Source organism: Staphylococcus sp. GDY8P198P, from assembly GCF_017891615.1.
Classification (GTDB): Bacteria; Bacillota; Bacilli; order Staphylococcales; family Staphylococcaceae; genus Staphylococcus; species Staphylococcus cohnii.
In genome coordinates, this window is sequence record NZ_JAESJQ010000001.1 from 347179 (window position 1) to 397782 (window position 50604).

Here is a 50604-nt window from a genome sequence, read left to right on the forward strand (position 1 = left end):
GCTGAGGCACAGTATCAAACATATTTGGAAAATCATTTGCTATCATTACCTGGATGGGCTGGTATGATGCTATGGCAAGATGAACAAGCGTCTAATGCTGACCAAATGTTATTGTCTTATTTAGCTATTCGTCTGGGTATAGAATGGGCCATTGTTGAACCATATTTACCTGTGAATTCAGCAGAGAATCCAATAGCATATGAACGCGATGAATTTGCAGAGCATTGGATGTCTATTGGTATGTTTACGACAGAACAATGGCAACAACTATCTAAACTTGAAAAAAACGCTTATATAAATTTTGCATTACAATTTGAAAAACAAGGTCGTAGACAAATTTTATTAACGGCTTGGGAAGCAACATACGAGCATCAATTGGAAGGTACTGTAACCACACACACACATAAAGATAATGAGCAAGAAAGACAAAAGCCGCAAGTACAAATGGCATTTTGTATAGACGTACGCTCGGAACCTTTTCGACGTCAAATAGAAGCGGCTGGTGCATTTGAAACAATCGGTATTGCAGGATTTTTTGGTTTACCAATTGTCAAAGAAGCGTTGGGTCAATCACATAGTCATCCGTCTTTACCTGTGATGAACCTCCCGCAACATAAAATTAAAGAATACACACATGAGCAAGAACCTACAACTTTTCGTCAGCATCAACATATACTAAAATCGATTACGTATACATTTAAAAAAATGAAACAAAATGCTTTGCCGAGTCTACTATTGCCAGAATTAAGTGGCCCTTGGTTAACACTTCAAATGTTTTCACGAAGTTTCGCACCGAGACCAATAGGACAATTGATACGAAAGTTTTATGATAGTTGGTTACAAAAACCAAATGACACAGCGTTATCCTTAGATCATCGTAATATTCATGAAGAGGGTATACCAGTGGGTTTTACAAATGAAGAAAAAGTAGATTATGCGCAACAATCATTGCGCTTAATGGGATTAACTTTAGATTTTGCGCCATTAATCGTATTGTGTGGGCATGGCAGTCAAAGTGCGAACAATCCATATGCTTCTTCACTTGACTGTGGTGCGTGTGGTGGCGCAGCGAGCGGATTTAACGCGAAGGTATTAGCACAGCTTTGTAACTTAGCTGAAGTTAGAACAGCGTTAAATGAGAGAGGTATTGTCATTCCAGAAGACACTGTCTTTGCGGCAGCAGAGCACCAAACATCTACCGATGAATTAAATTGGATATACTTACCAACTATGTCAAAATCTGCGCAAAATGCTTTGAATCAAATTCAAACTGCAATGTCTGATATTACTTATCGAGCAAATGCACAACGATTGAAAGCATTACCAGATAATCACATCTTAAAACAAGACCCAATTAAAGAAGTACATCGTTTATCAAACGATTGGAGTGAGATTAGACCAGAATGGGGCTTAGCGAGAAACGCTTCGTTTATTATAGGGCCACGTGATTTAACAAAAAACAGCGACTTAAAAGGGCGAGCATTTTTACACAATTATGATTGGGAACAAGATAGTGATGGCAGCCTCTTAGCGAATATCATTAGTGGCCCAGCTACCGTGGCTCAATGGATTAATTTACAGTATTATGCCTCAACTGTCGCACCGCATTATTATGGTAGCGGTAGTAAAACAACACAGACAATTACGGCAGGTATAGGTGTTATGCAAGGTAATGCGAGTGATTTGTTGACGGGTCTACCTTGGCAATCTGTAATGTCGGCAGACAATAAAATGTATCATTCTCCTATTAGACTACTCATTGTCGTGCACGCGCCAAATGATTATATTAAACAGCTATTAAATGAACATCATGATTTTTATCAAAAGGTACACAATGGATGGGTTAAATTGGCAAGTATTGATGAATTTGGTAATTGGCAACACTGGTCAGTTGATTAACTTAAAAAGCGCTGTTCCGATTTGTTAATGGACAGAATAAGCAAATGATTTTTATATGATTTATCAAATTATTTTCTAGGTAATTGCGCATAACTATGGAGAAAAATATATAAAAATGATAATGTTAGCATTATTAAATAATACGACAATTAATTTTGATTCTATGGGAGATGCATTCGACATGAAAACAACTAAAGGTACCTATGAGTCTGAAATCAGTAAAGCAATTACACAATGGGAAAAAGACTTTCTTGGTCGTGGCTCACTGTCTGTAAAAACTGATATTTTGCGTGATATGATTATTGTTAGTTTACAAGGTGTGTTGACACAAGCTGAATATAAAGTTTGTGAGACACATGAAGGATTATTAACAATTAAACGTACTAGATCTAAACTTGTAGAATCCGGTATAGAAGCACTTGATGATATTGTTTTTTCAGTTACTGGTGAAGCAGTCAAAGGATTTCACACGGATTTAAGTTCTAAAACAGGTGAACGTGTCATGATATTTAAACTTTACAATAATCTTGAGCAAAAAATAGCAGAATAAAGAAATTATTGATGAAAGTGATAACTAAAAACTGAGGAAATGCTTTATTTCATGGGATGTTTGTAGTAATATTACTTACTGAGTATTAGAGAATCATAATTTTAAATTATGGTTCTTTTTCTTTTGTCTTTTTTAAATTACATAATTTAAATTTAATTAAACGTAAAAATTATATAAACTATAATTAAAAATTGATAGTATAAAGTGGGTAATGATAATATGGGAATTTCTGATTATAATCATACAAGCTGTAGCATGCTTTCTATGTAAATGAAAGTAGATATATACCCAAAATGATACGTTTATTCGTTAGACAAATTTAGTCGGAAGTTGGATGTGTTTAACAGTTTAAATAATTATAATAGAATGAGAAGAGTCTTTGACTAAGGGAGGAAATATTATTGGATCAAATCAAAAGTATCATGTATTCCTTAATAGAACCTTTAACTAAACCAGAAACATATCAAACGCTAATTTCCAATCTTATTATGATTGTGATATATATCATAGTAGCGTGGATAGTATTGCGTTTTATTAATAAAGGAATAGAACAATTTTTCAAAATACAAAATAAAGGTAAAAAAGCGAATAAAAAACGTTCAGCAACATTAATATCATTAGTTCAAAATATCGTAGCGTATGTGGTATGGTTTGTAGTGTTAACAACCATTTTAAGCAAGTTTGGTATTAGTGTTGAAGGTATTATTGCAAGTGCTGGGGTTGTTGGTTTAGCTGTTGGTTTTGGTGCACAAACAGTTGTTAAAGATATTATCACTGGTTTCTTCATTATATTCGAAAATCAATTTGATGTAGGAGATTATGTTAAAATAAATAATGGTGGTACAACTGTTGCAGAAGGTACAGTTAAAGTCATCGGTTTAAGATCAACAAAAATAAATACCATTACAGGTGAATTAACGACATTACCAAATGGCAGTATGGGTGAGATTACAAATTATTCAGTGACTAATGGTGAAGCAATTGTCGAAATCCCAGTTTCAGTAGAGGAAGATATTGATCAAGTAGAAAATGTCTTAACAGACCATTTTCAATCTATACAAACAAATTATTATTTGTTTATCTCTACACCGCAAGTTATTGGTATCAATTCAATCAGTCGAGATGAAATTGTATTGAGTGTATCTGCTGAAACAATTCCGGGCGAAGGTGCTTCCGGAGCGCGTATTTTAAGAAAAGAAATATTTAAATTGTTTAAGCAAAAAGATATTAAAACACCTAAGCCGATGATGTTACAATATGATCCTAATCGACAAAATAATGCTTAAATATTCGGAGGAGTGACAGAATGACATCAAATTACGGTTTAAATGACATTGTAGAGATGAAAAAGCAACACGCCTGTGGGACGAATCGTTTTAAAATCATTCGTGTAGGGGCAGATATCCGAATAAAATGTGAAAATTGTCAAAGAAGCATTATGATTCCGCGACAAACATTTAATAAAAAACTGAAAAAAATATTAGTATCTCATCAAGATACTGAAAATAAGGAGAATGAATAAATGGCTCTAACAGCAGGTATCGTTGGGCTTCCAAACGTAGGGAAGTCAACACTTTTTAATGCAATTACTAAAGCGGGTGCGCTCGCAGCGAATTACCCATTCGCAACGATTGATCCTAACGTTGGGATTGTTGAAGTTCCAGATAGTAGATTAGATGTATTGACAGATATGGTACAACCAAAGAAAACAATTCCCACAACTTTTGAATTCACTGATATTGCAGGGATTGTTAAAGGGGCTTCAAAAGGTGAAGGATTAGGAAATAAATTCCTATCTCATATTCGTGAAGTTGATGCAATTTGCCAAGTCGTACGTGCATTCGATGATGATAATGTGACGCATGTCTCTGGTCGTGTTAATCCTATTGATGATATTGAAGTTATCAATATGGAACTTGTATTGGCGGATTTGGAATCAGTTGAAAAACGTCTACCAAAATTAGAAAAAATGGCAAGACAAAAAGATAAAGATGCGGTTAATGAAGTTCGCATTTTATCAAGAATTAAAGAAGCTTTAGAAGAAGGTAATCCAGTAAGAAGTTTAGAATTTACTGAAGAAGATCAAAAATACGTAAACCAAGCACAATTATTAACATCTAAAGAAATGTTATATATTGCTAATGTCGGAGAAGACGAAATTGGCGATGAAGATAATGAAAAAGTTCAAGCTATTCGTGAATATGCTGGTAAAGAAAGTTCAGAAGTCATTGTCATCAGTGCTAAGATTGAAGAAGAAATTGCTACATTGGATGATGATGATAGAGCAATGTTCTTAGAAGATTTAGGCATTGAAGAGCCTGGTTTAGATCGTTTAATTCGCACAACTTATGACTTATTAGGTTTGGCAACTTACTTTACAGCGGGTGTACAAGAAGTACGTGCATGGACATTCATTAAAGGCATGACAGCTCCACAATGTGCAGGGATTATTCATACTGACTTTGAACGTGGCTTCATACGTGCAGAAGTGACAAGCTATGATGATTATGTAGAGTTTAATGGTGAAAATGGTGCTAAAGAAGCTGGGAAACAAAGATTAGAAGGTAAAGAATATATCATGAAAGATGGAGACATCGTTCACTTTAGATTTAATGTATAAAATAAAAGCTTACGCGTTACTTAATATTGTAATGCGTAAGCTTTTTTCAGAAATTTGGATAGTGAGTATGCCGGGAGTCTAGAATATTCATTTGGTTCATAGAAATGTTTTCATTAAATTTAACTGGCATAAGGTTAAAATTTTAAACTATATATACTTCTTAATTCTTGATGAATGAAATACATAAAAATATACGGTGATTCGAATATAGGTTATAAATAAAAGTGACATGACGTTGGTTGTGTTAAGTTTTACCTATCAAAATAATATTACGAATGCTGCAATGAAAAACTTAAGATGTAAACCACGATGTATCTACACCAGGCCCTGTATAATTGGCGTCGACATTTTGGTTTAATTCAGGTGAGGCATAGCTATCTGTATATTGCCATAACACATGTTCTTGCGTTGGTTGTTCTTGGTTATAGTTAGCGAGCCAATAGCCATCATATTGTCCCACTGATTCTGTAGCATGTTCTTTCATAAAGTTTTCATATGAATAAAATAAGATTTTTTTGTCTCCTGCAAGGCTACGCATTTTGTCATACCATGCAGTTGTACTTTCATCAGCGGTACCCGATGTCACAGTATTTTCTTCAAAATCATTAATATAAAAACTGGCTTTAGGTGCACGATTGTACAAGGTTTGTGCTTCATATCTGGCATCATCAGGGTTTTCATACATACTATAAGAGTAAACACCAAAATCTAAGTTATATTTATCTAATAAATTTGAGTTATGCTCTAATGCCGCATCGACTTTTTCAGAACCATATTGTGCACGAATAATAATGAAATCATAATTTGCTTTTAAATCTTTGACTTGTTGCGCTGAAAGCTTACCTTGCCATTCAGAAATATCTAAGACACGTTCACCAGAAGCTGTTGTACTGGCGTTAGAACGAAAGGCACTTTCTTGAGTTTCATTATTTTTTTCTTCCGGATGCTTTTCAATATATTTTTGATAGCCATATCCCATTGTTCCTTTTTGATTTGCTGTATTTTCAGCTGCGTGTACAGTATTAAATGTTATTGTAGTGGCAAACAGGACACTCATGGACAGCAATCCTTTTTTAATAACTGAAGTCATATAAATCTCCTTTGATTAATTTTGAGTTATGTAAACACGCCCTATGATTGTAATGATACAAATCAAGAACGTACATGATATGCTATTAGAATTAAAATGATTTATCAAGTTTATCTGGAATGACTTTTAAATTTATTTATAATCATTTTAAAGTGAATATAATATGTAATTTTTTATATAAATATTTGTATTAATGTGCGAGCTGTGGATGCTGAGTTGATAAAATGTTTCATATGAAACATGATGCAAAAATGTCATTTTGAACGTCTGATAATCATTGTAAAATGTAAAGCTCTGTGCTATAATTCTTGATTGTGAGTAATGAAAATTATTCCTTGCTTACCACAATGATGGTGAGCCGCATAGACCACAAGGAGGTGCAATTATAAAATGAGAACATATGAAGTTATGTACATCGTTCGCCCGAACATTGAAGAAGATGCTAAAAAAGCTGTCGTTGAACGTTTCAACGGTATCTTAGCTTCTCACGGATCAGAGGTTTTAGAAACTAAAGATTGGGGCAAACGTCGTTTAGCTTATGAAATTAATGATTTCAGTGAAGGTTACTACAACATCGTACGTATCCAAACTGAAGACAATGAAGCGACTGACGAATTCCAACGTTTAGCTAAAATCACAGACGATATCATCCGTTATATCGTAATTCGTGAAGACGAAGATAAGACAAGAAAATAATAAATGGGGGTCGTTTAAATGATAAATAGAGTTGTTTTAGTCGGTCGTTTAACGAAAGATCCAGAATATAGAACAACACCCTCAGGCGTGAGTGTTGCGACTTTTACTCTAGCAGTAAATCGTACGTTTACAAATGCGCAAGGGGAACGCGAAGCTGATTTCATTAACTGCGTTGTTTTTAGAAAACAAGCAGAAAATGTAAATAACTACTTATTCAAAGGTAGTCTAGCTGGCGTTGACGGTCGCATTCAATCACGTAGCTATGAAAACCAAGAAGGTCGTCGTATATTTGTAACTGAAGTTGTCTGCGATAGCGTTCAATTCCTTGAACCTAAAAACCAAAATCAGCGTCATGCTCAAGAAGGAAATAATAATTTCCAGAATTTTGGTGGACAACAATCCGGACAAAATACGTCATCTTATCAAAACAATAACAATAATAATAATTCATCAAACAATAATCAATCAGATAACCCATTTGCAAATGCAAACGGCCCTATTGATATTAGTGATGATGATTTACCATTCTAATTATAATGAACGCATAAAATTAAAAAACTATTAAAAGGAGGCAGTTACCATGGCAGGTGGACCAAGAAGAGGCGGACGTCGTCGTAAAAAAGTTTGTTATTTCACAGCAAACGGAATTACACACATCGACTATAAAGATACAGAATTATTAAAACGTTTTATCTCAGAACGCGGTAAAATTTTACCACGTCGTGTAACAGGTACTTCAGCTAAATATCAACGTATGTTGACATTAGCTATTAAACGTTCTCGTCATATGGCATTATTACCATATGTTAAAGAAGAACAATAATAGATATTGTATCTGAAAACCCCGTAGGCATATACCTACGGGGTTATTTTTGTGGATTTTTATTTGTGAAAAGGGCACTTTTTATTTTTTCTTTTAAATATAAGTAATATAGATAATGTGATAATACTACCTAGATACATAGTTAAGAATAAACCAATTAATAACATACTACCTGTAAAAGATTCATTGAATACTATGATAGGATTATTTTGTTGGTTGAAAACGTATCTCGTTAGTTCTAAGCAAATTAAATGGAATAGTACACTAGGCCAGATCGAGTTTGAATATTCTCTGTATAATTGTAATGTTATTCCAAAAATATATAACTGTATTGATAATACCAAAGGAGGGAATGTTAAGTTCCCTGTGGTAATAAGTGTACCAATTAAGTGACTTAGAAATCCAATTATTGTAAATATAAAAGGTAATAAAAATAATGTGGAGAAAAAAGAAAGCTTTTTTCGTAACTCGCTAAATATAACGCCTCGCATTAGTAACTCTTCTGGGAAAGCTTCATATAAAAAAGCTACTAAAATATTTAAAAGAAAAGCATACCAAGCACTGCCATCGGAACTCAAAGATAAGTTATGTAATGTTCCGGTTGCAAAACCTAAAAGGATTGATAGCATGAATAAGATTATCGGTAATACTAAAGTAATAATTAATGGTCTATTAGCTTTTTTTAATAAACCTATATCAGTTATGATATTCTTATTTGTTTGCTTGTAGATAAATAGAATAAAACTAATGGTAAGTAATGTGAACAATAAACCGCTAAATAATTGTGGTATGTCATTAGGTAAATTCGTTTTGTCTAGTAACTGAGGAGTGTTAGTTGAAATGATAAAAATAAGACAAGTTATAATAATGTAAAATATAAGATTGGTAAATTTAAAGTTCTTAGTGTTCACTATATATACATCCTTTCTAATATGTTCATCATATCTTTAGCCACTTGATCTGTAAGATGGGTGTATATTTCTAGTGTGATTTTATAATCACTGTGACCAACTCTATCTTGTATAGCTTTTAGGTTTATTCCTAATTGAGCAAGTGTAGATATATGCGTATGACGTAGTGTGTGTTGTGACACGCATACTAATTGAACTAACTTAATTATATTGTTCACCTTGTTTAAGTCAAAAGGATTACAAGCAGTGTTGGTAAATATATAACCTATCTATATACTTATCATCTAACTTGTTCTCTATACGGTCATTTAAGAGCAATGAGATTCTTTATGCGAATGTTCTTCATTTTATTTAGACAACCGATTACACGTTCCCATTTGTCTGTGTATGGGTCTTTGTTCTTCTCATAGAACCGATATTGAGTTTGATTATACTTATTAGTGAATTTGCTCATGCCATATGTTATCTTTTCTTGTCGGATTCAGTATTATTTTCTCTATAGTGCTTTAAGTGGTCATAGTTTTTCATAGTAATACTGTAATTGTATGTATAGAAAAATTGTATTGATAATATAAGTATTATAAAGGCATAGATAAGGATAATCATAGGATCTTTGCCAGCAAGTGAAAGTATAAAGATTAAAAAACCATTTATAAGACTACCTAAAAAAATAAAAATTAAAATAATATATCTATAAAGGATTGTGATTTTTAAACGCGAGTATTGTTTTGTTTTAGGATAACGTTTTTCAATCATTTTTCTATAAAAATTAAATTTGAAATTTGAAAGCAACTTTTTATTGCTGACCCTAGAAAAAACTTTAAGTTCAGTTTTTCTTTTTTGTTTATTATGAGCATATAGGTGTTTTTGATATTCAGTCATGTCATAGGATATCAAAGAGGTCCTTAATTTTGATTGAAATCCTAAGAGGAAATAAATTATAAACCAAATAACGAAAATTCCTAAATTAACATATAAATAAAAATAAGGTTTTATTGAAAATTCATTAAAAAATGATACAGCTAATGCGTTTAATACAACAATCATAATAGTTGTTATTATGATGAGGGCAATTGGAAACATCGCAGGCTTGATATTTTTTATGATTTTTACGTCTACAGAAGAATCCATAGGTGAAAGCTTTTTAATAGTGACAATTAGAGTTGCTATAAATGAAAGCATAGAACCCCAGTTGATATAATTAATCAGCCCGCTTAAAGATTCAGAAAAGTGTTGAATTGCTTGTTCATCCATCTAAAAACCCCTTTGTTATATTATTCATCTTTTTCTAATCCTAAAATAACCATTAACACAGCTGAAATGAGCATGAATGGTACAAAAATAGATGTTATTAAAAAACTACCAATCATGATTAGATAAAACTCATCAATTTTATATTTGCCAAATTTCATCATATCACTCCTCATAAAGTTATATTACTTCTTGTTATAGTCATCTATCGTAACGCCATCTTTTTTAACTTTTTTCGTACTTGCTCGTATTAATAAAATTGCATTAGCCATAAAAAATACTGCTAATATTAATGAAGTGGTAAATCCACCAATATTTGTATAATTAAAAATAATGAGTGTTATCATTAAAATGATATTAATTGTATGGTGTATAGCCATTTTCTTATTCATTTTCTCCACTCCTCAAATATTAATCCTCTGCTTTTTAACATTTGGAATCAAAAATATGTAATTAACTATCTAGCATTATTGTATTTTGTCTCGAAATCCATTAATGCAATTGTATAATTCTTCCATCATGAATCCTTTTCGTAATATTCTAAAAGTACTTTTAATTCCAAAATACTATATGTAACTGTACAATCTGAAAATATCAAAGGATAAGAAAGTGTATGTCCTTCATACCAAAAGCCCATATCAACAATTAATCTATTCAAATTATGTCAACTCCTAGAATGATTTGGATGGATACAACATATATTTTATAAAAAGTATGTTAGCATGGAAATATTATTATAACAAAAAGGGGTATTTATATGTGGAATAATATGGAGATAGTTGTTTCATTTATTATATTTGTAGGTGCGCTCATATTTGCTGTTTATTCATTTTACATTAATTCTATTACAGCAGGTATTGGTGCTTTAATTGTGACTACAGTAAATATCTATTACATGGTTCAAGCATTGAGAGACAAAAGAAAAGAAAGAGAAGATAATTACTAAGTGTAGGTATTGTATTAAATAATTATACAGACATCTGGATAATTCAGCACATTATTAATAAATTAAATTAATATATAAGTTTATGTAAATATGAGTGAGGTATTTTTCTAAAAATATTAGTTCAACAGGAGTGAGAAATTTGAAAAATAATATGGATACGAGTTTTATAATTGCTAATTTTATGAATGTAATTTTAGTACTATTATTTGCTTTTGGAGCGTTTAATCACCTTAATAGTTTTATTACAGTGATTTTTGCAATAATAACTGTTTTAAATGCAGGCTTTTTACTTTATAAAAGTATCGAAATTTCAAAGAAAAATAACCATTAAAAGCCTTAACTAAAGTATTTTCTACACTATATAATCCACTAACAGAAATTTAAAAAACATAAATATTAATCTTAAGTATTTTAAAATGAATATTCATATAGCATTTTGGAGGAATTTTATGAATCATGAAAATAATAAGAAAAAATATCAGAAAATAGAAGTTATAGCAAACACATTAGGCATAGCAGCTTTGATATTAGTATTTGCCTCATTGATTCTAGCTTTGATCTTTGAATGGAAATTTCTAGACTATGTTGTTAACGGGTCTGGCGTACTTATTATACTAAGCTTAATCATAGGTGCGATACCGCACGTTATGGAAAAAAATATCAAGATAATCCTTTTTGATATTCTCTTTATCGTAATAATAGCGATTATATTTTATAATTTATAAGGGGTTATGCATGAAATTTATCACTAAAATTGTAAGATGAAATCAAGTAAGTGTTAAAATATACAAATTTAAGATTTACATTAGCGTCACGTAGTTTTATAATTAGTTTTGCATGCCCACGGGTGTGCAAAAATGAGGAGATGGGTTTTCTGTGTGCCCTTGGGCATGCAGAAGATTCATAACTCCCGTTATAAGGCCCCTTTTATTAGGGGTCTTTTTGTATTTAAAAATATTAATTACTATTTACGTAAATAAAGTAATTGTGGTATTGTATTTTCATGTTGGTTATCGTAATATTCATGTGTTTGAAAATATACAAATAAAAAGGAGTTTATGCATATGAGTTTTATAATAATGATCATTGTAGGTGGCCTAATCGGTTGGATTGCAGGCGCTATCGTAGGTAAAGATATCCCAGGAGGTATCATTGGTAATATTGTTGCAGGTCTAGTTGGTTCTGCGATTGGTAGTAGATTGCTAGGTACTTGGGGCCCAGTATGGGGCGGCGTACCAATTTTCCCAGCATTGATTGGCTCAATTGTACTAATATTTATCGTTTCTCTTATCATTAAGTTACTTAGAAAAAAATAATTAAGTTAAATCGACTTACAAAAAGTTAGAAAAAATTTTTATTATAACGGGTAGAAATTATGATCTTTTTTGTAAAAATATTACGATAATCAACAACCATCTCTCAATGATAATATAAAGGTGGTTTAGTATGATAAACATTATTTCAGCTATTGGTTCTATCGGAACTTTTATAATGGCGCTATTTTATTTTGTTTCAGTTTCAATACAACTGTACCAAATGAAAATAAGTTTTATTCCTGCGCTCGGATTTAATCAAATTTTACTTTCTTTAGACAAAGATAATCAATTACAAATGATTAATACAAGTTCTGATTCTGTTGAACATCAAGATTATTTAAAATTGTTTAATCTAGGTGGCGGGGCAGCAAAAGATATTGAGATTGAAATTATTCTTAATGAAGATAACGTAATTCAAAAGAAATATGTAAGTATATTACCAAGTAAAGAAGGTTATTTATTACCAATTAATAAAGACGTTTTTGATGAATTGCAAAGTACAATTCAAAATAATGGTTATGAATCTAATTTAAATATTAGAATTAATTATTACCATAACGTTAGTAGAAAAGTAAAAACAATTATGCTCAATGGTAAATTAGATAGATTTAATACGTATGATGAAAAAGAACTTTATGAATTACAATTTATTAATAAATAATACACTTTGTGCTTTGTGTATATATATAAACATTTTATGAAAAACACTCATTTGATAACTTAAAGGTTATGGTGAGTGTTTTTGTTATGTTTTATGACATAGATTTGCTGAAGATTTGCTTTAAATATACAATGAACCTGAGGTGAAGCGATATGATCAGACAAGCACGACAATCAGACTTACAATCGATTTTAACTATATATAATTATGCAATATTAAATACGACTGCAGTTTATACATATGAGCCAGTAACTATTGAAGAAAGAGAAACTTGGTTTCATAAAAAATTAGAGCAAAACGAACCCATTTTTGTATATTTAAAAGATGGCAAAGTTGTTGGATTTGCAACGTATGGCTCGTTTAGAAATTGGCCAGCGTATCAACACACTGTAGAACATTCGATTTATGTTGATCCAGAAACGAGAAATGAAGGTATAGCTTCACAACTGTTACTTAAATTAATTGAAGATATCAAAAACAGCAATTATAAGACGATTATTGCAGGTATTGACGCATCAAATACCGCTAGTATTAAATTACATGAAAAATATGGCTTTGAATTTTGTGGAAATATAAAAAGTGTCGGTTACAAATTTGGCAGATGGTTGGACTTAGCTTTTTATCAATTGATATTGAAATAATTATGTTTAAAGCCAAACGATGGTATTTTAAAATAAGTTAATAATTTATTATAGAAATAGAACCAAAACCATAGTTTCGAATGGAAAAATAAGTGGTTGTTAGTTTAATGTATAGAAAGGGTATGGATAAATAAATTATATTACCTTTTCATAAGAGATTTATATTTTTATGTAATGATACGCTTTGAAAATCTTATTAATATGACTTGGGGTGATTGTGATGGCTGTGTTTGCGTTGTTATTTCATTTAGTCTGTTTAATTATTGTTTTAATCGCAGGTTTTAAAGCATTAAAAGAGTTCAGAAAACCTATGAATCAACGTAATCAAAGAAAAATAGATTCCATCTTAGTACTTGTGTTAGTGGTGGCTTTGATTGCGATACTGTCTAGTGTTTTTACAGATATTTAATAAAATGTCGTTGCTCAAATGAGTGACGACATTTTAATTTTGGTTTGGAAAGGTAAAGCATCATTAATATGAAGTATAAAATAATATTTCATTTTGTAATTAATTCAATATTAATATAGAATGAATTAAAGAAGTTTTGTAAGTGAAATTTTTGGTTACCTAATATTAACCGTATTAATATTTTATTTAAGGAGATGTCGTTATGAAGTTTAGATTTAGTGTTTCATTGTTATTAGTATCGAGCTTGCTACTGTCACAAACTGCAATTGCAGCACAAGAAAATAAAAACACGCAAGATACGAAGAAAAATGATACACAAAACAAAGAAAATACGAGCAAAGCCATTGATTATGAAAAAGCTCAAAAAATGAGTCCACAGCAATTGAAAAATGCATTAACACCAGGAGATTTAAAGTTACATAATAAAGATGGTGAACGTCAAAATACTGAAATGAGAAGTTTTTCGGCAAATCGAGCGTATCAAGATGTAAATACATACATAGCAAATAATAATATAAAACCAGCTAAAATCGTACAAGATTCCAGAATGAATAACTTACCAAAGTATAATTATAAATCTGGTAAATATATTGGTGTAGTAATACATGAAACTGCAAATCCGAACAGTACAATCGATGGTGAAGTAAATTACATGTACAACAATTATAATAGTGCGTTTGTGCATGCGTATGCGGGTAGTGATAAAATTGTTCAAACTGCGCCAAGTCAATATTTAGCTTGGGGCGCAGGTGCTAATGCCAATCCATATTTTTATCAAATTGAATTAACAAGATCTAACACATTTGATGGGTTCGCCAGATCTGTTAATAACCAAGCATATTTAACTGCAAAAATGTTGAAAGCCAATGGGCTACAACCTTCGCTTGCTGACAATAATCAAGGAACAGGAACAATTATAAGTCACAATGCGGTAAGCCAATATTGGGGTGGTTCAGATCATTCAGATCCGGTTGGCTATTTCGGACAATGGGGTTATAACATGAACCAGTTTTACAGTTTAGTACAGAAACACTATAAATCTCTATCAGGTGGAGGTAGTGACGGAGCAATTACTGGCAGCACATATAAAGTATCAAAAGGTGATACGCTGTATAGCATTTCGAGAAGAAGTGGCGTTTCAATAGATAATATTAAGAAATGGAATAAATTAACGAGCAACACGCTTTCTGTAGGGCAAGTACTAAAGTTGAAAAATCCAAGCACACCAAGTGATTCCATTACTGGCGATTCGCACAAAGTGGTTGAAGGAGACACACTATATAATATTTCAAAACGAAGTAAAGTTAGTGTGGCAAACATAAAAAAATGGAACCATTTAAAGTCGGATAATATTAGTAAAGGACAAATCTTATATCTAGTTAAGACATATACGGTTAAAAAAGGTGATACATTATACAGCATCGCTAAAAATCAAGGTACCACTGTAGATAAAATTAAAAAAGATAACAAGTTGAGTTCTAATAGTTTAAAAGTTGGGCAAATTCTAAAAATAAAATAGAAGTGTTGCATAGAACGAGCATCGTCTAATTAGACGGCGCTCGTTTTTTTAATAAATCAAAAATTGTTTTTTATTAATATAATTGTGAACGTCATAATTTCGTGTTACTTTAATAATATAAAATTATGGGTGGGTATAGATAATGAAAAAGTTCAGTTTAATACTGTCATTATTATTTTTATCAGTGATTCTGACAGCATGCGGGAACAATGAAGAAAGCAACAATGACATTGAACAAAGCAGTGATACAAACAAACAGGATGAAGATAATAATCAACGTGAGGAACGTCAATCTACAGAACAAAGTGAAGTGAAAACGGATCAATCATTACATAAAGATTCATCGGCTGAAAATGACAAGGGTAAAGACCCAACGTCTAAAAACGATAATGCTTCAAAAATGAAAAATAATGATAATAGTAAAAGTTATTTAAATGGTTTAAGTGCTTCAAAAATCGAATACGCACGTATTTGGCATCAACTAGGTATGGTTAAAGATGTCAAAAATATTTATGTCAAAAAATATCCAAAAGGAACGCCCGTTAATAAAAATGCGGAAAAGAGTGCAATGTATCCTGAGGATGTCGTTAAATTAGAAGCGCCAATGAAAGTGGGTGGTTCAATCACTTATAGTAGTAATGGGGATGGAACTATTAATGTTTATGAAAAAATACCTTATAGATGGGAATCAAGCGCATCTTCGAACCCTGAGGATATTTATCAAGTCACTAAAAATGCAGTTGAACAAGATATAGAAACGGTTGAAATTAATGCAACAGACAACGCACAAATTAAAAGGTTGGCCCAAAGTATACAATTGGTTAATGATTGATTAGTTGAGTCTTAAAATAACAACAATTTTGAAATATTTTAATCATGACTTATATGGGATTAACAATTCTAAATATTTTATGATTATATATAGTGTGATACATTATATGTAATCGAAATTAGTGAATTGTTAATGTGTTATATAGAAAGTTCGTAAAAGTTGAGGTGATACAGATGTTAACTAAAGGTATTAAATATCCATATGTTAAATTTTTATTTGATGTGATTGGTATTTTATGTGTAATAAGTGTATTAGTGCTTGTGTTTGTTAACGGTTTTATCAATAATCAATCTGGGAACTTTAGCATAGGATTCGATGTATCTGGTACACATATGGTAATTATGACTACCTTGGTATTAATGACTATTATTTGTGCGACAACATCTACAATTTTAAGAAAAGTGAAATAATGTTATTAAGATTTGATTAGACGATACTGAAACGAATATTTATGTGAAATAGTAATAGACCAGAAATTAAAAGCTAATTTCTGGTCTATTTTTATTTCTTTATAGATGCACATTTTCTTTAGCATAATGAAATTTTTGGTTTTTTTCAGTAATAAATAATTGGAGAAATGTAAGTATACCAATTTTACCAATTAACATTGTTAGCACAATAACTATTTTCGTAGGGTTATCATAAAATGTCGTGAAGTTCATCGATAGTCCAACAGTGCCGAAAGCAGAAATTACTTCGAATAATACTTTAGTATAAGATATTGCTGAATTTAAATAGCTTACTATAAATGAGACGATTATAACAAATGCTCCGGCAGAAAATGTAATGACCACAGCAGTTTTTAGTGTATGGTCATTTATAGATTTTTTGAAAATAGAAGGGTGCTGTTCGTTTCTTAATGTACTTTTTATAAATAATAACGTTAAGACTAAAGTTGTTACTTTAATACCACCTGCAGCGCTGATAGGAGCACCACCAATAAACATTAATAGCATTAATAATACTGAAGTGGGTGGTGTGATTAGACCGATATCGACGCTGTTAAAACCAGCAGTTCGCGTAGTAACAGACTGAAAGAATGAAGCGCCAAGTTTTTCTAAAAATGATAAATGTGTCATAGAATTGTTATATTCTAAAAAGTAAAATACAATCCAACCAATGAATATCAGTATGACCGATGTCGTTAATACAATTTTTGAGTGTACGGTTAATTTAGTTAACTTCCTAGTTGTAGCGATATCTAAAAAGACAAGCGGTCCAATGCCACCCATGATTATAAGGATTGGGACGATAATAGTTATTATAGGGTCATTAACAGTGCCCATCATATTGTCATTAAATAATGAAAAACCAGCATTGTTAAAAGCAGAAATTGAAGTGAACACACTTAAAAATATTCCTTTACCAATGCCATATTTTGGAATAAATGATAGTGCGATACATATTGCCCCAATGAATTCTGTAAAGATACTATAAACGACAAATTGTAGAATCAATTTGATGACGCCACCAGGTGTCTCAATGTTCCATGTTGTCATAATCAAATAGCGGTTTCTTAAACTGATTTTTCGATGCATTAGAATAAGTGTTAAAAGTGTTACAGTGACTATTCCTAATCCACCAATTTGAATAAGTAATAAAATAATCGTATCGCCTAACCAATTAAATTGGCTAGATATATCTATAGTGGCTAGGCCAGTAACTGTGAAGGCACTGGCAGAAATAAAAAATGCGTCTATAAAGTTTAAAGGTTTTACACCTGTGACCGGTAAATATAACAATAAGGTTCCAACGATTGTGGTTAATGAAAACAACATTAAATACATATATAACGGCTTGTTTAATAGTCTCATTTTTAAAGTCCTTCGTATTTTAATAATCAGTATTTTATACTCATTATTAAAAAAATCAAGTCCATTGATACAAGTAAACTGAAAAAAATAAAATTTTATGTTTGTGAATGAATCCCTTTAGTGACAGCTTCTGCGAAATCATAAATTGAATCTCGGTATTTATTCGTATTTTCTCTCGTTTTTCTGTTTAAGTTGTCCTTTTTGAAAAATGATTTTCTAATAGATGTAGATATTTCCAGTTGAACACCTGAACCTGAGTCGTTTTCATTAATGAAATTTTTAGAAGAACGGCCATTAATATTATTTGGACTTTTTTCTACATTAAATCCTTCTTTTTCTAATTCTTTTTTTATGGATTGCGCCATTTTTTTATCTTGACCACCAATATAAACGGTATCTTTATCGCCTTGAAATCCGTGTATAGAAATAGATTCTTGTGAACGATTAGTCATTTCGTTCAATTTAGGATCGTCAAAATTGGTAGATGTAATATGCAATTGTTTGTTATTTGATTTTAATAATCCTTCAAAACTATATAAATTAAAGTCGCCTTTTTTAGAAATGATTTTAGCTAATTCTGAGGTGCCTGGTTCTATACCACCACCATGAATGGCAGTGATGAGTATATCTTTATTGTTTGTTTTTTTAATATTTCTTTGCCAATCACGCTGTTTCACTGTGTCTGATTTTAATTGAGCGAAATTTTGATATTTATCCTGATTTGATGACTGGTTATTGTTCCATATATATGTAAAATATAGACTAATCAGTATTATGCCAACAATAACAAGCATAATTAAATAATATACGTAAGTACTTAGAATATTTTTCATAATTAGCTCCTGAACAAAAATATTTACTAACTAGTAAAGTATAACAAATTTATTAATACTATATAGATTATATGTTATTTACAATTATGTTAATAGCAGTGTAATGAAATTTACATTTTGGGGTATGAAATATAGAGCAAGTAGATAGAAAATGAAATGTATATTTGTCGAGTTTTTATGATACACATGTTAATAATTTCTGGTTTTCTTTATCATGTAAGGTTAAGTCTTTTTCTGTTCAGTTAATAATCGCTGAATCTCTTAAGACAATATAATTATATGTTCTTATTATTAGATGATTATAAAATGTTTAACTTTAAAAGAAAGGTTGTGGGCATTTTGGATATAGTAACTAAAATGCAAGTAAATGTATCTAGTGATCAAGTATTTGAAGCTTTTGTCAATCCAGAATATATCGGAGGATTTTGGTTTTCTTCTAGTTCTAAACGTTGGGAAGAAGGTAAAACGATTACTTTACGATACGAAGAGTATAATGCTGAAATCGATATTTTAATAGAAAGTATTGTTGAAAATGAATCAATTCATTTCAAGTGGGGCAATAATCATGTGACTATTGAATTGGATGGTGATGATAACCATACAATTGTAACTACTACAGAAAAAGATATTGAAGAAAACGATGTAGAACGTCTATTAGGTCAAAAAGAAGGCTGGGTATATATGCTTAGTTGTCTGAAATCATATTTAGAATATGGCAATAAAATAAGAGGTGCATTAATGTAACTGTCCAATAAGGATTGAAAGTGTGGCCAATGTTTAACATTGAACGCTCTTTCAATCTTTTTTAATACACATTGCAAATATCAAAACAAAACTTTTGCACAATATAGTTTAATGTGTTTAAATGTAACTATAAAAGTTTCAATTAAAAATAAAAGGTGATTTCTATGAATTTAGAATTCAATATAGCAGTTCATTTACTGACTTTTTTGCTAAAGCACTATGATGAGCGTTTTAGCAGCAATGAATTAGCAGAACGTATTTGTATTAACCCGGTTCAATTACGCAGGGTAACACGTAAGTTAAACCAACATCATTATTTAGAAACTTCAAGAGGTAAATTTGGAGGATATCAAGCTAATGATATGACAGCAAATGTTAATTTGTCTGAGTTATTTGTGATGTTTAAAGAAGACCGTTCGGAAGGGCGCTTATTTACTGGTGATGCAGGCAGTGACTGTGAAGTTTCAAGAGAAATAGGCAACACGATGTTTAAATTTCATCAAAAAGAAGAAGAGTTATTAATTCATTATTATCAAAATGTAACGATTAAAGATGTCTTAAATGAAACGATTAAGGAGGACAATTATGAAAAAATATGATTTATTAATTATTGGATTTGGTAAAGGTGGTAAAACTTTAGCGAAATTTGCGTCTGGCCAAGGAAAAAGTGTAGCTATAGTTGAAAAATCTCAAAAAATGTATGGTGGTACTTGCATTAATATAGGTTGTATTCCTTCAAAAACACTTGTACATGAAGGTTTAGCGCACGGGTCATTTGAACAAGCTTTTTCTAGAAAATACGATGTAGTAAATGCGCTAAACAATAAGAATTATCATAATTTAGCAGATGATGATAATATCAGCGTATTAGATTATACTGCAGCATTTAAGTCTAATAATGAAGTAGAATTATTAGATGAAAGTGGTGAGGTGCAAGAAACAATTACTGCCGAAGATATAGTGATTAATACAGGCGCACAACCAATTATTCCATCTATTGAAGGTATAGAAACATCACAACATTTATATGATTCTACTGGCATTATGGAATTGGCAACGCAACCTAAGCGTTTAGTTATTGTGGGTGGAGGTTATATTGCTCTAGAATTTGCTTCTATGTTTGCGAACTTTGATACACAAGTAACAGTTTTAGAGAAACATGATGATATTATGCCTAAAGAAGATAAAGATGTTGTGGCAGAAGTTAAAAAAGATCTTGAAAATAAAGGTGTTAATCTGGTATTCAATGCTGATACAGAGCGTTTTGAAGATAATGCATCTGGTACGACAGTACACACAACGAAAGGTAGCTATGAAGCGGACGCGGTATTGCTAGCCACTGGTCGTAAACCTAATACAGACTTAGGTTTAGAAAATACGGATGTTGAAATTGGCGAACGTGGAGAAATCAAAGTAAACCAAAACTTACAAACGAATGTGCCAAATATTTATGCATTAGGTGATGTTAAAGGTGGCATGCAATTCACGTATATTTCATTGGATGACTTCAGAATTGTAAAAGATCAATTATTTGGTAATAGCGAACGTACTACTGAAAATCGCGGTGCTGTGCCATACACTGTATTTATTGATCCGCCATTATCACGTGTAGGTTTAACAGCAGAAGAAGCCAAAGCGCAAGGTTATCAAATTTTAGAAAATGCAGTACCTGTAAACACAATTCCGCGTCATAAAATAAACAATGATACAAGAGGTTTGTTTAAAGCAGTAGTTAATAAAGAAACAAATGAAATATTAGGAGTTACTTTATACGGCTTACAATCTGAGGAAATTATTAACTTAGTAAAATTAGCAATTGACCAACACTTATCATATGAAGTATTAAAAGAAAATATTTATACACATCCTACAATGGTTGAATCATTTAATGACTTATTTAATATGTAAAGCAAATAGTTTTAACACTTATTAAAAAATGTCGAATCAAAAAGAGCAGGGTTAAGAAATCTGGTTTAATTGGATTTCTACCCTGCTCTTTTTTATATTATATGTTATATGATTGATCTAATAATCTGACCTATAAATCCGAAAATACCAATGATTAAACAAACAACGCCAAAGCTTACTAAACTTTGTTTTTTGCCGACACCTTCACTTTTTGGTGTGCGGTTATTTATGATGAGCAACACAATACCAACGATAATGAGTAATATTGAAACAATCCACATTTTGCGTCCCTCCTTACATTTATCGATAAAATAATAACACTTTTACTATATATTTACCCTGTTAACTACTAAAATTAACGCATCCTTATTCTTTACACATAATATGTGATGTGACATCAAAAAACTATTTAAATATATTATAAATGATTATGTAATGTACGGGTATAGAAAGCTATGAAATAGATTGATAAACATAAATTTGAGGATGTAATATGAGGAGAATTGATCATACTTATGTATTGGATACAAATAAACTAGGAGACTTTATGAAAATGTTTCACTCAAATGGTTGGATTGGGCATAATAAGGATAAGATTAAAGCAGTTATGAATGCTGAACACATATAGTGATAGCAAAATATAATGGTAGTGTCGTAGAATCGGTTCGATATTTATCAGGCGGTGCTTTTAACGCGTCAATTTATGACAGTGTTCGTAGAATGATTATACAATTAGGTCGGTGTCGTGTGTACATTTAATTTCAACACATGGTGTAGAAAGGCTATATCAAAAATTAGGCTTTCAAAATTAAAAAGAAGTATGGCTATTTATACGAATCAAAAATTAAAAGATGAGTATACTGATTAATGTCTATCAGTTATACTCACCTTTTTGGTCGAGAATCTAGATTATAAAATATTGTGGCTCACATCCTCATGTGAATAGTTTTTCAATAAAGAACAACCTAGTGGATGATGACCATTGTCAACGTAATGGTTGATTTCTTCAAGTACATCTAAAATTTCATATTCTGGAGTATTTACATCAAACGTATATTTGAATACTTGTTTCTTGTCAGATAATACAGTAGCAACGAGTTCATTTTTTTGCATTTTGTAATTTAACAATTTCATAATAATCCCTCACTTTTATCATTATTTTGGTCTAGCTAACGGAAGTACTCAATTGAGAATAAGTTTCATTAACGACGCTATTACATTATAATTATTATAATGTAATCCTTATTATACATTAAAATACATAAAAAGTAGAGCGTTTTGGCCTAAAAATTAATTTAAAACGCTTTCTTTATAAGAATTAATATAATGTATTATAAAATGAAGCATCTGAACTTGAAGTTCTAAGTGTAATTTGATATGATCTCAATAATTGAATAAACCTTTCTAGGGTTCCACAACGATGGTTTTGGTTCGGTCCGAGAGAAAGGCACATATTTATATGTGACACGGAAGGATAAAAGCCTGGGAGATAGTATAGATAACTATCTCCCAGGCTTTTTTTAATTTTAAAGGAGGATTTTGATATGAATTGGTTGAAAATTGTTATTGCAGCCATCTTTGAAGTGGGCTGGGTGATTGGTTTAACTCATGCTTCATCAGTATTTGAATGGATTTTGACAGTTATTGCTATGTTTTTAAGTTTTTATCTTCTTATTGAAGCATCAAAAGTATTGCCAGTGGGTACCTCTTATGCAGTTTTTGTAGGACTTGGTACAACCGGCGTTACGTTATTTGATTTTATTTTCTTTGGTCAACCATTTAATCCAGGGAAAATAGTATTAATCATAACATTGTTGCTAGGTGTAATTAGTCTGAAATTAGTAACAACAAATGAAGGAGGGCGTTCATAATGGCTTGGATTTTATTGATTTGTGCAGGTGTATTTGAAATGCTTGGTATCACATTTTTGAATGCTTATGTACATAGTCGCAAATATAAATCGCTCGGTTGGATGTTAACATTCTTTGCAATTAGTTTTTTAACATTATCTATTGCTATGCAACAGTTGTCGATGAGTACTGCATATGCTGTATGGACCGGTATTGGTGCTGTTGGAGGAGCAGTTTTAGGTATGGTTTTTTATAAAGAATCAACGGATATTAAACGGATTATTTGTATTCTTGTTATATTGGGTAGCACGATTGGTTTGAAATTATTAAGCTAAAAACGAATTGATTTGAATCACAACAATTCATTTTCTGTTCCAAGCTTTTCAAATATTGACCAATGATCCAAATTTAAATTTAGTTCATCTATTATTTTCACTTTATAACAAACGGATGGTAAAAGATTTATTTCGTGTGTTGCGATACCGTGCGCATCTTGATAACATAATTAAGGTGGAGGAGCAGAAAATGGAAGGATTAGCCGCATTTATAACAATTACATTAATGATTATTATCGTTCCAGGACCTGATTTTTTCGTCGTGATGAAAAATTCGATCACTTCTGGTAAAGGTAATGGCGCAATGGCAGCATTGGGCATAACGACAGGCCATGTTGTTTACTCTCTACTAGCGGTATTTGGTATTATTTTTATTTTGGCTAATATGTATTATGTGTTTTTAGTGATTAAAATACTGGGCGCTTGCTATCTTATATATTTAGGTATCAAAAGTATTATTAGCGCACGTCAAAGTATGAATTTTTCAACCACACAAATGAAAGCACAACAAATAAGTTATTTAAGCTCATATAGACAAGGTTTCTTTAGTACCATTTTAAATCCAAAAGCATTACTCTATTACATAAGTATCTTGCCGCAATTTTTAAGTGCGGGCGATGGTGTTACAACACAAATAGCTGTGTTATCTGCGATTGTAACAACGGTTATTTTATTATGGTTTATTTTCTGTGTATATATTTTTCAATACATTAAATTACTTTTTGCAAACAGAAAGATTAAAGCTATTTTTGACTATACGGTAGGAGCAGTATTAATTGGTCTGTCGCTTAATTTATTATTTAGCAAAAGTAGTTAATCTAGATTTAACTAAAAACAGCTTGAGGAAGTCAAAACTTCCCAAGCTGTTTTTTAGCATATTTTCATGGCTATCTAATATTCAAAAACAAACGATTTATCTTAGGGGTTAAAATAAGCATTTTCAGAAATTAATACTTTGATGTCACGATAAACATTTTTAATCGTATACCAAATCGTGAGTATAATTAAAATCACTGCAAAAATAATCGTTATAACCATAATTGTTTGATGTTGTTGATTGATTAGCATACCACCTAAACTTGCAATGATAATAATAAATATTGGCCCTAAATATGTGATGATATGATAGAATATCGATTTAGCAGCATGTGTTGATGCTGGTTTGTCAGCAAAAATCCAAATGATGATGGGTAATATGATTGGTGCGAAAAATATACTAAAATAACTTACAGAAGCTAAGACACGTCCGGCTTGTGTATCTGATTTTAAAGGTTGTTCATTCATTTTGATCACCTCACATTTAAAGTAACAAAAATAAATCTTGTTTTATAGAAGTTATACCTCATCTAACAAAAATGTTACCTTATTTAAAAATGCAAAGGAGTACAAACATATGAAGTTATACTTAATTCGCCATGGTGAATCAAAATCAAATTATGATAAAAAAGAAGGAAATCATTATTTTTGTGGTCAATTAGACGTTCCATTAACTGAAAAAGGCGCTCGAGACGCACAATTATTACAACACCATTTTAATAAATTAAAAATTGATCATATCTATATGTCTGATTTAACAAGAACGAGACAGACTTATAATGCAATTTTTGATAAAGATATTCCGGCAAGTGTGACGACATTATTGAGAGAACGTTCTTTAGGTAAGTTTGAGGGCGGAAAAGTGAGTGAAATTGAACAAGATACTCAATTTGCAACATATTTTAACGGCGGTCCAAACAGTTCGTTTAGACACAGTTTTACTCAAAAAGCACCAGCAGGGGAAAGTTATGAAGATGTGTTACAACGTGTAGAATCATTCTTTAAACAAGAACTAGATACATCTTTAGATACGGTTGTAATCATTGCTCACCAAGTTGTAATTAGGTGTTGTTTCGTTTATTTAGGTTATGAAAATAAAATATCTGTGATAGATAAGAAAATAGAAAATTGTGTACCTTATGAAATTGAGCTATAGTATCAATAAAATCATGTATTAAAAAAACCTGAACTGTTTATCTACTCAGTTCAGGTTAATATTTTTTTGCTGCTGTTAAGCTATCGTGAAATCCTTGGAATACAGTGTTGATATTGTCTAAGAAACTACCAACAATAACTGCGAGTATGACGTAAGTAATACTTAAAGCAATAGATTTATATGAAATTACGCCATAAGTTTCTTTTTTCTCAAAGAGATTAAAAGCTATGAAGACAGCAGCCATAGCACCTAGTAAAATCGTAATTACCATAGTGCGACCTCCTTAAAAAAGTTTTCGGCTGTGCTCCTACGTTTACTATGTTCAATCTTATAACATAGGATAACAAATACTTCTCTGAGAAAAAAAGGCATATTATATTAAAAAACCTTACAATCGTGTAAGGTTTTTTACAAACATAAGTCAATATGAATCATATAATCTTAAGTAAGCGCTTAAAAGGCTTTATATTGCTGGAAATAGGTGATGTCATCATTTTGTAATGCATCATGTTTATTTTGATATCAATTTAAAGTGGATTTGATGATTATTCAAAAAATGTTCACAAATTCAAGTAGTTCCATAAAACTGTATTTTACTTATCTATTGCATCACTTTTAATACCCTTATCTTTAAGGAATTTTTTGATTTTTTCTTGTTTTTTACCATTTACGTTACCTGCATTTTCTGCGGGTACGTCTACTACGTTTAGCTTATTTTGAGGTTGATAGTTTACTTCTTCAATTTGTTTATCAGCATCTTTAATAGTGGTATTTAACGCTGTGAAATAGTTTATGATTCGATCAACATCGTCTTTATAACCTTTAGGTAGATGATTGTCTTTGACAAATTTTTTGAAACGTACGTCATTTTTAACCGCATTGTGTGATAAATTAGATAATCTTTTTGCTTGTGCATCAGTAATTTTAGTATCTGTACCGGTTTGTTTATCTAATTTATATTGTAATAAATATTTATTGTCGAGGATATCTGAATTAACATCCAGATATTTTTTAATCGCTTTGTTCATTTCCGCCTCGCTTATATTTTCTCCCTTTTTGTTAGTATCAAAGATATCATTTTCTGTAACTTTTTTTACATTTGAAGGGGCGTGTCTCTCACTGTGTTGCTTATCACCATTTGAATCGCCATTAGCACATGCTGTGAGTATCATAGTTAGCATGAGTACTAATGTTATAAGTATACTTTTTTTCATAAAACGTATTGCTCCTTTAATAATAGTCCGATTTATATATTAATTTATGTGCTTTTGAAATTATAACCTAAGACTATCATTTCAAGCTATTGATTGATATAGATGTCGTAAAGTTAAACGCACAATCTTTTGAACAAAATTTGAAAATTCGAGTCTATACGTTTCATACCAGTGAAAAAAGTCTCTACTATCACATAGAAGCTAAAACAACAAAAATAAAAAGGAGAACCAATTTGGTCCTCCTTTATAATCTATTTGAATAGGGAAGTGATTAGTGTCGAATAATATAATCAAATGCATTTAGTGCAGCATTTGCACCTGCGCCCATTGAAATAATGATTTGTTTATTACGATCGTCTGTGACATCACCTGCAGCAAATACTCCAGGGATGCTTGTAGCATTTTTACGATCAATGATTATTTCATTTGCTTGGTTTAATTCAACGTAATTTTCTAACCATTCTGTATTTGGAAGTAGTCCGATTTGTACGAATATGCCTTCCAATTCTATCGTGTGATCTTCACCAGTTGCTTTGTCTTGATATTTAAGACCAGTAACTGAAGTTTCACCTAATACTTCGGTTGTTTGTGCGTTTTTAATAATTGTAACGTTTGGTAAAGAGCTTAAACGTTCTTGTAATACGTTGTCTGCTCTAAGCGTAGCGTTACGCTCAAGTAGGGTAACATGTTCTACAATACCTGCTAAATCTATTGCAGCTTCAACACCTGAGTTGCCGCCACCAACAACAGCAACGTTTTTATTTTCAAATAGAGGTCCGTCACAGTGCGGGCAGAATGCCACCCCTTTATTAATAAGGGCTTCTTCACCAGGTACTTCTAACTTACGCCAGCGTGCACCTGTAGCAATAATAACAGTTTTACTTTGTAATTTAGCATCATTATCTAAAGTGATAACAATACCATTGTCTGTTTTTTCAATATCACTTGCTCTGACACCTGTCATGATATCCACATTATATTGTTTTACATGATCTTCAAGTGCAGATGAGAATTTAGGACCGTCTGTTTCTTTGACAGTAATAAAGTTTTCGATTGTTGCAGTATCATTGACTTGACCACCAATGCGATCAGCAACAATACCAGTGCGCAATCCTTTACGTGCAGTATAGATAGCGGCACTACCACTCGCAGGGCCACCGCCAACGATTAACACGTCATAAGGATCTTTATCGTTGAATTCTGAAGGGTCTGCTTTACTACCTAGTTCAGATAATATATCTTGTACTGTCATGCGTCCATTGCCAAATTCTTCACCATCTAAATAGATAGCTGGCACTGCCATGATATCTTCAGATTCTTCTCTGAAAATAGCACCATCAATCATTGTATGAGTAATATTTGGGTTTAATAAACTCATTAAGTTCAATGCTTGAACGACGTCAGGGCATTTTTGACAAGTTAAACTAATATAAGTTTCAAAATTGAGTGGGCGATCTAAAGCTTTAATTTGATCTATTACAGATTGTTCTTCTTTAGGTGCGCGACCACTTACTTGTAATAAAGCTAATACAAGTGAATTAAATTCATGACCCATAGGTAAACCAGCGAATGTAATACCTGTATCTTCGTCAGGTTTATCCACTGTAAAACTTGGGGTGCGTTTTAAGTCTTTCTCTTCAATTGTGATATGGGATGATGCTGCAGCAACTTCATCTAGCAACTCTTTTAGTTCTTTTGATTTTTCATCTGTACCAAGACTTGCGCTTAGTACAACATCACCTTCCATTAATTGAAGTAATTGTTGTAATTGTGATTTTAGCTGATCATTAAGCATTCAAATCAATGCCTCCTTAGATTTTACCTACTAAGTCAAGACCAGGTTGTAATGTTTCTGAACCTTCTTCCCATTTTGCTGGGCAAACTTCACCTGGATGTTGACGTACATATTGCGCTGCTTTAATTTTGTGTACTAATGTACTTGCATCACGGCCAATACCGTCTGCATTAACTTCAGCTGCTTGAACTACACCATCAGGGTCAACGATAAATGTACCACGTTGAGCTAGGCCAAGTTCTTCATCTAATACGTCAAAATTACGAGTGATTGTTTGTGAAGGGTCACCAATCATTGTATATTGAATTTTGTTAATCGCTTCAGAATGATCATGCCAAGCTTTGTGCACGAAGTGTGTATCAGTTGAAACTGAATATACGTTTACACCTAATTCTTGTAATTTATCATATTGATTTTGTAAATCTTCTAATTCAGTAGGGCATACGAATGAGAAGTCTGCTGGGTAGAAGCAAACGACACTCCAAGAACCTTTTAAGTTTTCATCAGAAACTTCGAAAAACTCATCTTTCTTTGGATCGTAAGCATTAGCTGTAAATGGTAAAATTTCCTTGTTGATTAAAGACATGTGAAACATCCTCCTATTTAATAACTTAGTGTTAGTTTAAGTATTATTGAATTAGATTATCATAATTTCTTAATTATAATAATTCTAATCTTTCGATTACTATTATTGCATGTAGCTATCGTTTCGTCAACATTAGAACCTTCAAAGCACAATAGTTTTAAATCGTGCTCGTTATTTGCATTGGAAGACAATAAAGTTGATTCAACTACATTCAAAAATGAAAGCATATACATTATTTGTATTTTCTTTCACACTAAATAAATAGCCTTCCTATTCTCAACTAAACATAAGAATTGAGAAGGAAGGCTATGAAAGTTTGATGTGATGGGCTTATAAAAATTGTCACAAATTTGTGAATGCAATTACTGCTTTCGGAATTTGTAATGATAAGCGAATATTACATCATTCTTAATGATAATTCATAGATTTATTGTTCAACACTATCATCGCATTTTTACATTTATTCAACGGTTTCATGCTAAAAATAGATAACTGTATTTATTGAATGATTGAATTGCATAGAGTAATTATTTTAATTTTTGGAAGCATTGGTTTTTATAATCAAACAAACGACTGTACCATCCACCAAATAATAAACGCTACAGGGAAGAATAACCACCAATAGTTAGATAAAAACTCCCAACCATTCATAGGTCGATCTTTCTGATTAGAAACAGGTTGTTGATAGGTTTCAATAATCGTCTTTTTAAATGCTTTATCTCCTTTAATGAGTTCATCTAAAGATACGTCGAATAAATCGCTCATTTTAATAAGCATATCAATACTAGGATAGACTTTGTTTAGTTCCCATTTTGAAATGCTTTGGCGTGAAATATTTAATATTTCTGCAAGTTCGTCTTGTGACCAATTTTTGAGTTCACGTTGTTCTTTGATTCGTGTTCCAATTTCCATAGTTATCACTCCTTTTATTTGAAATTAACTGTATAAACATGTAATGTCACGCACTTAATCGTTTCTTAGTGTGCAACTAGTAGTTGCGATTGCATATTTGGAGGTGTTTTGGAATGAATAGAGCTTAAAATTAAATCTTTAAATATTTAGTATGTATTTACCCATATATACATAAAAAAGACGAGAAAGAAATTAAATTACAATGAAAAATTTCTTTCTCGCCCTTTTGTATAATTAAATATATCATTTAATGGACAGATGATTTTAATTTTATAAGTTTATCTGTCCCAATATCTTGCGCGTTCAAATGCTTGAACAATTGTTTGAGTATCATCTGAAATAAATACACCAGGTGCGTCCAAGTCTAGTTTTGCACTTGATAGTTTTTCTGATGCGGCTTGATTAACTACTAACGGTTTGTTGTGTTTGTAAGTGAGTTCAGCAAATGCCTCTGCATCAGGTGATAATTGTGTACCATCTGAAATTACAAATACACTATCAAATAATGTAGGGTGTGCAGTATCATACGTCTCAGTTATGCCGAAATCTTTAGTGATATCCTTGGGTTGCTTACCTACAAAAGCGTAGTTGAGTTTGTTGTCGACAAATGTTTTTGCGTATGATTTTAATGTTTCCTCATTTATTTCACCATTCACTAGTACTGCTACAGAATGTCCAGGTAACGGTATATCGAATTTTTCCATTGTTAACTTACTATCTTTTGCATCAGTTTGTACTTCTTCATTTTCTGCTGGCACTTCGACACCTACGTTTGCTGCGACACGCTCTGCCAAAGTACGATCAACTTTGTTCAATTGATTTACTGCATTTTGTTTAACCATAGCTGATTTACATTTACCAATTTCAAATGAAAATCCGTCTACGGTATGGTCAAATTCAGGCTCTGTTAAACTGTTTAAATAAAGTTTAGCTTGACTGTAATAGTCTTTAAAGCTTTCACTACGTTTTTGTATTTTACGGCCTTCAACTTTTTCTTGATAATGTTCATAGCCGCCTTCTTCTTTAGGTGTTGTGTGAGGATCGTTATTGTTTAAAGCATTGTTGTGGTATGCTGTTTGTCCTTTGTGGATATTCATTTGATGCATAGCGTCTCTTTGATTGTTGTGTACTTCGTTAACTGGTCGATTAATTGGGATTTGATTAAAGTTTGGTCCGCCCAATCTTGATATTTGCGTATCTGTATATGAGAATAAACGTCCCTGTAATAGAGGATCGTTAGAAAAATCAATGCCAGGTACGATGTGACCAGGATGGAATGCGGCTTGCTCTGTTTCGTCAAAAACATTAGATACATTTTGATTTAACGTCATTTTGCCAACAATTTCAACTGGAACCTCATCTTCGGGCCATATTTTTGTTGGGTCTAAAATATCAAAATCAAAATCAAATTCTTGTTCTGGTCGTATGACTTGAAGACCTAATTCCCACTCAGGGTAGTCTCCCTTTTCAATTGCTTCATATAAATCTTTACGGTGGAAATCAATATCTTTACCAGATAAGATTTGTGCCTCATCCCATACCAATGATTCTAAACCTTGAACTGGCTTCCAATGGAATTTAACAAAATAGGATTGACCTTTACTATTAACTAAACGGAAAGTATGAACGCCAAAGCCTTCAATTTGTCTAAAATTTTTAGGGATTCCTCTGTCACTCATAGCCCAAACAGCCGTGTGCATTGTTTCTGGGTTTTGTGCGAAAAAGTCCCAAAATGTATCGTGTGCAGTGCCACCTTGAGGCATTTCATTGTGCGGTTCAGGTTTAACAGCGTGAATCAAATCTGGAAATTTAATAGCGTCCTGTATAAAGAAAACAGGTATGTCATTACCTACTAAATCAAAAATACCTTCATCTGTATAGAATTTTGTAGCAAAACCACGCACGTCTCTTACTGTGTCTGGAGAACCTTTTGACCCTTGGACAGTAGAGAATCTGACAAACACTGGGGTAGTCTTTTCAGGATGTGTTAAAAAGTCTGCAGAAGTGTATTCAGATAACTCTTTGTAAACTTGGAATTCACCGTGAGCGCCAAAACCACGTGCATGTACGATTCTTTCAGGAATACGCTCATGGTCAAAGTGCATAATTTTTTCTCTAAAATGAAAATCTTCTAGTAAGCTAGGACCACGTTCACCAACAGTTAAGGTGTTTTCATCCTCGCTAACTTTAACACCATTATTCGTCGTCATTGCTTTACCGTCATTGTTTTTTTCTACATTTTTTAATTGTTCCTGTTTTTTGTTACTCAAATGAATTACCCCCTTATTACTATCGTTCCACATTAATGATTTTAAAAACATTTCAATTTTTGAATTAATTTTGAACATTATTATTTTTTTAATGAGGTATTTTACAAAACGCAAAAATGTTTGTGCTTATGCGAAGTCTGAGAGAAAAATTTTTAGAAGTATGTGTTGTATATTCATTTATGACATATGTGTGTTAAGATGACTTATTTTTGAGTCACATAAACGTTACATTAGAGCTTTATTTTGTTCATATATTTTATGAATACCTAATATTTAATAGGGGATTAACATTTAATTAGAGTGAAAAAAGGGTAAACAAATAACAAGCAATTCATTACGAGCTTTGTTAACATTTAAATACTATAAACATTTACATAAAAGAGGAGCGGATAATACATGTCTGATTATGTATACAACTTATTGAAAAAACACCATTCAGTCAGAAGCTTTAAGGATGAACCTATTTCAGAAGAACATATTAAAAAATTAATTGAGGCGGGTCAAAGCGCTTCAACGTCAAGTTATTTACAAGCTTATTCAATTATAGGCATAGATGATCCTGAAATTAAAGAAGACTTGAAAGAAGTCTCAGGTCAACCTTATGTGGTAGAAAACGGTTATTTATTTGTTTTTGTCATGGATTATTACAGACATGCAATTGTAAATGAAAATACTAAAAAAGATATGGCGACATCATTTGAATCAGCAGAAGGTTTATTGGTCGGCACGATTGATGCGACATTAGTTGCTCAAAATATTGCTGCTGCAGCTGAAGATATGGGATATGGCATGGTTTATTTAGGATCACTTAGAAATGATGTTGAACGTGTGCGTGAAGTTTTAGACTTACCTAAGCATACTTTCCCATTATTTGGTATGGCATTAGGTCTGCCAGCAGATGATGAAAATGGAAATCCTAAGCCACGCTTACCACTTGAAAATATCTTCCATCACAATAAATACGACAGCGATAAAGAAACGCAACGTAAAACATTGGCAGATTACGATGAAACCGTAAGTAAATATTATGCATCTCGTACAAATGGCGAACGTAATGAAACATGGTCGGAACAAATTTCTAATTTTATGAGTGCTAAGCAGAGACTAGATATGTTAGAACAATTGAATAAATCAGGTTTTATTAAAAAATAATTCACTGACAACTTCTGTTGCGTGTCATTTATGATGGATAGGCCATATCTAAGAAAGGGGTTGGTTATGTTGAGCATGTTTGATAAATTTTTTGGTAAGAAAACGCATGGAAATCATAAAGCTAATGAGCAATATATTTATTCTTCTAGCAGTAAACTAAACCCTCAAGAAGCTCAAGCTTATTGGGTGAAAATGGCCCAAAAGTTAGTTGTCGGAGCAATTAATTCCGTTGATCACACAGCAGAACGTATATTTATTCTTATTTCATTTAACGAAGATGATTCTACGATAGATATATTCTTCCAAATGGACGGCCAGTTAAGAATGTGGAATGATTTAGATAATCAAACGCATAAAAAAACCATATCTAATAGTTTAATTTCACAAGCACCGAATCTCGTGAAACATGTGAACTGTTTATATGATAGTGTTGATTTAACTCGGCTCGCATATTCACAGATTCAATATGAATTTGAAAGCAAGGCTTGGTATTTACACGATATTAGTGAAGATAGTGCCGAAGCGCATCTAGACAAAAACCCTGCATTTTTAAAGTGGTTTGATGATGTATCGAATACGATTGACACCATTCCGTTAGATGGCAAACAGAAAATCACTTGGGGCCCCTTCAAACCAAGATAGCAAATATTAAAAAGTGACGATAAAATCATCTTTAATGAAATTATAGAAGAGACGTCGTTAAGAAAAATAATTAAGCATGAAACATTTTCATATTAAATAGAGTTATTAAGTTGATTAACTCAATATTGTCAATGCTTTAAGTGTTTGTAATTTCAACAGTTTGGCTTAAACAGTAAACGTCAATTTCTATTGTAACAATATAGAAATTGGCGTTTTTTTATGGAATTTTTGAGTTTGTTGCGCAATGACAGTGCTTAATATTTTATGATAATAAAGAAAATTCAAGTGTTTGTACAACTTTTAATAGCTTTTGAACGTATATCCAGGTTTAATGATTATTCGTTTTCATAAATCCATTAACATAATATAATAATCAATTTGTTAAATTGTTTATTATATTATATAAAATTCTCTATTTTGTGAATTTATTCACAAATATTTCATGAAAGTCTGTTTTTTGCCATTGTAAGTGCTTTCACAAAGTTTTATGATGTGGTTGGAAATAAAAAAGTGATAGATATCAATGAAAATAGAAAGAGGTTTGAGGAAATGGATATTATTTTAGGTGTAGGAACGCTACTCATTGTTTTGTTAGCTATGACGCTATTTTTAAACTTTGCACCTTATGGTAAGAAAGGACTACAAGCATTATCGGGCGCTGCCTGTGCAACCTTCTTACCGCAAGCATTTTTAAGTTATGCCATTGGCGGTGTCTTTGACATTAAATTTTTGCAAGAGATTGGTGACTTAGCCGGTAGTTTAAGTGGTGTGGCAGTCGGCTTTCTTACTTGTTTAAAATTAGGTGTCTCGCCAGTTTTTGCCGTAATCGTTGGTTTAGTACTTCATGATTTTAAATTACTACCTGCTTTTTTAGCTGCTTATTTAGTTTCTTTTGCTATTAAATTTTTAGAAAAGAAAGTCCCTGAAGGCTTAGATTTAATTACTGTAATTTTATTTGCTCCTGCTGTTTCATTCCTTCTTGCAAGTATTATGAGCCCGGGTGTTATCGCATTATTAAAACAAATTGGTAGTGCCGTGACAGCTGTTGGTGATAACAATCCTTATGTCTTAGCAATTATTTTAGGTCTCATTATTCCTGTTACAGGTATGACACCACTTAGTTCTATGGTATTAACAAGTTTATTAGGACTAACTGGTTTGCCAATGGCAATTGGTGCACTGACATGTACGGGTAGCTCATTTGTCAATTTCATTATGTTTAAACAATTAAAAATAGGTAATGCTTCTAAAGCTTTTGCTGTTGCAGTTGAACCATTAACCCAAATAGATATTATTGCGAAGTATCCTTTACAACTCTATGGTACAAATGCGCTTATTGGTGTTGTAAACGCATGTATCGTCACATTTAGTGGATTAGTAATCAATGTGACAGGTATGGCGACGCCAATTGCCGGTGCTATTGTATTGTTTGGATTCAATGATCCAATTAGGTCTGTAATAACGATTGTTACGGTATCAATTACTAGTATTTTATTAAGTCTAGTTATAGGAAAAATGATTAATAAATTTAATATGACAAGCTTAAATTTCAATCTACCTAGAATGAGAAAACAGACAAATTAAGGAGAGAGAAGAATGGCAAGAAAACAAGATTATCAAAGTGCTTTTGATGTGATTGGTCCAATTATGATGGGGCCTTCTAGTTCTCACACGGCAGGTGCAGTAAAAATAGGTAATGCTGCACGCACAGTACTACAATGTGAACCTCAAAAAATTGTAATTCATTATTATGAATCATTTGCCTCCACGCACAAGGGGCATGGAACAGATTTAGCGATTATAGGTGGATCATTGGGTTTCAGTACATTTGATGAACGTATTAAAGACGCTATTTCATTTGCTGAAGCTCAAAATATTGATATAGAAATTATAGAAGAAACAAGTGCTAGCTTAGGTGAGCATCCTAACTGCGCATTAATTAAATTAGATGGCAACGAACGACATGTGGAAATTAATGGTATTTCAATCGGTGGAGGTACAATCAAGATTAAAAGTATTCACGTGGACGGTCTTTGTATCCTTATGCATCACGCATTACCTATTTTGGTTGTAGATGGAGCAGCCAATATTTCATTAATTAACCATTTGATTAATGACTTGATTGAGTATGAAGTAGATATTAATGAAGAGATAAAAACAATTAATGATGACAAGTGTTTATTGGCATTACACTTAAATAAAGCTTTAAATATAGATAGTTTAAGTAGGTTACGCGAGAAATATAAAGAATTAAATTTTTCATATATCTGTTAGAGGAGTGGCAATATGTATCATTCAATGCGAGAAATTATAGATTATGCAATGACGCACAACACAACATTTGCTGAAATGATGATTCGTGAGGAGATGGATTTAAAAGGGATTTCAAGGGATGAAGTTCGTGCATTAATGAAACAAAACCTTGATGTTATGAGAGAAGCTTTAGAAAAGGGACTTTCTGGCGAAGGCGTAAAAAGTGTTACGGGCTATACAGGACAAGATGCCGTGAAACTAGATCGATATAATGAGCATTACCATGCTTTATCTGGACATGATATGGTAGAAGCTTTAAAAGGCGCAATATCGACAAATGAAGTAAATGCTGCGATGGGAATCATTTGTGCAACGCCAACTGCTGGTTCATCAGGTACAATACCAGGAATACTATTCAAGTTAGAAAAGACACATGGATTAACACAAGCACAGATGATCGACTTTTTATTTGCAGCCGCACTATGTGGCAAAATCATCGCAAACAATGCAAGTGTTGCGGGTGCCATTGGTGGCTGTCAGGCAGAAGTGGGATCAGCATCCGCAATTGCAGCAGCGGCAGCAGTTGAGATATTTGGTGGAACACCTGAAGAAAGTGGTCATGCGATGGCTTTAGCTATCAGTAATTTATTAGGATTGGTTTGTGATCCTGTGGCAGGGTTGGTTGAAATACCGTGTGTTATGCGTAATGCTATAGGTTCAGGTAACGGACTAATTTCAGCTGATTTAGCATTAGCGGGAATAAAAAGCAGAATACCAGTTGATGAAGTGATAGAGGCGATGGATAGAGTAGGACGTAACTTGCCAGCATCGTTAAGAGAAACTGGATTGGGAGGTCTAGCTGGAACGCCTACTGGAGAAGCGATAAAGAAAAAGATATTTGGAGAAACAAGTGTTGAAACTTAAATAACTAAGAACATATAAATTACTAGCATAAAAATTGAATTGAAAAAATACATGTTTCCCACTAAACTGAATTAAAAGAGGTGGGAGACATGTTACTGAAGCTAGGGCTTATTTTTATTGTGTTTGTTATAAATAGTATCGTAACGTATTACTTAACTACAGACGGTACATGGGTCAACCTATTGTTGAAATCATTGTCGCTAAGTTTGATTATTGTCTTTATTTATAATTACGTAAAACTAATGATAACGATAAAACGACAAAAATAGTAATATGATTAAAATAGAATTGAAAATATAGTGAAAGTATAGAAATGAAAAAAGGTTGGAACGACAAGCGTTCCAACCTTTAATTATATTTATAAAAGATATCCAAAGTTCATAGTATGTGTTGTCTTGTTATTATGAACTTGTGATTTCACCGTATTCTTTTGAATGATAAGTGTCAGTATCTAAGTTGTTTGTCAATTTAGCTGTACCTGTACCAGCAAGCATAGAGTCGTTAACATTTAATGCAGTACGACCCATATCGATAAGTGGTTCTACTGAAATCAGCACACCAGCTAATGCAACAGGTAAATTTAAAGTAGATAATACAATGATAGAGGCGAATGTTGCGCCACCACCAACACCAGCAACACCAAATGAACTAATCACGACGATGCCGATGACAGATAATATAAATTGTAAATTAACTTCAACACCAGCTGCTGGTGCTACCATTATTGCTAACATTGCTGGATAAATACCAGCACAGCCGTTTTGACCAATAGAAAGACCAAACGAAGCTGAGAAGTTTGCAATACCATCCGGTACACCTAAACGATTTTTTTGAGTTTGGACATTGAGTGGTAATGAACCAGCACTTGAACGAGAAGTAAATGCAAATAACAATACTTCAGATGTTTTCTTAACAAATGTAACAGGGTTTAGTCCCATACCAGTTACAATGAGTAAGTGAATGATATACATTACAATTAATGCCGCATAAGATGCGATAACAAATTTACCTAACGTCCATATTGCACCAAAATCACTTGTCGCGATTGTATTCGCCATTATAGCTAAAATACCATATGGTGTTAGGCGTAGTACAAATGTCACAATCGCCATAACGATATTATAAATTGCATCGATACCACGTTTAAGTAAATGACCGCTTTCTGGTTGTTTACGCATAACGCGTAAGAATGCAAAGCCAACAAACGCAGCAAAGATTACAACAGCGATTGTTGATGTTGTACGTTGACCAGTGAAATCTAAGAATGGGTTACTTGGTAATAATTCTAAGATTTGTTGTGGTAGCGTGTTCGCTGTCATATCCTTAGCTTGACTTGCGAGTTCACTACCTCTTGAGCTTTCGGCACTACCTAAATCAATTGTAGATGCGTCTAAACCAAAGACAAGTGCTGAGATAATACCGATAATTGCTGCAATTGCTACAGTTCCAATTAAGAAAATGAAGATATAGATGCCAATTTTAGCAAATTTTTCTCCAATATTAATTTTAGTAAATGCTGAAACGATTGAAATAAAGATTAAAGGTATAACAATCATTTGTAAGAATGAAATATAGCCATCTCCAACTATACTAAACCAATCTGTGGTTTGTTTAGTGACCTTTGAGTCCACACCGTATATTAAATGAATAGCAATTCCAAAGACAATCCCGATGCCTAATGCTGTAAAGACACGTTTAGGAAATGAAACATGTCTTCTTGCCATTACATATAATCCGATAAGGAAGGCCGCAAAAATAATGATGTTTAAAATTGTTAGTAACATAAAAACAAGACCTACACTTTCTATTATTTAATTTATTTTGTTAAATCCGATACGCATACTAAGGATAGTAGCAAAACGAATAATATTCAAGTCAATTACTCAAAAAAATTATGAAATTTACATGACTTTATTTTTGAAACAGAATTGGAGAAGCTATAAACCTAGGTAGGGTGTGGTGTCAAGGCGTTTGTGGCTAAATTAATTAGCAATACAGCAAAGATGAAATTAAGGGGGAATTTTGATTTAGAAATGCTGGTGGCCATTCTTAGAAGGGATTCGATTCGAGCAATATGATAGTTAAACGAGGATTTAATAAGTCGTAGTAGCCCTGAATGTTAGGAAAATAGTTACACAACAAGCTACGAGATTTCATGCAAAACAAAGAAACGTCAATTTCTATACTATTTCAATAGAAATTGACGTTTCTTTTTAACCAAAAGCTTTTATGCCTTGGAATCATCTGTCACTTATAAATTAAAGAGGCGTGCGAAAAATCCTTTACGTTCTTCTTTGTGCTCTTCTTTAGCAAGTGGCGAAGCGTATGAAGTAGCCTCTTGAGATGCATTTGATTGCTGTGAATCTGACTCATTTGTAGTAGATGACGCTGATGCGACCTCTTTATTATTATCTGTTTGTTGCTCAACTTCAGAAGTTTCTTTGTGAGTATCTGATTCAACAGGATCATCTGATTTATCAGCTGAGTTTGCTTTGGAATTTTGTTTTTCAGCTTCCGAATTTGCTGATTGTGCCGCAGGTTGTTCACTAATTTGTGTGATTTCTTCATCAACAGTTTCTGCTGATACATTTTCAGAAACTTCATTTGTATGAGGGTCTGTTGTGTCAGCCATTTTTTCAGGTGTTACTTTAGTATTAGCTTGTTCAGTTGTATTTTCAGTGAACGCATTTGTGTCGTTATCTGTTGAACTTTGATTTGTATACACATGCTCAGATTCGACATTAGATTTCACAAGTTCAGTTTGTTCTTTTTGAGAATCTTGAATGACACTTTGTGTAGATTTAATTTCGTCTGTAGATGATTGAATGGCTTTAAGTGATTCTGTATTTTCTTCTAATTTAGAAGTAATCTGATTTTGCATTTTATGCAATTCTTGCTGTTGTTGGTGTACTTGATTAATCATTTGTCCTAGCATTTGGCGCTCGTCACGCATATTTTGAATTTCAGTACGTAAGTCCTCTACGAGTAGAGATACATTTTGGTCTGAAGGTAGATTGTTGTCATCTTCTTTGACTAACACCTGTAGAAAATCTTTTTCCTTTTCGAGTTCTTCAAAAGCTAAATCATAGCTATTTGTCTGTTTAACTTTTTCAGCAATATCTTGGAAGAGTTCAATATCCTCTTCTTGGAAATCTGTAGCTTCGCGGCCACGATATTCAGTTTTACTAAGTTGATAACCGCGTTCTTCTAAATGTTGAACGATTTTACGGACTTGCTTTTCACTTAGCTCAACACGTTGTGCAAATTCTTTAGTTAACATAGAAATGAGTCCTTTCATAAATGATTTTATGTATACGGACGTTTGTCTTCGGTTAGTGAAACGTCAGTCTTACCTCTATGTTAGTCTAAACTGTTTTAACAGTGATTTCAAGTGGTGTACACTATGATTTACGTAAATCCATTTCTTCTAACAATGGGTAAATAATACTTCTAGAAATTCTATTTGCAAATACATACTTTAATATATAGTTTGATTTAATACATGGTCCATATATGTCTTTTGTCAGTTCTATATTAGATTTGATAAATAAATCTTTCGGTGATCCCTCTGAATATCCATTTAAATTTGGGGCTAGATAATCTAAATCATATTGCTTTTCAAAGCCATGACTAAATAAAAATTCACGTCTATTACTGAGCACTTGTTGCTCATCTTCTGAAACAAGTTCTGGTTCTTTCGGTACCTCTAGCATAATAAAGTTTACATCGTGTTCATGTAATTGATTGGATAAATAATTAATTTCCTTTTCAATACGTGCCAAAGTATTTGTAATTAATTCATCGTGATCCGGTTGATCATTTGCAATCAGATAGATTAAAAATGCAGAATTTGTCGTCGCTTCATAATGTGCAGTTGCTAAACTAACAACTTTATCTGACTGTAAGCCTACTAAAAAGATATAGTCATCTTTGGTATGTTCATTTTTTAAAGATTGTTTAAATATTTGTTCATCTTCAGATAAATCAATGTCAAATTGTCCATCGTATAGTTTTATTGCTGCTTTAAATAATGGATCATCAATTGATTTGATAGTCTTAAAATCCATGAATAGATGCACCCCCAATAATAATGCGTTTATTATAACATAGTAAATTAATGGAAATCAGTGAAAATATTGTATGTATCATTTGTAATAGAAATAAAATAGGAGCGAGACAGAAACCACAAAATACATAGTGATTTTCTGTGTTCGCTCCTGATAAAGGTTCTCTATATGTTAAGCAATAATTTGAAAGTATGTTGTGACCATTTTTAAATAATTACATTAAATCACAATTTGATTAAGCGAAGATTAGGATTTTGGTCCGTTTGTTTCTTCTGCGTAATGCTTATCTTCAACAGTATTACGTGCATATGCAGCGTTTGCTTCTTGAACTTCTTCATGAGAAGAGTTATCTCTAGTTGCAACAACTAGAAAGTTATTATCAAGAAGTTCTTTTTTATAACGTTCTTTGTCATAATCATTAATATCGTAATAAGCTAAAACAGTTTCTTCACCGTCTTCTCCAGTTAAAATTTTTGCCATTTTGTCACTGAATGAACCACTCGTTGCTGTTAGGTTTACTTCAGAATCATGTAACTCATCAAAATGAAGTTTTGTCTTACTTAATACTGAAATTTCAGATTCAACATATCCTTCTGACAATTTTTGTTGGATAGTTGGTAGTATTTCATCTTTGCTTTGTACAATTGTAAAATCAGCCATTGTCTTGTCCCTCCGTCCACTTTTCTATTGTTTATCTAATACTTTCCCTATTAACCACTAGGTAAAACGAATATATTTTTATTATATAATGAAGTGACGTATCTGACAATCTTGATTTTAAAGTAAAGAAAACGGTTACTAGAAGCGTTGGTTATTATTAAATCTCTTTATTTAAAGCGCTTACTTATAATGTTCGTATTGAAAATCATGCTGAAATTTGCTATCATCAGTTAATAATTTATCTAACTCATATAATCTAGAGGATATGGCTCTAGAAGTTTCTACCATGTTGCCATTAACGACATGACTATGGGTAACCAATACAATACAAAAAACATTCAACTCCAATCGTTTTAAAGCTTTATTAGGGAAATGAAGTTATACATATAATCTTCTAAAACAATTGTAGTGTTTTCAATTTTTACATAATTAGGGAAATGAATGTTGAAGACTTAATTTGCAACGTACATGTTGTAAGTTAAACATCAGTTCTTTATAGTATTGCACGTTCACTCATAGATCCTGAAACTAAGTTAGTTTAGGATTTTTTTTGTATAAAAAATGAGGAGGTTTTTTGAGTGGATTTGTTAAAACGGAAAGTTGAGGCAGACGGTGTCGTCATTGATGAGAAAATTTTGAAAGTAGATGGGTTTTTAAATCATCAAATAGACGCAAAGCTGATGCACGACGTAGGACTAACGTTTTATAATCAATTTAAAGATGAAGGGATTACTAAAGTATTAACGATTGAGGCATCTGGTATTGCACCAGCAATCATGGCAGCAATGCACTTTGATGTGCCGTGTTTATTTGCTAAAAAAGCAAAGCCTAGCACGTTAACGAAAAATACTTATCAAGCTGATATCCATTCATTCACTAAAAATACGACGAGTACTGTAGTGGTTTCAGATGAATTTTTAGACGAAAATGATCGCGTATTAATCGTCGATGATTTCTTAGCAAATGGTGATGCATCATTAGGTTTAAATGAAATTGTTCAACAAGCCAATGCCGAAACTGTTGGCATAGGTATTGTAGTTGAAAAGAGTTTCCAACCAGGCAGAGAACGTTTAGAAACAGCAGGATTGAAAGTATCGTCTTTATGTAAAGTTGCTTCTCTAAGTGGTAACAAAGTGACATTTTTAGAGGAACAATCATGAAGACATTCATCTTAAGTTTACAACATCTATTGGCGATGTATGCAGGCGCTATACTCGTACCAATTATTGTAGGGACAAGCCTAGATTTTACTCCAGAACAAATTGCCTTCTTAGTCACTGTTGATATTTTCATGTGTGGTGTAGCCACATTTTTACAAGTTTGGAAAGGTACAGGCACTGGGTTGCCCATTGTCTTAGGCTGTACATTTACAGCCGTTGCACCGATGATTTTAATCGGGCAAACTAAAGGTATCGGTGATTTATACGGTTCCCTTTTCTTATCAGGTATATTAGTTGTCATCATTGCTCCATTTTTTTCATATTTAGTTAAATTCTTTCCACCAGTTGTGACAGGCAGTGTCGTTACAATTATAGGTATCAATTTGATGCCAGTAGCGATGAATTATTTAGCAGGTGGAGAAGGTGCTAAAAATTTTGGTGATGCCAAAAACATTTTACTTGGTGTAATTACATTAATAGTCATATTAATTGTGCAACGTTTTACAACAGGTTTCTTAAAATCAATTGCCATATTGATTGGCTTAATTGTAGGTACTGTATTAGCGTCAATATTTGGCATTGTTGATGTGAAACAAGTTGGTGAAGCACATTGGTTTTCATTACCACAACCATTCAGATTTTCAACATTCAGCTTTGATTTTGGTGCAACTTTAGTATTCTTTATTGTTGCATTAGTCAGTCTGATAGAATCAACAGGTGTTTACCATGCATTAAGTGAAATTACAGGTAAGAAATTGGAGAGAAAAGATTTTCGTAAAGGTTATACTGCTGAAGGTATCGCGATTATCTTAGGATCCATTTTTAATGCGTTCCCGTATACCGCTTATTCTCAAAATGTGGGATTAGTATCTTTATCTGGTGCTAAAAAGAACAAAGTTATCTATGGCATGGTTATCTTGCTTATTATTTGTGGATGTATCCCTAAATTGGGTGCCTTAGCAAATATGATTCCTCTACCAGTATTAGGTGGTGCAATGATAGCAATGTTTGGCATGGTTATGGCATATGGTGTTAGTATATTAGGTAATATTAATTTCAAAAATCAAAATAATTTGTTGGTAATCGCGGTATCAGTTGGACTAGGAACGGGTATAAGTGCAGTACCTCAAGCATTTCAAGCTTTAGGAGACCAATTCGCATGGCTAACTCAAAATGGTATTGTACTTGGTGCTATTTCAGCAATTGTTTTGAATTTCTTTTTTAACGGCATTAAGAATCAACAAAACATAGAAACTATGGAATAATGGAGCTATAAAACAAATATTAGGAGGCTGTATTCATATGTGGGAAAATAAGTTTGAAAAAGAATCTTTAACTTTTGATGATGTGTTATTGTTACCAGCAGAATCAGATGTATTGCCGAAAGAAGTAGACTTAAGTGTTCAATTATCAGAAGGTATTAAATTAAATATCCCTGTTATTTCAGCAGGTATGGATACTGTAACTGAATCCAAAATGGCGATCTCAATGGCTAGACAAGGTGGTCTAGGTGTTATTCATAAAAATATGAATATTGAAGATCAAGCAGATGAAGTTCAAAAAGTTAAACGCTCAGAAAACGGTGTAATTTCAAACCCATTCTTCTTAACACCAGAAGAAAGTGTGTATGAAGCAGAAGCGTTGATGGGTAAATATCGTATTTCAGGTGTACCTATTGTAAATAATGAAGAAGAGAGAACATTAGTCGGTATTTTAACAAACCGTGATTTACGTTTTATTGAAGATTTCTCTATTAAGATTTCAGATGTTATGACTAAAGAAAACTTAATTACAGCACCTGTAGGCACTACTTTAGATGAAGCTGAAGAACTATTACAGCAACATAAAATAGAAAAATTACCGTTAGTTAAAGATGGTAAATTAGAAGGTTTAATCACAATCAAAGACATTGAAAAAGTACTTGAATTCCCCAATTCTGCTAAAGACAAACTTGGCAGATTGCTAGTAGGTGCAGCAATTGGTATCGCAAAAGATACGGATATTCGCGCTGAAAAATTAGTTGAAGCGGGTGTAGATGCCTTAGTTATTGATACAGCTCATGGACATTCTAAAGGCGTTTTAGAACAAGTTAAACACATTAAAGAAAAATTCCCACAAGTAACATTAGTTGCCGGAAACGTGGCAACTGCTGCAGGAACTAAAGCTTTATATGAAGCAGGTGCAGATGTTGTCAAAGTAGGTATCGGACCTGGCTCAATTTGTACGACTCGTGTTGTTGCTGGTGTAGGTGTACCACAAATTACAGCTGTATATGACTGTGCAACAGAAGCACGTAAGCAAGGAAAGTCTATTATAGCTGATGGTGGTATTAAATTCTCAGGAGACATTATCAAAGCGTTAGCTGCAGGTGGACATGCTGTGATGTTAGGTAGCTTACTTGCAGGTACTGAAGAAAGTCCTGGTGCTACAGAAGTATTCCAAGGTAGACAATATAAAGTATATAGAGGTATGGGCTCATTAGGTGCAATGGAAAGTGGTTCTAACGACCGTTATTTCCAAGAAGATAAAGCTCCTAAAAAATTCGTCCCTGAAGGTATTGAAGGTCGTATTGCTTACAAAGGTCCATTACAAGATACGATTTACCAACTTATGGGCGGTGTGAGATCAGGCATGGGCTACACTGGTTCAAGAAACTTAGAAGCATTAAGAGAAGAAGCACAATTTACACGTATGGGACCTGCTGGTTTAGCAGAAAGTCACCCACATGATGTGCAAATTACAAAAGAATCACCAAATTATTCATTCTAAGTTAAAGGAGATTTAAAGTTATGGAAATGGCGAAAGAGCAAGAGCTCATACTTGTTTTAGATTTTGGTAGCCAATATAACCAATTAATTACACGTCGTATACGTGAAATGGGTGTGTATAGTGAACTGCACGACCATGAAATCAGCATTGAAGAAATTAAACGCATGAATCCAAAAGGGATTATCCTTTCAGGAGGACCAAATTCAGTATATGAAGAGAACTCTTTTACGATTGACCCAGAAATTTACAATTTAGGTATTCCTATTCTAGGTATTTGTTATGGCATGCAATTAACAACTAAATTGTTAGGCGGGAAAGTTGAACGTGCCAATGAAAGAGAATACGGTAAAGCCGTGATTAATGCTAAAACTGACGAATTATTCTTCGGACTACCTGAAGAACAAAATGTTTGGATGAGTCATTCAGATAAAGTTATTGAAATCCCAGAAGGTTTTGAAGTGATTGCAGACAGTCCAAGTACGAACTATGCAGCAATTGAAGATAAATCACGCCGTATCTACGGTGTCCAATTCCATCCTGAAGTACGTCACACTGAATTTGGTAACGACTTATTACGTAACTTTGTACGTCGCGTGTGTGAATGTACAGGCGAATGGTCAATGGAAAACTTTATAGATATCGAAGTTGAAAAAATTCGCGAACTAGTTGGTGATCGCAGGGTGCTATGTGCAATGAGCGGTGGTGTAGACTCATCTGTTGTTGCAGTATTATTACACAAAGCGATTGGCGACCAATTAACATGTATCTTCGTAGACCATGGCTTACTACGTAAAGGTGAAGGCGACATGGTCATGGAACAATTTGGTGAAGGTTTCAACATGAACATCATTCGTGTCGATGCTCAAGAACGTTTTATGAATAAACTGCAAGGTGTGTCAGATCCGGAACAAAAACGTAAAATCATTGGTAATGAATTCGTTTATGTCTTTGATGATGAAGCATCTAAGCTAAAAGGTGTTGATTTCTTAGCGCAGGGCACATTGTATACAGACGTTATTGAATCAGGTACAAAAACAGCACAAACGATTAAATCACACCATAATGTAGGCGGATTACCTGAAGATATGGAATTCCAATTAATTGAACCTATTAATACATTATTCAAAGATGAGGTGCGTGAATTAGGTATCGAATTAGGTATTCCAGAACACTTAGTATGGAGACAGCCTTTCCCAGGTCCAGGTTTAGGTATTCGTGTGCTGGGTGAAATTACAGAAGATAAACTTGAAATCGTACGCGAATCAGATGCGATTTTAAGACAAGTCATTCGTGAAGAAGGTCTTGAACGTGATATATGGCAGTACTTCACAGTGTTACCTGGTATTCAATCCGTAGGTGTCATGGGAGACTACCGGACATATGACCACACTGTAGGTATTCGCGCAGTGACATCTATTGATGGTATGACAAGTGACTTTGCACGTATTGATTGGGAAGTCTTACAAAAAATTTCAAGCAGAATTGTTAATGAAGTAGACCACGTGAACCGTGTTGTTTATGATATTACATCTAAGCCCCCAAGTACCATAGAGTGGGAATAATAGAATAGAATGATGAACACCCCTTGAGCATAGGCTTAAGGGGGTGTTTTGTGGGTTTGAGAATTTGAGGGAATGGTTAAACTGGCAGTCTTACGGGTGAGTTAAATTAATTGAAAGTATTTTAGCCAAATAGGACATTTACTTATGTACTTGTCCTATTTTTTTTATGAGTAGACATAAATGACAATTTAACACTTATGATTTTAAATATCTAAAAACTAGTGATAAAATACAATTAGATTAAGCTTAATTTGATATGTAAAACGATTAATTAATCATTATTATTGAATTTCAAAAATTATTGGAGTGATTTTCATGGCAAAACCATTATTTGAAACAACTGTAATAAGTAATGGCGGAAGAGATGGAAAAGTTTTTAGTGAAGATAATACATTTTATCAAGACTTAGCTGTTCCAAAAGAAATGGGTGGCAACGGCGTTACTGAGTCAAACCCTGAACAGTTATTTGCAGCTGGTTACAGCGCTTGTTTTAACAATGCACTAATGCATATTTTGAAAGGTGCAGACAAGGGTATGATTGAGCCAGAAGTCCGTGCGACTGCTTACTTATTGCCAGATAAATCTGATGGCGGTGTAAAATTGGCTGCTGAATTAGATGTAACACTTAAAGATCTCAGCCAAGAAGAAGCGGAGATGTTCGTTGAAAAAGCGCATAATTATTGCCCGTACTCGAAAGCACTTAAACACAGTATTGATATTGAAATTACTGTTAACGTTAATTAAAGTGATGCAAAAAGCTAAATAGAATTTTTTGGAATTTTATCAAGCAGTCATATATCTATATAACCGTATCTTAATTAGTGCGGTTATTTTTTATAAAACAATATAATCCAACTAAATGTATAAGTACTTTCATTAAGAAAAAAGTATCAATTTGATCATAAACACATTGGTATAAATCAGAAAATATTTTATGGAATTTAGTGCTGTATTTTTAGTGATGGTGATATTGTTACATCATTAAATAATGGGCCACCCTCAGTGGAAGCATCAACATTTGTAACTATAACTTTATAAATTGGAGTGCTTAATATGCCTAAATCACAACAAGTATTGGTTGGTATATGTCTAATATTATTTATTTTTAATTTCATTGCACCTATTATTGGAACAATGATGCATATTGAAATATTAGAATTTAGCTCACCTTTAATTAAAACAGTACAATTCGCATTTGTCATAATTTTTGGTATTTTTACATATAGACAAATTAAACGTAAAGGTTTCTAGCAGTGCAAGAAAAAAACTATACGATCGGAGTTTTAATATGTCTATGTCAAACATAGTCATGCTGATACTTACTATAATAATGCTGTTATTTGTATTTGTTTTTGGTCTATTACTTGATAAACCAGTTATATACATGTTTATTGCATTGTTTGTTCATTCAACGTTTTTATTCATCATTCGTTACTTCTGGCAAGATAAAGAATTTGGAGAAGCTTTTACACATTCTTTTGATTTCATTACCATAACAATAGTTATTATATTTACAATTTTGAAAGTTCAAAAAGCAAAATCAAGTGAATAATACGTTTGAATATACGTATACCTACTATTGATAAAACGAAGAGTAGAACTTTTGTTTAAAAAAACAATTAGAATATACTAATAAAATTTGAAAATCAATGTTATGAAAAATTATAAACACCTGAAATGACATTTTAAAATAATATCGAATAATATTTAATCATATAAAAAGAGTTGGAAAGATTGCTAAGGTGCAGTTTCCAGCTCTTTTTATTTTGATTTGAACATTTTGACAGATTCTATATTACCAATATTTAAATTTAAAACTTGCATATTATTACTATTTTCTATCTATATTTTTACTTAAACGGAAATATTCCCCTAATAAATGACTCCTTGCAATATTATGGTAATTAGTAATGAATCCATAAATATTAATTTTATTTTATTACTTATTTATGATATATCATAAATTATTTTGTAGGGAGTGAATAATGTTGAGGAGTATAAATAAAATAGTGACAAGCATGCTAGTTTTTACTTTATTATTTAGTCATAGTGTGAGTGCGAATGTTTCAGAAAAAGACAATGAAACAGCAGTAACTGATGTAGATTCAGTAGAAGAGCCATCTTCTGGAACTTTAGATTTAAATCAAGACAATTTGCTGCCCATTGAATATACATTAGATAATAAAATTGAAAGAGTAATTGGAACAGATCAACGTATAAAAGTTTCAAACTTTAAGAGTACTCCTTATAAACAAGTGGTGTTATTGAATATGACGTTTCCTAATGGTAAAACTTATACAGGATCAGGAACAATGGTTGGAAGAGACTCAGTACTTACAGCAGGGCACAATATTTATTCAAAAAGCGCAGGTGGTTGGGCAAGCAAGATTGTTGTATATGCAGGAGTAGAAGGCCAAAAGTTTCATATTGGAAAGGCACAATCTAAGAAAATACACACCTTAAATCAATGGATAAATAAAAGGGATTTTCAATATGATTTAGCTATTATTAAATTAAATAATAATTTGGGAGATAAGACTGGAATTTTACCAATAACTTCTAAGGTGAGATTAAATGAGTCAATCGAGACGTCAGGCTTTCCAGCGGATAAGGGGAGTAGTATCCAGTTTAAGTCGAAAGGATTTTTAAATAAAATAGAGGCCAATAATTTGTATTACGATATGGATACAAATCCAGGACAAAGCGGTAGTAGTGTTAGGAATGCTAATAACCAAATAATTGGTGTACATACATTCGGTGGGGAAGATTACAATGGGGCAACCCGACTAAATGAACTTTATATTGATTATATTTTGTATTGGATGGGAAAACCTAAGGCGCACAATTATTATAAAAAAGTAGAAGTCATTCGTTCGAACACTAATTTGTGGAATGATTTGAATTTTAATAGTAAACGAAGCGGAAAAAGTATAAAAATTGGAAGTATATATCATGCAAAATATATGTATAATCATCCAAATGGACAAAAGTATCTATCATTAAACATAGTATCCTAAA

Annotated in this window: 61 protein-coding genes, 2 pseudogenes and 2 riboswitches (1 of these 65 only partly in view); of the genes and pseudogenes, 40 read left to right on the forward strand and 23 right to left on the reverse strand. The window is 32.4% G+C overall.

All coding sequences use genetic code 11. The annotated features are described in order from the left end of the window. The 5 genes from KA824_RS01415 to ychF form a co-directional block, all read left to right on the forward strand. A protein-coding gene (locus tag KA824_RS01415) for a DUF2309 domain-containing protein (protein WP_107384207.1) crosses the window boundary here: on the forward strand, positions 1 to 1899 show its 3' portion. 714 nt of this gene lie to the left of the window's left edge; 1899 of the gene's 2613 nt are visible here — the last part of the coding sequence; its start codon lies beyond the left edge, outside the window; it ends in the stop codon at positions 1897 to 1899. 181 nt (positions 1900 to 2080) lie between these two features. Then, positions 2081 to 2449, forward strand: a complete 369-nt coding sequence (locus tag KA824_RS01420; protein ID WP_107384209.1) for a Na-translocating system protein MpsC family protein — start codon at positions 2081 to 2083, stop codon at positions 2447 to 2449. Between the two features lie 401 nt (positions 2450 to 2850). Beyond that, positions 2851 to 3735, forward strand: a complete 885-nt coding sequence (locus tag KA824_RS01425; protein ID WP_107385196.1) for a mechanosensitive ion channel family protein — start codon at positions 2851 to 2853, stop codon at positions 3733 to 3735. Between the two features lie 20 nt (positions 3736 to 3755). Then, positions 3756 to 3971: a DUF951 domain-containing protein gene (locus tag KA824_RS01430; RefSeq protein WP_046836920.1), complete on the forward strand. Its 216-nt coding sequence runs from the start codon at positions 3756 to 3758 to the stop codon at positions 3969 to 3971. Next, positions 3972 to 5069, forward strand: coding sequence for a redox-regulated ATPase YchF (gene ychF, locus KA824_RS01435; RefSeq protein ID WP_107385197.1), 1098 nt, complete (start codon positions 3972 to 3974; stop codon positions 5067 to 5069). It abuts the gene before it with no gap. A gap of 292 nt (positions 5070 to 5361) precedes the next feature. On the opposite strand, the gene KA824_RS01440 is transcribed toward ychF, so the two are convergent. Continuing rightward, entirely contained in the window at positions 5362 to 6159 is a 798-nt protein-coding gene (locus KA824_RS01440; RefSeq protein ID WP_107385198.1) for a GH25 family lysozyme, read from the reverse strand. Positions 6160 to 6549: 390 nt separating this feature from the next. Between KA824_RS01440 and rpsF the strand changes: the two genes are divergently transcribed. Genes rpsF through rpsR form a run of 3 tightly spaced genes read left to right on the forward strand, consistent with a single transcriptional unit; the run spans position 6550 to position 7678 of the window. Beyond that, a complete protein-coding gene (gene rpsF, locus KA824_RS01445; protein WP_019469843.1) occupies positions 6550 to 6855 on the forward strand; it encodes a 30S ribosomal protein S6 in 306 nt (101 codons plus the stop codon). A gap of 18 nt (positions 6856 to 6873) precedes the next feature. Beyond that, positions 6874 to 7386, forward strand: coding sequence for a single-stranded DNA-binding protein (ssb, locus tag KA824_RS01450; protein ID WP_107385199.1), 513 nt, complete (start codon positions 6874 to 6876; stop codon positions 7384 to 7386). A 49-nt stretch (positions 7387 to 7435) separates the two neighbouring features. Continuing rightward, positions 7436 to 7678: a 30S ribosomal protein S18 gene (rpsR, locus tag KA824_RS01455; protein WP_002484306.1), complete on the forward strand. Its 243-nt coding sequence runs from the start codon at positions 7436 to 7438 to the stop codon at positions 7676 to 7678. Positions 7679 to 7737: 59 nt separating this feature from the next. Here rpsR and KA824_RS01460 read toward each other — a convergent pair whose 3' ends face one another. From KA824_RS01460 to KA824_RS01485, 7 genes and pseudogenes are all read right to left on the reverse strand, one after another. Further along, positions 7738 to 8589 (reverse strand): CPBP family intramembrane glutamic endopeptidase, encoded by an 852-nt coding sequence (locus KA824_RS01460; RefSeq protein ID WP_157948818.1) that lies wholly within the window; start codon positions 8587 to 8589, stop codon positions 7738 to 7740. Then, positions 8589 to 8907, reverse strand: a pseudogene (locus tag KA824_RS01465) (tyrosine-type recombinase/integrase); the annotation flags it as partial. The gene KA824_RS01460 and the pseudogene KA824_RS01465, both read right to left, overlap by 1 nt. Positions 8908 to 8935: 28 nt before the next feature. Continuing rightward, positions 8936 to 9043: pseudogene (locus tag KA824_RS12995) on the reverse strand (hypothetical protein); the annotation flags it as partial. An 8-nt stretch (positions 9044 to 9051) separates the two neighbouring features. Then, positions 9052 to 9843 (reverse strand): hypothetical protein, encoded by a 792-nt coding sequence (locus KA824_RS01470; RefSeq protein WP_107524090.1) that lies wholly within the window; start codon positions 9841 to 9843, stop codon positions 9052 to 9054. A 20-nt stretch (positions 9844 to 9863) separates the two neighbouring features. After that, on the reverse strand, positions 9864 to 10001 hold the full coding sequence (locus KA824_RS01475) for a hypothetical protein (protein ID WP_181187407.1): 138 nt from the start codon (positions 9999 to 10001) through the stop codon (positions 9864 to 9866). Between the two features lie 24 nt (positions 10002 to 10025). Continuing rightward, positions 10026 to 10232: a hypothetical protein gene (locus KA824_RS01480; RefSeq protein ID WP_107383836.1), complete on the reverse strand. Its 207-nt coding sequence runs from the start codon at positions 10230 to 10232 to the stop codon at positions 10026 to 10028. Between the two features lie 125 nt (positions 10233 to 10357). Continuing rightward, the gene (locus KA824_RS01485) at positions 10358 to 10498 is read right to left on the reverse strand and encodes a hypothetical protein (RefSeq protein ID WP_154409604.1); all 141 of its coding nucleotides are present in this window, start codon (positions 10496 to 10498) and stop codon (positions 10358 to 10360) included. A 99-nt stretch (positions 10499 to 10597) separates the two neighbouring features. Between KA824_RS01485 and KA824_RS01490 the strand changes: the two genes are divergently transcribed. From KA824_RS01490 to KA824_RS01535, 10 genes are all read left to right on the forward strand, one after another. After that, complete coding sequence (locus tag KA824_RS01490; RefSeq protein WP_107383837.1) at positions 10598 to 10786, forward strand: hypothetical protein; 189 nt, start codon at positions 10598 to 10600, stop codon at positions 10784 to 10786. Positions 10787 to 10916: 130 nt separating this feature from the next. After that, on the forward strand, positions 10917 to 11117 hold the full coding sequence (locus tag KA824_RS01495; protein ID WP_233431507.1) for a hypothetical protein: 201 nt from the start codon (positions 10917 to 10919) through the stop codon (positions 11115 to 11117). A 118-nt stretch (positions 11118 to 11235) separates the two neighbouring features. Continuing rightward, the gene (locus KA824_RS01500) at positions 11236 to 11511 is read left to right on the forward strand and encodes a hypothetical protein (RefSeq protein WP_107383839.1); all 276 of its coding nucleotides are present in this window, start codon (positions 11236 to 11238) and stop codon (positions 11509 to 11511) included. 339 nt (positions 11512 to 11850) lie between these two features. After that, entirely contained in the window at positions 11851 to 12102 is a 252-nt protein-coding gene (locus KA824_RS01505; protein WP_107383840.1) for a GlsB/YeaQ/YmgE family stress response membrane protein, read from the forward strand. 130 nt (positions 12103 to 12232) lie between these two features. Further along, complete coding sequence (locus KA824_RS01510; protein WP_107383841.1) at positions 12233 to 12763, forward strand: hypothetical protein; 531 nt, start codon at positions 12233 to 12235, stop codon at positions 12761 to 12763. Between the two features lie 152 nt (positions 12764 to 12915). Then, entirely contained in the window at positions 12916 to 13404 is a 489-nt protein-coding gene (locus KA824_RS01515; protein ID WP_107383842.1) for a GNAT family N-acetyltransferase, read from the forward strand. Between the two features lie 220 nt (positions 13405 to 13624). Continuing rightward, the gene (locus tag KA824_RS01520; RefSeq protein ID WP_046207074.1) at positions 13625 to 13813 is read left to right on the forward strand and encodes a hypothetical protein; all 189 of its coding nucleotides are present in this window, start codon (positions 13625 to 13627) and stop codon (positions 13811 to 13813) included. Positions 13814 to 14015: 202 nt separating this feature from the next. Beyond that, complete coding sequence (locus tag KA824_RS01525) at positions 14016 to 15332, forward strand: peptidoglycan recognition protein family protein (RefSeq protein WP_107383843.1); 1317 nt, start codon at positions 14016 to 14018, stop codon at positions 15330 to 15332. Positions 15333 to 15474: 142 nt separating this feature from the next. Further along, positions 15475 to 16164 carry a hypothetical protein gene (locus tag KA824_RS01530; protein WP_107383844.1) on the forward strand — a complete coding sequence of 230 codons (690 nt, stop codon included), beginning with the start codon at positions 15475 to 15477 and terminating at the stop codon, positions 16162 to 16164. Between the two features lie 173 nt (positions 16165 to 16337). Then, positions 16338 to 16574, forward strand: coding sequence for a hypothetical protein (locus KA824_RS01535; RefSeq protein WP_107383845.1), 237 nt, complete (start codon positions 16338 to 16340; stop codon positions 16572 to 16574). Between the two features lie 99 nt (positions 16575 to 16673). Here the strand turns inward: KA824_RS01535 and KA824_RS01540 are convergent, their stop codons facing one another. Both KA824_RS01540 and KA824_RS01545 read right to left on the reverse strand, forming a co-directional pair. Next, on the reverse strand, positions 16674 to 17978 hold the full coding sequence (locus KA824_RS01540; RefSeq protein ID WP_119517705.1) for a TrkH family potassium uptake protein: 1305 nt from the start codon (positions 17976 to 17978) through the stop codon (positions 16674 to 16676). Positions 17979 to 18073: 95 nt separating this feature from the next. Next, positions 18074 to 18811 (reverse strand): poly-gamma-glutamate hydrolase family protein, encoded by a 738-nt coding sequence (locus KA824_RS01545; RefSeq protein ID WP_107383847.1) that lies wholly within the window; start codon positions 18809 to 18811, stop codon positions 18074 to 18076. Positions 18812 to 19150: 339 nt separating this feature from the next. On the opposite strand from KA824_RS01545, the gene KA824_RS01550 reads away from it, so the two are divergent. From KA824_RS01550 to merA, 3 genes are all read left to right on the forward strand, one after another. Then, entirely contained in the window at positions 19151 to 19555 is a 405-nt protein-coding gene (locus KA824_RS01550) for an SRPBCC domain-containing protein (protein ID WP_107383881.1), read from the forward strand. Between the two features lie 164 nt (positions 19556 to 19719). Next, positions 19720 to 20154: a redox-sensitive transcriptional regulator HypR gene (gene hypR / locus KA824_RS01555; protein WP_107383848.1), complete on the forward strand. Its 435-nt coding sequence runs from the start codon at positions 19720 to 19722 to the stop codon at positions 20152 to 20154. Then, the gene (merA, locus tag KA824_RS01560) at positions 20141 to 21463 is read left to right on the forward strand and encodes a hypothiocyanous acid reductase MerA (protein WP_107383849.1); all 1323 of its coding nucleotides are present in this window, start codon (positions 20141 to 20143) and stop codon (positions 21461 to 21463) included. Before hypR ends, merA begins: the two co-directional genes overlap by 14 nt. 104 nt (positions 21464 to 21567) lie before the next feature. Here the strand turns inward: merA and KA824_RS01565 are convergent, their stop codons facing one another. Then, complete coding sequence (locus KA824_RS01565) at positions 21568 to 21744, reverse strand: hypothetical protein (protein WP_181187406.1); 177 nt, start codon at positions 21742 to 21744, stop codon at positions 21568 to 21570. A gap of 212 nt (positions 21745 to 21956) precedes the next feature. Here KA824_RS01565 and KA824_RS12945 point away from each other — a divergent pair, with 212 nt between their 5' ends. Further along, the gene (locus KA824_RS12945; protein WP_258230505.1) at positions 21957 to 22091 is read left to right on the forward strand and encodes a hypothetical protein; all 135 of its coding nucleotides are present in this window, start codon (positions 21957 to 21959) and stop codon (positions 22089 to 22091) included. Positions 22092 to 22372: 281 nt separating this feature from the next. On the opposite strand, the gene KA824_RS01570 is transcribed toward KA824_RS12945, so the two are convergent. Further along, positions 22373 to 22597: a hypothetical protein gene (locus KA824_RS01570; protein ID WP_107383850.1), complete on the reverse strand. Its 225-nt coding sequence runs from the start codon at positions 22595 to 22597 to the stop codon at positions 22373 to 22375. Positions 22598 to 22856: 259 nt separating this feature from the next. After that, positions 22857 to 22954: riboswitch (guanidine-I (ykkC/yxkD leader) on the forward strand. Positions 22955 to 23007: 53 nt separating this feature from the next. Here KA824_RS01570 and KA824_RS01575 point away from each other — a divergent pair. The 3 genes from KA824_RS01575 (at position 23008) to KA824_RS01585 (ending at position 24465) form a co-directional block, all read left to right on the forward strand. Beyond that, positions 23008 to 23334, forward strand: coding sequence for a DMT family transporter (locus tag KA824_RS01575; protein WP_107383851.1), 327 nt, complete (start codon positions 23008 to 23010; stop codon positions 23332 to 23334). Then, the gene (locus KA824_RS01580; protein ID WP_107383852.1) at positions 23334 to 23648 is read left to right on the forward strand and encodes a DMT family transporter; all 315 of its coding nucleotides are present in this window, start codon (positions 23334 to 23336) and stop codon (positions 23646 to 23648) included. Before KA824_RS01575 ends, KA824_RS01580 begins: the two co-directional genes overlap by 1 nt. 190 nt (positions 23649 to 23838) lie before the next feature. Beyond that, a complete protein-coding gene (locus KA824_RS01585; RefSeq protein ID WP_019469885.1) occupies positions 23839 to 24465 on the forward strand; it encodes a LysE family translocator in 627 nt (208 codons plus the stop codon). A 101-nt stretch (positions 24466 to 24566) separates the two neighbouring features. Here KA824_RS01585 and KA824_RS01590 read toward each other — a convergent pair whose 3' ends face one another. Further along, the gene (locus tag KA824_RS01590) at positions 24567 to 24932 is read right to left on the reverse strand and encodes a DUF4870 domain-containing protein (RefSeq protein ID WP_107383853.1); all 366 of its coding nucleotides are present in this window, start codon (positions 24930 to 24932) and stop codon (positions 24567 to 24569) included. 109 nt (positions 24933 to 25041) lie between these two features. On the opposite strand from KA824_RS01590, the gene KA824_RS01595 reads away from it, so the two are divergent. After that, complete coding sequence (locus KA824_RS01595; RefSeq protein WP_107383854.1) at positions 25042 to 25620, forward strand: histidine phosphatase family protein; 579 nt, start codon at positions 25042 to 25044, stop codon at positions 25618 to 25620. Positions 25621 to 25675: 55 nt separating this feature from the next. Here the strand turns inward: KA824_RS01595 and KA824_RS01600 are convergent, their stop codons facing one another. The 6 genes from KA824_RS01600 to KA824_RS01625 all read right to left on the reverse strand — a co-directional run bounded on the left by KA824_RS01600 (position 25676) and on the right by KA824_RS01625 (position 32397). After that, positions 25676 to 25891 carry a hypothetical protein gene (locus KA824_RS01600; protein ID WP_107383855.1) on the reverse strand — a complete coding sequence of 72 codons (216 nt, stop codon included), beginning with the start codon at positions 25889 to 25891 and terminating at the stop codon, positions 25676 to 25678. A 322-nt stretch (positions 25892 to 26213) separates the two neighbouring features. Beyond that, entirely contained in the window at positions 26214 to 26834 is a 621-nt protein-coding gene (locus tag KA824_RS01605; protein WP_107383856.1) for an NDxxF motif lipoprotein, read from the reverse strand. Between the two features lie 271 nt (positions 26835 to 27105). Then, a complete protein-coding gene (gene ahpF / locus KA824_RS01610) occupies positions 27106 to 28629 on the reverse strand; it encodes an alkyl hydroperoxide reductase subunit F (RefSeq protein ID WP_107383857.1) in 1524 nt (507 codons plus the stop codon). Positions 28630 to 28645: 16 nt separating this feature from the next. Beyond that, entirely contained in the window at positions 28646 to 29215 is a 570-nt protein-coding gene (gene ahpC / locus KA824_RS01615) for an alkyl hydroperoxide reductase subunit C (RefSeq protein WP_107383858.1), read from the reverse strand. A gap of 561 nt (positions 29216 to 29776) precedes the next feature. After that, the gene (locus tag KA824_RS01620; RefSeq protein WP_107383859.1) at positions 29777 to 30127 is read right to left on the reverse strand and encodes a helix-turn-helix domain-containing protein; all 351 of its coding nucleotides are present in this window, start codon (positions 30125 to 30127) and stop codon (positions 29777 to 29779) included. A 278-nt stretch (positions 30128 to 30405) separates the two neighbouring features. Next, positions 30406 to 32397: a catalase gene (locus tag KA824_RS01625; RefSeq protein ID WP_119517702.1), complete on the reverse strand. Its 1992-nt coding sequence runs from the start codon at positions 32395 to 32397 to the stop codon at positions 30406 to 30408. Positions 32398 to 32793: 396 nt separating this feature from the next. Here KA824_RS01625 and nfsA point away from each other — a divergent pair, with 396 nt between their 5' ends. The 6 genes from nfsA (at position 32794) to KA824_RS12850 (ending at position 37637) form a co-directional block, all read left to right on the forward strand. Next, positions 32794 to 33549: an oxygen-insensitive NADPH nitroreductase gene (gene nfsA, locus KA824_RS01630; RefSeq protein ID WP_107383861.1), complete on the forward strand. Its 756-nt coding sequence runs from the start codon at positions 32794 to 32796 to the stop codon at positions 33547 to 33549. Positions 33550 to 33624: 75 nt separating this feature from the next. Next, positions 33625 to 34191, forward strand: a complete 567-nt coding sequence (locus KA824_RS01635) for a hypothetical protein (RefSeq protein ID WP_181187405.1) — start codon at positions 33625 to 33627, stop codon at positions 34189 to 34191. A 549-nt stretch (positions 34192 to 34740) separates the two neighbouring features. Continuing rightward, positions 34741 to 35775, forward strand: coding sequence for a PTS sugar transporter subunit IIC (locus KA824_RS01640; RefSeq protein ID WP_107383862.1), 1035 nt, complete (start codon positions 34741 to 34743; stop codon positions 35773 to 35775). Between the two features lie 12 nt (positions 35776 to 35787). Continuing rightward, positions 35788 to 36465, forward strand: a complete 678-nt coding sequence (sdaAB, locus tag KA824_RS01645) for an L-serine ammonia-lyase, iron-sulfur-dependent subunit beta (protein WP_107383863.1) — start codon at positions 35788 to 35790, stop codon at positions 36463 to 36465. 12 nt (positions 36466 to 36477) lie between these two features. After that, a complete protein-coding gene (gene sdaAA, locus KA824_RS01650) occupies positions 36478 to 37368 on the forward strand; it encodes an L-serine ammonia-lyase, iron-sulfur-dependent, subunit alpha (RefSeq protein ID WP_107383864.1) in 891 nt (296 codons plus the stop codon). Positions 37369 to 37457: 89 nt separating this feature from the next. Beyond that, positions 37458 to 37637, forward strand: a complete 180-nt coding sequence (locus KA824_RS12850; RefSeq protein ID WP_107383865.1) for a hypothetical protein — start codon at positions 37458 to 37460, stop codon at positions 37635 to 37637. 132 nt (positions 37638 to 37769) lie between these two features. On the opposite strand, the gene KA824_RS01655 is transcribed toward KA824_RS12850, so the two are convergent. The 4 genes from KA824_RS01655 to KA824_RS01670 form a co-directional block, all read right to left on the reverse strand. After that, the gene (locus KA824_RS01655) at positions 37770 to 39152 is read right to left on the reverse strand and encodes an L-cystine transporter (protein ID WP_107383866.1); all 1383 of its coding nucleotides are present in this window, start codon (positions 39150 to 39152) and stop codon (positions 37770 to 37772) included. Between the two features lie 467 nt (positions 39153 to 39619). Continuing rightward, the gene (locus KA824_RS01660) at positions 39620 to 40648 is read right to left on the reverse strand and encodes a hypothetical protein (RefSeq protein WP_107383867.1); all 1029 of its coding nucleotides are present in this window, start codon (positions 40646 to 40648) and stop codon (positions 39620 to 39622) included. A gap of 121 nt (positions 40649 to 40769) precedes the next feature. Further along, the gene (locus KA824_RS01665; protein WP_107383868.1) at positions 40770 to 41435 is read right to left on the reverse strand and encodes a hypothetical protein; all 666 of its coding nucleotides are present in this window, start codon (positions 41433 to 41435) and stop codon (positions 40770 to 40772) included. A 246-nt stretch (positions 41436 to 41681) separates the two neighbouring features. Continuing rightward, positions 41682 to 42095 carry a general stress protein gene (locus tag KA824_RS01670; RefSeq protein ID WP_107383869.1) on the reverse strand — a complete coding sequence of 138 codons (414 nt, stop codon included), beginning with the start codon at positions 42093 to 42095 and terminating at the stop codon, positions 41682 to 41684. Positions 42096 to 42322: 227 nt separating this feature from the next. Next, a riboswitch (purine riboswitch) is annotated at positions 42323 to 42425 on the forward strand. A gap of 248 nt (positions 42426 to 42673) precedes the next feature. Here KA824_RS01670 and xpt point away from each other — a divergent pair. The 8 genes from xpt to KA824_RS01710 all read left to right on the forward strand — a co-directional run bounded on the left by xpt (position 42674) and on the right by KA824_RS01710 (position 50603). Beyond that, complete coding sequence (gene xpt, locus KA824_RS01675; protein WP_107383870.1) at positions 42674 to 43255, forward strand: xanthine phosphoribosyltransferase; 582 nt, start codon at positions 42674 to 42676, stop codon at positions 43253 to 43255. Continuing rightward, positions 43252 to 44520, forward strand: coding sequence for a xanthine permease PbuX (pbuX, locus tag KA824_RS01680; RefSeq protein ID WP_046207045.1), 1269 nt, complete (start codon positions 43252 to 43254; stop codon positions 44518 to 44520). The genes xpt and pbuX overlap by 4 nt, the downstream gene beginning before the upstream one ends. A gap of 37 nt (positions 44521 to 44557) precedes the next feature. Continuing rightward, positions 44558 to 46024, forward strand: a complete 1467-nt coding sequence (gene guaB / locus KA824_RS01685; RefSeq protein WP_107383871.1) for an IMP dehydrogenase — start codon at positions 44558 to 44560, stop codon at positions 46022 to 46024. Between the two features lie 20 nt (positions 46025 to 46044). Continuing rightward, on the forward strand, positions 46045 to 47586 hold the full coding sequence (guaA, locus tag KA824_RS01690) for a glutamine-hydrolyzing GMP synthase (protein ID WP_107383872.1): 1542 nt from the start codon (positions 46045 to 46047) through the stop codon (positions 47584 to 47586). Positions 47587 to 47901: 315 nt separating this feature from the next. Next, positions 47902 to 48330, forward strand: coding sequence for an organic hydroperoxide resistance protein (locus KA824_RS01695; RefSeq protein WP_107383873.1), 429 nt, complete (start codon positions 47902 to 47904; stop codon positions 48328 to 48330). Positions 48331 to 48639: 309 nt separating this feature from the next. Continuing rightward, positions 48640 to 48837 (forward strand): hypothetical protein, encoded by a 198-nt coding sequence (locus KA824_RS01700; RefSeq protein WP_107383874.1) that lies wholly within the window; start codon positions 48640 to 48642, stop codon positions 48835 to 48837. Between the two features lie 37 nt (positions 48838 to 48874). Further along, a complete protein-coding gene (locus KA824_RS01705; RefSeq protein ID WP_226956045.1) occupies positions 48875 to 49138 on the forward strand; it encodes a hypothetical protein in 264 nt (87 codons plus the stop codon). 433 nt (positions 49139 to 49571) lie between these two features. Continuing rightward, the gene (locus tag KA824_RS01710) at positions 49572 to 50603 is read left to right on the forward strand and encodes a trypsin-like serine peptidase (RefSeq protein ID WP_210133234.1); all 1032 of its coding nucleotides are present in this window, start codon (positions 49572 to 49574) and stop codon (positions 50601 to 50603) included. The last annotated feature ends 1 nt before the right edge of the window (position 50604 follow it).

Bases quoted from the DNA above. Each gene is read 5' to 3' on its own strand.
- KA824_RS01670 (WP_107383869.1), bottom strand. From the start codon at position 42,095: ATGGCTGATTTTACAATTGTACAAAGCAAAGATGAAATACTACCAACT.
- rpsR (WP_002484306.1), top strand. From the start codon at position 7,436: ATGGCAGGTGGACCAAGAAGAGGCGGACGTCGTCGTAAAAAAGTTTGT.
- KA824_RS01575 (WP_107383851.1), top strand. From the start codon at position 23,008: ATGAATTGGTTGAAAATTGTTATTGCAGCCATCTTTGAAGTGGGCTGG.
- KA824_RS01540 (WP_119517705.1), bottom strand. From the start codon at position 17,978: ATGAGACTATTAAACAAGCCGTTATATATGTATTTAATGTTGTTTTCA.
- KA824_RS01655 (WP_107383866.1), bottom strand. From the start codon at position 39,152: ATGTTACTAACAATTTTAAACATCATTATTTTTGCGGCCTTCCTTATC.
- merA (WP_107383849.1), top strand. From the start codon at position 20,141: ATGAAAAAATATGATTTATTAATTATTGGATTTGGTAAAGGTGGTAAA.
- ychF (WP_107385197.1), top strand. From the start codon at position 3,972: ATGGCTCTAACAGCAGGTATCGTTGGGCTTCCAAACGTAGGGAAGTCA.
- ahpF (WP_107383857.1), bottom strand. From the start codon at position 28,629: ATGCTTAATGATCAGCTAAAATCACAATTACAACAATTACTTCAATTA.
- ssb (WP_107385199.1), top strand. From the start codon at position 6,874: ATGATAAATAGAGTTGTTTTAGTCGGTCGTTTAACGAAAGATCCAGAA.
- KA824_RS01710 (WP_210133234.1), top strand. From the start codon at position 49,572: ATGTTGAGGAGTATAAATAAAATAGTGACAAGCATGCTAGTTTTTACT.
- KA824_RS01700 (WP_107383874.1), top strand. From the start codon at position 48,640: ATGCCTAAATCACAACAAGTATTGGTTGGTATATGTCTAATATTATTT.
- KA824_RS01500 (WP_107383839.1), top strand. From the start codon at position 11,236: ATGAATCATGAAAATAATAAGAAAAAATATCAGAAAATAGAAGTTATA.
- hypR (WP_107383848.1), top strand. From the start codon at position 19,720: ATGAATTTAGAATTCAATATAGCAGTTCATTTACTGACTTTTTTGCTA.
- KA824_RS01570 (WP_107383850.1), bottom strand. From the start codon at position 22,597: ATGAAATTGTTAAATTACAAAATGCAAAAAAATGAACTCGTTGCTACT.
- KA824_RS01440 (WP_107385198.1), bottom strand. From the start codon at position 6,159: ATGACTTCAGTTATTAAAAAAGGATTGCTGTCCATGAGTGTCCTGTTT.
- KA824_RS12850 (WP_107383865.1), top strand. From the start codon at position 37,458: ATGTTACTGAAGCTAGGGCTTATTTTTATTGTGTTTGTTATAAATAGT.
- guaB (WP_107383871.1), top strand. From the start codon at position 44,558: ATGTGGGAAAATAAGTTTGAAAAAGAATCTTTAACTTTTGATGATGTG.
- KA824_RS01545 (WP_107383847.1), bottom strand. From the start codon at position 18,811: ATGAAAAATATTCTAAGTACTTACGTATATTATTTAATTATGCTTGTT.
- KA824_RS01480 (WP_107383836.1), bottom strand. From the start codon at position 10,232: ATGAATAAGAAAATGGCTATACACCATACAATTAATATCATTTTAATG.
- sdaAA (WP_107383864.1), top strand. From the start codon at position 36,478: ATGTATCATTCAATGCGAGAAATTATAGATTATGCAATGACGCACAAC.
- KA824_RS01430 (WP_046836920.1), top strand. From the start codon at position 3,756: ATGACATCAAATTACGGTTTAAATGACATTGTAGAGATGAAAAAGCAA.
- ahpC (WP_107383858.1), bottom strand. From the start codon at position 29,215: ATGTCTTTAATCAACAAGGAAATTTTACCATTTACAGCTAATGCTTAC.
- KA824_RS01420 (WP_107384209.1), top strand. From the start codon at position 2,081: ATGAAAACAACTAAAGGTACCTATGAGTCTGAAATCAGTAAAGCAATT.
- KA824_RS01520 (WP_046207074.1), top strand. From the start codon at position 13,625: ATGGCTGTGTTTGCGTTGTTATTTCATTTAGTCTGTTTAATTATTGTT.
- KA824_RS01705 (WP_226956045.1), top strand. From the start codon at position 48,875: ATGTCTATGTCAAACATAGTCATGCTGATACTTACTATAATAATGCTG.
- KA824_RS01585 (WP_019469885.1), top strand. From the start codon at position 23,839: ATGGAAGGATTAGCCGCATTTATAACAATTACATTAATGATTATTATC.
- KA824_RS01595 (WP_107383854.1), top strand. From the start codon at position 25,042: ATGAAGTTATACTTAATTCGCCATGGTGAATCAAAATCAAATTATGAT.
- guaA (WP_107383872.1), top strand. From the start codon at position 46,045: ATGGAAATGGCGAAAGAGCAAGAGCTCATACTTGTTTTAGATTTTGGT.
- KA824_RS01525 (WP_107383843.1), top strand. From the start codon at position 14,016: ATGAAGTTTAGATTTAGTGTTTCATTGTTATTAGTATCGAGCTTGCTA.
- KA824_RS01590 (WP_107383853.1), bottom strand. From the start codon at position 24,932: ATGAATGAACAACCTTTAAAATCAGATACACAAGCCGGACGTGTCTTA.
- KA824_RS01600 (WP_107383855.1), bottom strand. From the start codon at position 25,891: ATGGTAATTACGATTTTACTAGGTGCTATGGCTGCTGTCTTCATAGCT.
- KA824_RS01505 (WP_107383840.1), top strand. From the start codon at position 11,851: ATGAGTTTTATAATAATGATCATTGTAGGTGGCCTAATCGGTTGGATT.
- rpsF (WP_019469843.1), top strand. From the start codon at position 6,550: ATGAGAACATATGAAGTTATGTACATCGTTCGCCCGAACATTGAAGAA.
- KA824_RS01635 (WP_181187405.1), top strand. From the start codon at position 33,625: ATGTTTGATAAATTTTTTGGTAAGAAAACGCATGGAAATCATAAAGCT.
- KA824_RS01490 (WP_107383837.1), top strand. From the start codon at position 10,598: ATGTGGAATAATATGGAGATAGTTGTTTCATTTATTATATTTGTAGGT.
- KA824_RS01660 (WP_107383867.1), bottom strand. From the start codon at position 40,648: ATGTTAACTAAAGAATTTGCACAACGTGTTGAGCTAAGTGAAAAGCAA.
- KA824_RS01475 (WP_181187407.1), bottom strand. From the start codon at position 10,001: ATGAAATTTGGCAAATATAAAATTGATGAGTTTTATCTAATCATGATT.
- pbuX (WP_046207045.1), top strand. From the start codon at position 43,252: ATGAAGACATTCATCTTAAGTTTACAACATCTATTGGCGATGTATGCA.
- sdaAB (WP_107383863.1), top strand. From the start codon at position 35,788: ATGGCAAGAAAACAAGATTATCAAAGTGCTTTTGATGTGATTGGTCCA.
- KA824_RS01565 (WP_181187406.1), bottom strand. From the start codon at position 21,744: ATGTGGATTGTTTCAATATTACTCATTATCGTTGGTATTGTGTTGCTC.
- KA824_RS01665 (WP_107383868.1), bottom strand. From the start codon at position 41,435: ATGGATTTTAAGACTATCAAATCAATTGATGATCCATTATTTAAAGCA.
- KA824_RS01620 (WP_107383859.1), bottom strand. From the start codon at position 30,127: ATGGAAATTGGAACACGAATCAAAGAACAACGTGAACTCAAAAATTGG.
- KA824_RS01470 (WP_107524090.1), bottom strand. From the start codon at position 9,843: ATGGATGAACAAGCAATTCAACACTTTTCTGAATCTTTAAGCGGGCTG.
- KA824_RS01605 (WP_107383856.1), bottom strand. From the start codon at position 26,834: ATGAAAAAAAGTATACTTATAACATTAGTACTCATGCTAACTATGATA.
- KA824_RS01515 (WP_107383842.1), top strand. From the start codon at position 12,916: ATGATCAGACAAGCACGACAATCAGACTTACAATCGATTTTAACTATA.
- KA824_RS01510 (WP_107383841.1), top strand. From the start codon at position 12,233: ATGATAAACATTATTTCAGCTATTGGTTCTATCGGAACTTTTATAATG.
- KA824_RS01580 (WP_107383852.1), top strand. From the start codon at position 23,334: ATGGCTTGGATTTTATTGATTTGTGCAGGTGTATTTGAAATGCTTGGT.
- nfsA (WP_107383861.1), top strand. From the start codon at position 32,794: ATGTCTGATTATGTATACAACTTATTGAAAAAACACCATTCAGTCAGA.
- KA824_RS01530 (WP_107383844.1), top strand. From the start codon at position 15,475: ATGAAAAAGTTCAGTTTAATACTGTCATTATTATTTTTATCAGTGATT.
- KA824_RS01535 (WP_107383845.1), top strand. From the start codon at position 16,338: ATGTTAACTAAAGGTATTAAATATCCATATGTTAAATTTTTATTTGAT.
- KA824_RS12945 (WP_258230505.1), top strand. From the start codon at position 21,957: ATGAGGAGAATTGATCATACTTATGTATTGGATACAAATAAACTAGGA.
- KA824_RS01695 (WP_107383873.1), top strand. From the start codon at position 47,902: ATGGCAAAACCATTATTTGAAACAACTGTAATAAGTAATGGCGGAAGA.
- KA824_RS01640 (WP_107383862.1), top strand. From the start codon at position 34,741: ATGGATATTATTTTAGGTGTAGGAACGCTACTCATTGTTTTGTTAGCT.